This window comes from Brevundimonas sp. UBA7664 (genome assembly GCF_002483305.1).
Classification (GTDB): domain Bacteria; phylum Pseudomonadota; class Alphaproteobacteria; order Caulobacterales; family Caulobacteraceae; genus Brevundimonas.
In genome coordinates this window covers 1-45,602 of sequence record NZ_DLHQ01000033.1, presented here as the reverse complement: position 1 = coordinate 45,602, position 45,602 = coordinate 1, and the positions used below count along the sequence as shown (strand labels likewise).

At 69.5% G+C, this 45,602-nt stretch carries 42 protein-coding genes and 2 pseudogenes; 22 read left to right on the top strand and 22 right to left on the bottom strand.

What is annotated here, in order from left to right; translation table 11 throughout:
- The first annotated feature begins 103 nt into the window (after positions 1-103).
- Together rodA and B2742_RS08460 are read left to right on the top strand one after the other, a co-directional pair.
- Positions 104-1,261: a rod shape-determining protein RodA gene (gene rodA / locus B2742_RS08465; RefSeq protein ID WP_292065074.1), complete on the top strand. Its 1,158-nt coding sequence runs from the start codon at positions 104-106 to the stop codon at positions 1,259-1,261.
- A 199-nt stretch (positions 1,262-1,460) separates the two neighbouring features.
- Positions 1,461-1,922 (top strand): DUF6173 family protein, encoded by a 462-nt coding sequence (locus B2742_RS08460; RefSeq protein ID WP_292065071.1) that lies wholly within the window; start codon positions 1,461-1,463, stop codon positions 1,920-1,922.
- A gap of 314 nt (positions 1,923-2,236) precedes the next feature.
- Here the strand turns inward: B2742_RS08460 and pip are convergent, their stop codons facing one another.
- Both pip and B2742_RS08450 read right to left on the bottom strand, forming a co-directional pair.
- Positions 2,237-3,211, bottom strand: a complete 975-nt coding sequence (pip, locus tag B2742_RS08455; protein ID WP_292065069.1) for a prolyl aminopeptidase — start codon at positions 3,209-3,211, stop codon at positions 2,237-2,239.
- A 26-nt stretch (positions 3,212-3,237) separates the two neighbouring features.
- Positions 3,238-3,609: a DUF423 domain-containing protein gene (locus tag B2742_RS08450; RefSeq protein WP_292065067.1), complete on the bottom strand. Its 372-nt coding sequence runs from the start codon at positions 3,607-3,609 to the stop codon at positions 3,238-3,240.
- A 49-nt stretch (positions 3,610-3,658) separates the two neighbouring features.
- On the opposite strand from B2742_RS08450, the gene B2742_RS08445 reads away from it, so the two are divergent.
- Positions 3,659-4,864 carry an MFS transporter gene (locus tag B2742_RS08445; protein ID WP_292065065.1) on the top strand — a complete coding sequence of 402 codons (1,206 nt, stop codon included), beginning with the start codon at positions 3,659-3,661 and terminating at the stop codon, positions 4,862-4,864.
- Here the strand turns inward: B2742_RS08445 and B2742_RS08440 are convergent.
- The 3 genes from B2742_RS08440 to B2742_RS08430 all read right to left on the bottom strand — a co-directional run bounded on the left by B2742_RS08440 (position 4,800) and on the right by B2742_RS08430 (position 8,337).
- Positions 4,800-5,399, bottom strand: coding sequence for a hypothetical protein (locus tag B2742_RS08440; protein WP_292065063.1), 600 nt, complete (start codon positions 5,397-5,399; stop codon positions 4,800-4,802). The genes B2742_RS08445 and B2742_RS08440 overlap by 65 nt on opposite strands.
- A gap of 113 nt (positions 5,400-5,512) precedes the next feature.
- Positions 5,513-8,020 carry a tipN gene (locus B2742_RS08435; RefSeq protein ID WP_292065061.1) on the bottom strand — a complete coding sequence of 836 codons (2,508 nt, stop codon included), beginning with the start codon at positions 8,018-8,020 and terminating at the stop codon, positions 5,513-5,515.
- A gap of 128 nt (positions 8,021-8,148) precedes the next feature.
- Positions 8,149-8,337 carry a hypothetical protein gene (locus B2742_RS08430; RefSeq protein WP_292065059.1) on the bottom strand — a complete coding sequence of 63 codons (189 nt, stop codon included), beginning with the start codon at positions 8,335-8,337 and terminating at the stop codon, positions 8,149-8,151.
- 188 nt (positions 8,338-8,525) lie between these two features.
- Between B2742_RS08430 and B2742_RS08425 the strand changes: the two genes are divergently transcribed.
- Positions 8,526-9,992: a phospholipase D-like domain-containing protein gene (locus tag B2742_RS08425; RefSeq protein ID WP_292065056.1), complete on the top strand. Its 1,467-nt coding sequence runs from the start codon at positions 8,526-8,528 to the stop codon at positions 9,990-9,992.
- Here B2742_RS08425 and B2742_RS08420 read toward each other — a convergent pair.
- The 5 genes from B2742_RS08420 to folD form a co-directional block, all read right to left on the bottom strand.
- A complete protein-coding gene (locus B2742_RS08420) occupies positions 9,979-10,716 on the bottom strand; it encodes an endonuclease/exonuclease/phosphatase family protein (protein WP_292065054.1) in 738 nt (245 codons plus the stop codon). The genes B2742_RS08425 and B2742_RS08420 overlap by 14 nt on opposite strands.
- 81 nt (positions 10,717-10,797) lie before the next feature.
- A complete protein-coding gene (locus tag B2742_RS08415; protein ID WP_292065052.1) occupies positions 10,798-11,490 on the bottom strand; it encodes a TPM domain-containing protein in 693 nt (230 codons plus the stop codon).
- Positions 11,484-12,314, bottom strand: coding sequence for a TPM domain-containing protein (locus B2742_RS08410; RefSeq protein WP_292065050.1), 831 nt, complete (start codon positions 12,312-12,314; stop codon positions 11,484-11,486). The genes B2742_RS08415 and B2742_RS08410 overlap by 7 nt, the downstream gene beginning before the upstream one ends.
- Positions 12,311-12,994, bottom strand: coding sequence for a LemA family protein (locus B2742_RS08405; RefSeq protein WP_292065048.1), 684 nt, complete (start codon positions 12,992-12,994; stop codon positions 12,311-12,313). The genes B2742_RS08410 and B2742_RS08405 overlap by 4 nt, the downstream gene beginning before the upstream one ends.
- Before the next feature lie 52 nt (positions 12,995-13,046).
- Entirely contained in the window at positions 13,047-13,970 is a 924-nt protein-coding gene (folD, locus tag B2742_RS08400) for a bifunctional methylenetetrahydrofolate dehydrogenase/methenyltetrahydrofolate cyclohydrolase FolD (protein WP_292065045.1), read from the bottom strand.
- Positions 13,971-14,068: 98 nt separating this feature from the next.
- Between folD and B2742_RS08395 the strand changes: the two genes are divergently transcribed.
- Both B2742_RS08395 and fni read left to right on the top strand, forming a co-directional pair.
- Complete coding sequence (locus tag B2742_RS08395) at positions 14,069-15,895, top strand: PPC domain-containing protein (RefSeq protein WP_292065043.1); 1,827 nt, start codon at positions 14,069-14,071, stop codon at positions 15,893-15,895.
- 37 nt (positions 15,896-15,932) lie between these two features.
- Positions 15,933-16,955, top strand: coding sequence for a type 2 isopentenyl-diphosphate Delta-isomerase (gene fni / locus B2742_RS08390; protein WP_292065041.1), 1,023 nt, complete (start codon positions 15,933-15,935; stop codon positions 16,953-16,955).
- A gap of 219 nt (positions 16,956-17,174) precedes the next feature.
- Here the strand turns inward: fni and hutH are convergent, their stop codons facing one another.
- The 3 genes from hutH to hutU are packed head-to-tail and all read right to left on the bottom strand — an operon-like array spanning position 17,175 to position 21,305.
- On the bottom strand, positions 17,175-18,701 hold the full coding sequence (gene hutH / locus B2742_RS08385) for a histidine ammonia-lyase (RefSeq protein WP_292065038.1): 1,527 nt from the start codon (positions 18,699-18,701) through the stop codon (positions 17,175-17,177).
- A 50-nt stretch (positions 18,702-18,751) separates the two neighbouring features.
- The gene (locus B2742_RS08380; protein ID WP_292065036.1) at positions 18,752-19,603 is read right to left on the bottom strand and encodes a bile acid:sodium symporter family protein; all 852 of its coding nucleotides are present in this window, start codon (positions 19,601-19,603) and stop codon (positions 18,752-18,754) included.
- A 37-nt stretch (positions 19,604-19,640) separates the two neighbouring features.
- A complete protein-coding gene (hutU, locus tag B2742_RS08375) occupies positions 19,641-21,305 on the bottom strand; it encodes a urocanate hydratase (RefSeq protein ID WP_414633054.1) in 1,665 nt (554 codons plus the stop codon).
- Positions 21,306-21,427: 122 nt separating this feature from the next.
- Between hutU and B2742_RS08370 the strand changes: the two genes are divergently transcribed.
- Genes B2742_RS08370 through hutI form a run of 4 tightly spaced genes read left to right on the top strand, consistent with a single transcriptional unit; the run spans position 21,428 to position 24,607 of the window.
- On the top strand, positions 21,428-22,036 hold the full coding sequence (locus B2742_RS08370; protein ID WP_292065033.1) for a sigma factor: 609 nt from the start codon (positions 21,428-21,430) through the stop codon (positions 22,034-22,036).
- Positions 22,037-22,049: 13 nt separating this feature from the next.
- On the top strand, positions 22,050-22,439 hold the full coding sequence (locus tag B2742_RS08365; protein ID WP_292065031.1) for a VOC family protein: 390 nt from the start codon (positions 22,050-22,052) through the stop codon (positions 22,437-22,439).
- A gap of 57 nt (positions 22,440-22,496) precedes the next feature.
- On the top strand, positions 22,497-23,384 hold the full coding sequence (locus B2742_RS08360; protein WP_292065029.1) for an agmatinase family protein: 888 nt from the start codon (positions 22,497-22,499) through the stop codon (positions 23,382-23,384).
- Complete coding sequence (hutI, locus tag B2742_RS08355; protein WP_292065078.1) at positions 23,384-24,607, top strand: imidazolonepropionase; 1,224 nt, start codon at positions 23,384-23,386, stop codon at positions 24,605-24,607. The genes B2742_RS08360 and hutI overlap by 1 nt, the downstream gene beginning before the upstream one ends.
- A gap of 150 nt (positions 24,608-24,757) precedes the next feature.
- Here hutI and B2742_RS08350 read toward each other — a convergent pair whose 3' ends face one another.
- Positions 24,758-25,375, bottom strand: a complete 618-nt coding sequence (locus B2742_RS08350) for a nitroreductase family protein (protein ID WP_292065027.1) — start codon at positions 25,373-25,375, stop codon at positions 24,758-24,760.
- An 83-nt stretch (positions 25,376-25,458) separates the two neighbouring features.
- Between B2742_RS08350 and B2742_RS08345 the strand changes: the two genes are divergently transcribed.
- From B2742_RS08345 to B2742_RS08335, 3 genes are all read left to right on the top strand, one after another.
- Positions 25,459-26,109: an NUDIX domain-containing protein gene (locus tag B2742_RS08345; protein ID WP_292065025.1), complete on the top strand. Its 651-nt coding sequence runs from the start codon at positions 25,459-25,461 to the stop codon at positions 26,107-26,109.
- 20 nt (positions 26,110-26,129) lie between these two features.
- Complete coding sequence (gene cysE / locus B2742_RS08340; protein ID WP_292065022.1) at positions 26,130-26,951, top strand: serine O-acetyltransferase; 822 nt, start codon at positions 26,130-26,132, stop codon at positions 26,949-26,951.
- A gap of 62 nt (positions 26,952-27,013) precedes the next feature.
- Entirely contained in the window at positions 27,014-27,226 is a 213-nt protein-coding gene (locus B2742_RS08335; RefSeq protein ID WP_055832479.1) for a DUF3126 family protein, read from the top strand.
- Positions 27,227-27,302: 76 nt separating this feature from the next.
- Here B2742_RS08335 and B2742_RS08330 read toward each other — a convergent pair whose 3' ends face one another.
- A complete protein-coding gene (locus B2742_RS08330; RefSeq protein ID WP_292065019.1) occupies positions 27,303-27,785 on the bottom strand; it encodes a hypothetical protein in 483 nt (160 codons plus the stop codon).
- A 94-nt stretch (positions 27,786-27,879) separates the two neighbouring features.
- On the opposite strand from B2742_RS08330, the gene B2742_RS08325 reads away from it, so the two are divergent.
- From B2742_RS08325 to B2742_RS08300, 6 genes are all read left to right on the top strand, one after another.
- Positions 27,880-28,749 carry a 50S ribosomal protein L11 methyltransferase gene (locus tag B2742_RS08325; RefSeq protein WP_292065017.1) on the top strand — a complete coding sequence of 290 codons (870 nt, stop codon included), beginning with the start codon at positions 27,880-27,882 and terminating at the stop codon, positions 28,747-28,749.
- 23 nt (positions 28,750-28,772) lie between these two features.
- Positions 28,773-29,522 carry an SMI1/KNR4 family protein gene (locus B2742_RS08320; protein WP_292065014.1) on the top strand — a complete coding sequence of 250 codons (750 nt, stop codon included), beginning with the start codon at positions 28,773-28,775 and terminating at the stop codon, positions 29,520-29,522.
- Positions 29,509-29,994, top strand: a complete 486-nt coding sequence (locus B2742_RS08315; RefSeq protein ID WP_292065011.1) for a hypothetical protein — start codon at positions 29,509-29,511, stop codon at positions 29,992-29,994. The genes B2742_RS08320 and B2742_RS08315 overlap by 14 nt, the downstream gene beginning before the upstream one ends.
- 101 nt (positions 29,995-30,095) lie before the next feature.
- Complete coding sequence (locus B2742_RS08310) at positions 30,096-30,725, top strand: hypothetical protein (RefSeq protein WP_292065009.1); 630 nt, start codon at positions 30,096-30,098, stop codon at positions 30,723-30,725.
- Positions 30,726-30,781: 56 nt separating this feature from the next.
- Positions 30,782-32,596 carry an aminopeptidase P family protein gene (locus B2742_RS08305; protein WP_292065007.1) on the top strand — a complete coding sequence of 605 codons (1,815 nt, stop codon included), beginning with the start codon at positions 30,782-30,784 and terminating at the stop codon, positions 32,594-32,596.
- A gap of 71 nt (positions 32,597-32,667) precedes the next feature.
- Positions 32,668-33,657, top strand: coding sequence for an aldo/keto reductase (locus B2742_RS08300; RefSeq protein WP_292065005.1), 990 nt, complete (start codon positions 32,668-32,670; stop codon positions 33,655-33,657).
- Here the strand turns inward: B2742_RS08300 and B2742_RS08295 are convergent.
- The 4 genes and pseudogenes from B2742_RS08295 to ligA form a co-directional block, all read right to left on the bottom strand.
- Positions 33,654-34,778, bottom strand: a complete 1,125-nt coding sequence (locus B2742_RS08295; RefSeq protein WP_292065003.1) for a hypothetical protein — start codon at positions 34,776-34,778, stop codon at positions 33,654-33,656. The genes B2742_RS08300 and B2742_RS08295 overlap by 4 nt on opposite strands.
- A 232-nt stretch (positions 34,779-35,010) precedes the next feature.
- A pseudogene (locus B2742_RS08290) lies at positions 35,011-35,247 on the bottom strand (BRCT domain-containing protein); the annotation flags it as partial.
- A 237-nt stretch (positions 35,248-35,484) separates the two neighbouring features.
- A pseudogene (locus tag B2742_RS08285) lies at positions 35,485-35,889 on the bottom strand (3'-5' exonuclease); the annotation flags it as partial.
- Positions 35,890-35,900: 11 nt separating this feature from the next.
- A complete protein-coding gene (gene ligA, locus B2742_RS08280) occupies positions 35,901-38,297 on the bottom strand; it encodes an NAD-dependent DNA ligase LigA (protein WP_292065001.1) in 2,397 nt (798 codons plus the stop codon).
- Between the two features lie 151 nt (positions 38,298-38,448).
- Here ligA and B2742_RS08275 point away from each other — a divergent pair, with 151 nt between their 5' ends.
- The 3 genes from B2742_RS08275 to B2742_RS08265 all read left to right on the top strand — a co-directional run bounded on the left by B2742_RS08275 (position 38,449) and on the right by B2742_RS08265 (position 40,756).
- Positions 38,449-39,423, top strand: a complete 975-nt coding sequence (locus tag B2742_RS08275; protein WP_292064999.1) for a M28 family peptidase — start codon at positions 38,449-38,451, stop codon at positions 39,421-39,423.
- Between the two features lie 83 nt (positions 39,424-39,506).
- Positions 39,507-40,139: a methyltransferase family protein gene (locus tag B2742_RS08270; RefSeq protein WP_292064996.1), complete on the top strand. Its 633-nt coding sequence runs from the start codon at positions 39,507-39,509 to the stop codon at positions 40,137-40,139.
- A gap of 59 nt (positions 40,140-40,198) precedes the next feature.
- The gene (locus B2742_RS08265) at positions 40,199-40,756 is read left to right on the top strand and encodes a hypothetical protein (protein ID WP_292064993.1); all 558 of its coding nucleotides are present in this window, start codon (positions 40,199-40,201) and stop codon (positions 40,754-40,756) included.
- Between the two features lie 7 nt (positions 40,757-40,763).
- Here B2742_RS08265 and B2742_RS08260 read toward each other — a convergent pair whose 3' ends face one another.
- The 3 genes from B2742_RS08260 to B2742_RS08250 all read right to left on the bottom strand — a co-directional run.
- Positions 40,764-42,272, bottom strand: coding sequence for a Ppx/GppA phosphatase family protein (locus B2742_RS08260; protein ID WP_292064991.1), 1,509 nt, complete (start codon positions 42,270-42,272; stop codon positions 40,764-40,766).
- Positions 42,272-44,494 (bottom strand): RNA degradosome polyphosphate kinase, encoded by a 2,223-nt coding sequence (locus tag B2742_RS08255; RefSeq protein ID WP_292064989.1) that lies wholly within the window; start codon positions 44,492-44,494, stop codon positions 42,272-42,274. The genes B2742_RS08260 and B2742_RS08255 overlap by 1 nt, the downstream gene beginning before the upstream one ends.
- Before the next feature lie 106 nt (positions 44,495-44,600).
- On the bottom strand, positions 44,601-45,602 hold a 1,002-nt coding region (locus tag B2742_RS08250; RefSeq protein WP_292064987.1), incomplete at its 5' end, for an RcnB family protein.

The window sequence follows — 45,602 nt, the reverse complement described above, 5'->3', positions numbered from 1 at the left end:
TCACCGGCGCCGCGGCGGTCGAGGCGGCCCCGCCGGCGCCCGCGCGCCGCCCGGCCCCGACCGCGACCAGCGGACCGCGTCCCTATCTGTCGGAGCCGCCGCAATGACCGCCTCCGCCCTGACCCGTCCCGGCGAGCGCGACCGTCTCTCGACCAAGATCACCGAACTGGACTGGCGCCTGATCGGACTGCTGTGTCTCGTCGCCATGGTCGGCGCGGCGATGCTTTATTCGATCGCGGGCGGGCAATGGCAGCCCTGGGCGATCAAGCATGTGATCCGCTTCGGCGTGCTGCTGGTGGTCATGCTGGCCCTGGCGATGCTGCATCCGAAATGGTGGTTCCGCGCCGCCTATCCGCTCTACGGCGTCTTGCTTCTGCTCGTCCTGATGATCGAGTTCACCCCGCTGGGTTACGTCGCGGGCGGGGCCAGGAACTGGCTGAACCTCGGCTTCATCCGCATCCAGCCCGCCGAGTTCATGAAGCTGGGCCTCGTCCTGGCCCTGGCGCGCTGGTACCACAGCCACACCGCCCAGGAGGCCCGCTGGTCCTGGAAGCTGCTGATCCCGGCCGCCATGATCGGCGTCCCCTTCCTGCTGGTCGCCAAACAGCCCGACCTCGGATCGGCCATGGTCATCGGCCTGACCGGCGGCGCGATCATGTTCGTGGCCGGCCTCAGCTGGCGCGTCATCGCCGCGGGGGCCGCCGCCGCCGTCGCGATCATTCCGCCCTTCGTCATGTTCGGCATGCACGACTACCAGCGCAATCGCGTCCTGACCTTCCTCAGCCCGGAATCCGATCCCTCGGGGACGGGCTACAACATCATCCAGTCCAAGATCGCCCTCGGCTCGGGCGGCGTGCTCGGCAAGGGCTACGGCCTGGGCAGCCAGAGCCAGCTGGAGTTCCTGCCCGAGCGGCACACGGACTTCATATTCTCGACGGTGGCCGAGGAGTTCGGCTTCGTCGGCTCGTTCGCCGTCCTGGCCTGCTACGTCGCCATCATCCTGATCGCCCTGCGCATCGCCTCCCTGGCCCACAGCCATTTCGGCCGCATCGCCGCGGCGGGAATGGTCTCCTTCTTCGCCCTGTTCGTGCTCATCAACGGGGCGATGGTCATGGGCCTGGCGCCGGTGGTCGGGGTGCCGATGCCGCTTCTGTCGTATGGGGGCTCGTCGATGATGACCGTCATGTTCGGCTTCGGCCTGATCCTGTCCACACGCGTCCACCGCTACGCCGAACTGCCCAAGGGCCACGGGCTGTTCTAGGGGCGCGGTCGCTTCTCCCTCCCCCGAAGTGGGGAGTGGAGGAAGGAGTGGCGGAGCCAATCCGACGACGGGCGAAGCGCAGCGGAGCCCGGGTGGGGAACGCCAGTCCCACACCGGCGGCGCCCGGCTTCGCATTCCCCCACCCGGTCGCTGCGCGACCACCCTCCCCATGAAGGGGAGGGAGAGCTACGGTGCTTGAATGATCGACAAGCCAGCCCCCCCGGCCATCCCGCCCGTCTTCGTCCCCGACTGGGGCGACAAACCCTGCCCGCAGCCGGTCCTGCCCGCCGCCACTCCGGCGCAGACCGCCGCCCTGATGGACGGCGTCCGCATGCGCGAGAATCCGGCCGAATGGGCCTTCGTTCGCCTGTCCAAACTGATCGAGGATTTCGAAAAGGGTCTCGACAAGGATGACGAGGTCGGGGCCCGCATCGTCGGCCTCCCCGGCGACGGGACCATGTCGATCGACGACGTCGGCTTCTGGGGCCCTGACTTCATCATGTTCCTCGGCAAGAACGCCGACGGCAAGCCGGTGCGCCTGATCCAGCACTATGGCCAGATCAACGTCCTGCTCGACGCCCGCAAGAAGCCCGAGGAGCGCGAAGCCCGCCGGATCGGCTTCCAGCTCTCCGAACTGGTCAAGAAGACCAATCCGAAGTGACCGGCCGCCCTCGCGCGCGGACAGTGTCTTCTCGCCCCGTATCTTTTCGCCCCTGATCGACCCGGGTTCGACCTTTTGACCCCGGCCGCCGGCGTCAAATGCCGGCGCGAACCGGCGTTACGACCGCTTCTGACGTAGCCGTCTGTACAATAACGGATGCCCGCCGGGCCGGTCTTTGACAGTTTTGTACACGCCCCCCGCGCCGCCCCAGGCGCGGTTCGCCCACCCGCCCGGGACGATGGCGCACGGGCGATTCAGCGGTCGCGTTTTTTCTGGCACGAAGGATGTCTTCTCGACCCCGCCGGGCCTCGCGATCAGAGCCCGGCGGCCCAGTCCGAGGCCCGCACCAGGCTGTCGATGATGCCCGGTTCGCTCGAGGCGTGGCCGGCGTCCTTGATGATGTCCAGCTTCGCCTCCGGCCAGGCGCGATGCAGCGACCAGGCCCCCGAGATCGGCGTCACCATGTCGAACCGGCCCTGGGCGACCCAGCACGGGATGTGCCTGATCCGGCCGATGTTCTTCAGCAGCCAGCCCTCTTCCGGGAAGAAGCCGCCATTCATGAAGTACCAGCATTCGATGCGGGCGAAGGCGACAGCGAAATCCGGCTCGGCGAATTTGTCGGGGCGGGCGTCCGGTCCCTCGACGCTAACCGTCTCGCCCTCCCAGCTCGACCAGGCGATGGCGCAGCGCTCGCGCTCGGCCTTGTCGTCGCCGATCAGCCGTTTGTAGTAGGCCCCCATCAGGTCGTGGCGCTCGTCCTCGGGGATCGGGGCGACGAACCGCTCCCAGGCGTCGGGGAAGATGTTGGACGCCCCGTCCTGATAGAACCAGTGCAGCTCCGGCTTGGTCAGCAGGAAGATGCCGCGCAGCAGCAGGGCCTTGGCCCGCTCCGGATGGGTGATGGCGTAGGCCATCGACAGGGTCGATCCCCAGCTGCCCCCGAAGACGACCCATTTGTCGATGCCCAGCAGTTCGCGCAGGCGTTCGATGTCCTCGATCAGCGTCCAGGTGGTGTTGTCCTCCAGCGAGGCGTTGGGGCGGCTCTGGCCGCAGCCGCGCTGGTCGAACAGCACGATCCGGTATTTTGCCGGATCGAAATAGCGCCGCATGCCGGGATTGACCGCCCCGCCCGGTCCGCCGTGCAGGACCACCACGGGCAACCCCTGCGGATTGCCGCATTCCTCATAGTAGATCTCGTGCGCTCCGCCCGTCGGCATGAAGCCGGTGGCGTAGGGCTCGATCTCGGGAAACAGTTCGCGGCGGGCGGTTTCGGGCACGGGGAAGGCCATACTGCGATCGGTCTCGTTTCGCGCCGTCAGGCGGCGGTGGATTGTGACCGCAATGCGGCAAACAGGATCAAAAGCCAAGCTGCGATCATCAGGACGCCGCCCACCGGCGCGACCGCGCCCATCGACGGAAGGCTCAGCAGGGCGATGGCCGACAGGGCGAGGCAGAACACCAGTCCGCCGCCCGCCGCCAGCCAGCCGGCCACCACGATCAGCCGGTCCCGGCCCGGCCAGAGGGCGCAGACGAGCGCCAGCACGGCATGGACCATCTGGTAGTGGCTCCCGGTGGTCAGCAGGGTCTTGATCTGCGGTCCCGCCCCATGTGCGGCGAACGCCCCGATCAGCACGGCGAGCGCTCCGTTCAGCGCCGCGAAGGCGGCCAGATTGCGAGTCGCGTTCATGGTCAGACGCTAGCCGACAGAATCCCGCGCGTCTGCTATCTCGCCGGCCATGACCGCCGCCCAGCGCATGTCCCTGCAGTATGTGTTGCTCTTCGGCGCCACTGGCGTGAGCCTTCCGTTTGCAGGGCTGTGGTTGAGCGCGCAGGGGTTGAGCGGCGCCCAGATCGGAACCGTTCTTGCGGCCCCGATGCTGGCGCGAATCGTCACCGGGCCCCTGCTCGCCGTCTGGGCCGACGGCTTCCGGTACAGGCGGACGCCCATCGCCCTGCTCGGCATGGTCATGGCGCTGGGCTACGGCCTGGCCGGCCTTGCGGACGGCTTCGCCCTGCGCGCCGTCGGCTGGTTCATCGGCGCCACGGCCATGGGCGTGCTGGTGCCCCTGACCGACGTCATGACCCTGCGCCTCGCCTCGCGCCTCGGCTTCACCTTCGCCCTGCCGCGCGGCGCCGGCTCGGCCGCCTTCGTGATCGCCAATATCGGCATGGGGGCCTTGCTCCTGACCGCGCCGGTCGACGGCGTGATCGTCTGGATCGTCGCTCTGTCCCTGGCCTTCACCGCCGCCGCCGTCCTCGCCCTGCCGCCGGAGCCCGTCGCCGACGGGGCTCCGGTCCTCGGCCGCGAGCGCTTCCGCGGACTGGGCCGGCTGCTCGGCGATCCGGTCTTCCTCACGACGATCTTCGCCGTCGGCGCGGTCCAGGCCGCCCACGCCTTCCAGTACGGCTTCTCCGCCATCCTGTGGAAGGCGCAGGGGATCAGCGAGGCCGTCACCGGCCAGCTCTGGGCCTTCGGCGTCGTCGTCGAGATCGCCCTGATGTGGCTGTTCGAGCCGTGGCGGCGCCGCATCGGCGTCGGTCCCTGGAGCCTGCTGATGGTCGGGTCGGCCGCCGCCGTGCTGCGCTGGAGCGCCATGGCCCTGGCCCCGCCGCTCTGGCTGCTGTGGCCGTTGCAGGCGCTGCACGCCCTGACCTTCGCCGCGACCTTCCTCGCGGGGCTTCAGCTGGTCGAACGGCTCTCGCCGCCCGAAACCCACACAGCGGCGCAGATGCTCAGCTCGGTCGTGTCCGCCGGCGTCCTGATCGGTCTGGCGACCGCCGTGTCAGGCCCGCTCTATGACCGGTTCGGCGCGGGCGGCTATTGGGCGATGGCGGCGCTGGCCGGCGCGGGCCTGCTCGCCGCCATTCCCCTGCGCGTCAGTGGGCGCGGGAGCGGGGCAGGGGGGACAGGTGATGCGCCATCGCCTGGGCCGCGGCCTTGACCGCCCGCTGCACCGCGGCGTCGGACTCATCCTCCGGCGCGCGCAGCAGGCCGATCGCCGGCGTGTCCGGCCCGTCAGGGAGGCTGGAGAGAACCCGGTAGAGCAGATAGCTGCCCGCATCCTCCTCGGAGTCGGAGCTGGCGCTTGCGGCCAGTCCGGCCTCGTTCAGCGCCCGGACCATGTCGGCCACCGGCGCGGTCGCCCGCGCCATCCCGGGGCCGAGGCTGTCGAGTCTCTGGCCGCCTTCGAGGGCGCGGTTCTCGGCCCGGATCTGCACCCGGAAGGCGTCGCTGCGGCGGGTGCGCCCGACCAGCAGCAGACCCCGGCAGCGCCGGTCCTCGAGGTGGCCGGACAGGACCGTCGCCAGGACCTCCGGTGCGCCCCCCGCCACCGCCAGGGTGCGGGCGCCGGCCGGGCTCCAGGGCTGGCCCGACAGATCCTCGACCGGATCCCAGCCCGCCTCGTCAACGTCATAGGCGCAGATGACGAGCCCCGGTCGGTCGTCCGGGGCGGTCTCGTCCTTGGACTCAAACATGGTCGGCCTGTACATGACAGAAGCGTGACGATCGCCGGCACGGTGTCGCCACCAGAGCCCGGACGTCAAGGCGCAATCGCCCGGCGAGGCTCAGCGGCGTTGAGATTCCCGCCTCAGGCGAGGTCGCCAACGGCCGCGTCCAGCAGCATGAAGGCGCGCCCGCCGTCCGAGGTCAGCCGCCCGAGGATCCCCGGTCCGTCGCTGTCCCCGGCCCGGACGGCCAGATCACGCGAGAAGGCGCGGACATAGGCCTCGGCGTCCGCCCGCAGGTCGGGATCGGTCAGCACCCGGCGCGACACGCTGCGCACCGCCGCGGGCGCCACGCGGCGCACGATCTGGCGCGCCCGGTCGGGATCGCGGTCCGCCACCGCCTGCGCCGCTTCCTCGACCCGCGACCGGGGCAGCAAGGCGTTGGGATCGACGCCCATGCGCCGGATGGCGGCCGTGATCCGCTCCTCCAGGGCGTCGGCGGCTTCCGCAGGCATCACAGGCGTATCGAGGTCCAGCGGGGCCTCGCCCGGACCGTCATCGACCAGATCGCTCCATCCCAGGCGCTCCTCGGCTGGCGCGGCCGGCGCGCCCGATCCGGGCATGGGCTCCAGCTTCAGTCGGCCGCGCAGGCCAAAGGCGCGCGGCTCCTCGGCCCTGGCGGCGCGGGGACGTCCGGAGTCGGGCTCGACAGACCCCGCCGTCGGGACCGGCTCGCGACGGCGCAGGGCGGGCGTGTCGCCGGACACCACCCCCATCAGCCGCACGGCCTCGGTCAGCATGTCGTAGTTGCGGCGCACCCGTTCCTGGAAGCCGGCGTCCAGCGCCTCCGTATCCGCCGCGGCCTTCTGCGAGGCGGCGGACAGGGCGGCCAGGCCCTCTTCGACCGAGGCCCGGACGGCCTCGACACGCTGCCGGGCCTCTTCGGGCAGGCGAGCGGCGCGGTCGTCCAGATCGCCGATGGTCTCGTCGATCCGGGCGAGGGCGGCGTTCATGCGTTCGACGGTCGATTCAAGGCGCTCCACAGCGTGGTGTCCGGCCTCATCGACCAGTGCGCTGGTCTCGATGACGACCTTGCGGGCGCTGTCGACCCGGGCATCGGCCGCCTGATCGGCCTTCTGCGCTGCGTCGAACAGGGCCTCGCCGAGCCGATCCGCGCGGACCTGCGCCTGTTCGGCCGCGTGGGTCGCGGCGGCCCGGGACTCCTCGGCCGTGGCCTGCAAGGCAGACAGAGCCAGCCGGGTTTCCTCGACCAGGGCGTCGCGCGCCTCGGCCGCCAGGGCCTCGAACCGGTCCAGAGCCAGCTTGGTCGCCGCGTCGAAGCCGTCGGCCTCGCGCTGGGACATTTCGACCAGCGCCCGGAACTGGTCGGTCGCGGCCTCGACCAGGTCCTTGATCGTCTCGGTCGTGCGGGTCGAGGTCTCTCCCAGCTCGCCCGCGGCGGTGCGGGTTGCGGACAGCTGCTCGCTCAACTGGGCGCGCTGGCTCTCGACCTGGGCGGAGAAATCCTCCTGGTCCGTGCGCAGCGCATAGGCCGCGGTGACGAGAGCGGCGCGCTGCTGGCCGAGGCCTTCCTCGACCGACTGGATCTGTTCGGCGACGCCCGACCCAGCGTTCTCCAGACGAAGCGTCTGGCGCGCGAGGTCGTCGGCGGCGACGCGGGCGGCGTCCTGCGCTTCGCTGGCGGCGGCGGCGAGGTCGGCGGCGCGGGCGGCCAGGGCGGCTTCGGCTTCTCTGAGCTGGGTCTGGGCCAGGTCGGAGGCGTCCACCACCATCCGGGACTGGCGTTCGACGGCTTCGATCACCCCGGTCGCCTGGCTGTCCAGCTGGGAGCCCAGGACCAGCATCTGTTCGCGTTCGCTGCCCAGTTGTTCGGCGAGGCGGCGCGCGGTGCGGCCGGCCGTCTCGGCGGCCTCGTTCAGGCGGCTGGTTTCCTGCGAGAGGGCTTCGCGGAGCAGGGCCATGTCGTTTCGGGCGCGTTCGGCGGCCAGCGACGCCTGATCGATGTCGTTGCGCAAAGAGTGCAGCACCTCTCCGGTCTGCTGCGCCGCCAGGGCGGTGGGGGCGACGAGGGCCTCCGACAGCTCGCGGGCCCGGCGGGTCTCGGCGGCGAGCCCGGCGCCCTGGCGCACGGCGTGGGCCAGCATGATGGCCATACCAGCCGGGGCAAGGGCGATCAGGGCATAGACGGCCAGCCGCAAGGGCTCCAGTTCGACGGCGCCCGACCCGACCTCGAAGGCCAGCCATGCCGCGACGCCGCCGATCCACAGCGCCGAGGCGACGCCGGCGACGAGATAGGCGTGACGGCCGGATGGGGCCGGTTGGTCGCCCTGGCGGATCGTGGCCGGCGCGGCGGGCGGTTCATAGGCGACCGGCGGAGCATCGGCGGACACCGCAAGCTCGGGCGTTGCGGCCGGGGCCGCGGCGCGTGCGGCTTCCGCCAAAGCCCGTTCCTCGGCGCGGCGCTGTTCCTCGGCGAGCCGCCGCCGGCGGCGCTCGGACATGGGGCGGTCAGTGGTCACGACCGGCTCCGGGCCCGAAAGCCGGGAGACATCCAGAAACGGCTCGGCCGCCAGCGCTTCCGGTTCCGGATCGGTCAGGTTCAGCGCGGGCCGTTGACGGGGTGATTTCATGAAGCGGCGATCTCGTCACGGAGCGCGTCGGCGGCCGACGCGCGAGAGGACGTTTCGACCCTAACGAGTCAATCGCGGCGCGCAAAGTCGAGGGCGTATGATTCCGGGGACAGTCGGTCCGCGAGGGATCAGCAGTCGTGCCCGGGCTGGGCGGGCGCGGCGAGCACCGCGGCCGCTGGAGCATCGCCACAGTCACGAACGCGGTGGATCTCGCGTTGGGGGGTCTGTCGCGCGTCGAGGTCCACGCCGAACTGCGACAAGGCCGCAGCGGCCAGCATGGCGACAAATCCCGCGATGAATTCGATCAGCGCTTGCATCGCCGATCTCCCCTGTCCGACTGACGCGGGTCTTATGAACCTAAAACCGTGTTCGAACAATCCGGGCCCGCATGAACAAAGCGTCACCATTGACCCGGTGCGCTGGCTCATGGAACGGAAGTCGTCGGCAAACGTCCTGTAGAGCTTGGGCGCACATCGCCGTCACGCGAATCGGCCAGACTTGCGCCATGAATGACCTTGGAAACAGCCAGAGCCACAGCCTGCTGACGCCGGGCCGCAACTGCTGGCGGGTCGAGACCGCGGACCGTTTCGCCGTCCTGATGGAGAACGCGGCCTATTTCGAAGCCTTGCGCTCGGCCCTCGCCAAGGCGCGCCGGTCGATCGTCATTCTGGGCTGGCAGTTCGATCCCCGCACCCGGCTGGACCCCCAGAGCCCGCACTACGAACACCAGGCCCAGATCGGCCACCAGTTGCGCATGCTGGTGAAGGCCCAACCCGAGCTGGATGTTCGCCTGTTGATCTGGAAGTCGCCGTTGCTGATCGCGGCGTCGCAAGGCTTCTATCCACACAAGGCGCAGGGCTGGTTCCGCAAGCGGATGGTGGAGTTCCGGCTCGACCAGCCGGGTCCGCTCGGGGCCTGTCATCATCAGAAGGTCGTCATCATCGACGACGCCGTAGCCTTCTGCGGCGGCGGGGACATTTCGACCGACCGCTGGGACACCGAGGAGCATCTGGACGGCGATCCGCGCCGTTGTCAGCCCTCCGGCCTGATCCCCTCGCCGCGCCACGAGGTGATGGCCGTCATGGACGGGGCGGCCGCCCGGGCGCTGGGCGACCTCGCCCGGGAACGCTGGTTCCGGTCGACCGGAGAGCGGACCATTCCCGACGAGGCCGCCAGCGATCCTTGGCCTGATGGGGTTGAACCCGACCTGCGCGCGACGCCCGTGGCCATCGCCCGCACCGAACCAGTGACCGGCGGGCGGGCCGAGGTCCGCGAGAACGAAGCCCTGCATCTGGACGCTATCCGCCGGGCGAAACGGCTGATCTATATGGAGAACCAGTATTTCACCTCGCCGGTCATCGCCGAGGCGCTGGCGACGCGGCTGGCGGAGGAGGATGGGCCGGAGATCGTCCTGGTCTCGACGGGAACAAGCCCCAGCTGGTTCGACCGGATCACCATGGATACCGCCCGATCAGAGGTTCTGTTCCGGCTCGAGCAGGCCGACCGGCACAACCGGTTCTTCGCCTTCACCCCTCACACCCGTCAGGGCGAGCGGATCATCGTGCACGCCAAGGTCTCGATCTATGACGACGCGGTGCTCCGGATCGGCTCGACCAATCTGAACAACCGCTCGTTTGGCTTCGACACCGAGTGCGACATCGCCGCCGAACCGACGGACGCCGCCGGCCGGGACGCGATCCGGCGGTTCCGCCAGCGCACCATCGGCCACTGGATCGGCGTCGACGGCGAGGTCTTCGGCGCGGTCGAGGCGGTCACGGGGATGGTGGGGGAGGCGATCCACCGCTTCGACACCGGGCGGATGCACGTTCTCGGCGCCGATCCGCCCTCGCGGTTCGAGCGCATCATCGCCGAGTTTCAACTGGGCGATCCGACCTCGCCGCGGGACGCCTTCCGTCCGTGGAAACGGCGCACCCGTTCGCACCGCACCCTGCCTCCGCCTACGGAGTCCTGATCTCGAAATCGATGATCAGCGGCAGGTGGTCCGACGCCATTCGGGCCAGCGGCGAGAAGGGGGCCTTCACCGCGGTCACCACGACCTCGGGACTGGTGAAACAGTGGTCGATCCGGATGGCGGGAAAGCTGGACGGGAAGGTCTTGACCGAGGGCCTGAGCCCCAGACTGCGCTGACAGTCCGCCAGTCGGCGGGTCAGGGTCTGGTAGGGCCGGGTGATCGAGGTTGCGTTGAAATCGCCGGTCAGCAGCGTCGGCCCGACGCAATCCGGATGGCCCAGCCAGTCCGCCCCGACCAGCGCCGCCGCCTGCAGTCTCTGCTCGCGCGGAACCAGGCCGAGATGGGTGTTGATGACGTTCAACCCAACGCCGTCAAAATCAATCACGGACCAGAGCGCGCCGCGCGGCTCCAGACCGGGGACCCCGCGAACGGACGGCAGGGGGCCGGATCTCACCAGCCGTTCGGGCCGCAGGGTCAGGATGGCATCGCCATACTGCTCGGCCTCGACCTGCATCGCGGCGTGGAAGTGGAAGGTCATCGCCAGGCCGTCGGCGATCGACCGGGCCTGGTCGACATAGCCGGTGCGGGCGCGCCCGACGTCGAGCTCCTGCAGGCAGACGATGTCCGGCTCGTGCTCCGCGATGACGCCCACGATACGGGCCACGTCGAGCTTGCGATCGACGCCGACGCAGCGGTGCACATTGTAGGTCAACAGACGGGGCATGACGTCCTGGAAACAGGTCGGGCGGCGGTCAGGCCATTACCACGGAGAATACGACACCAACGCGGCGGCGGGGGTTCGTGTTCAGATCAGCACCAGCCGGTCCTCGACCTCGTTGAGGTTCGACGCTCCGGGCGGGAAATGCTCCGCCAGCACCGCGCCGCACAGGCCGATCGCGACCTCGAAGCCGGCGGCAGGGTCGCCCTGCTTCATCCCCTTGGCCAGCGCCTCGACGGCGTCGGCCCAGACAGCGTGATCGACCTTGCTGTAAATGCCTTCGTCGGCGACGACCTCGACCTGATGATCCGACAGGGCGGCGAAGATCAGCACCCCGGTCCGCGCCTGGGTGACGTGCAGGCCGTGGGCGAGGAACTGCTCCATGGCCGCCCGGCGGACGCGGGCCCTGCGGACGCTGCGCGGCGTGATCATGCGGCGCACGCCCGGGATCGACGTCAGCAGGAACGCCGTCAGAAAGACCGCCGACTGGATCAGGGCGTAGGCGGCCAGGGACTGGCCCACGATCACATCGGTGGATGACAGGTGGGCGGCCTGCCAGCCCTCTCCGAGTCCCGGTATCCAGGCCGGATCGAAGCCGAACGGGATCAGGCCCAACGGCAGGAGCAGGGCCGCCGCCGCCGCCCAGCCCAGAGAGATGTCGCGATAGGACGAAACCTGTCGCGCCAGCACGCAGAATATCTCGCCCGAGGTGGTCGCCTCGGCGGCCGCGATCGCGTCGGCGATACGGCCCTTAACCTCGGGAGTCAGCTTGATCACCATCCGCCTGATGCTCCCCCGCCGCCGAAGCTTCCGCCGCCCCCGCCGAACCCGCCGCCCCCGCCGCCTCCACCGAATCCTCCTCCGCCGCCCCGGCCGCTGTTTCGCAGCGCCTCCGCGGCCGCCCAGAGCAGGATGGGACCGACTCCGCCGCCGGGGCGTCGTCGGCCACGACCGCCTCCGCCGCCGATCATGGCGAGAATCATGAGGACGAAGATCACGGCGATCACCACCGCGATGCCGATGGGGGCGCTGGACCGGGGCCGCTCGGCCGCCGCGGCGCGGGCCTCGGCCTCGGCCGGGTCCAGTCGCAGCTGCCGGTCGATGGCGTCGACGCCCTGTTCGATGCCGCGCTCGAAATAGCCTTCGCGGAACGAGGGCAGGATTTCATTCTGGATGATCAGGGCGGAGAGGGCGTCGGTCAGGACGGGTTCGAGGCCGTAGCCGACCTCGATCCGGACCTTGCGTTCCCGGGGCGCGACGATGAGCAGCACGCCGTTGTTCTTTTCGGCCTGGCCGATGCCCCAGGCGCGTCCGAGCTGGTAGCCGTATTCCTCGATCTCATAACCCTGAAGATCGGGGACGGTGACGACGACGACCTGGTCGGTGGTGTCCCGCTCCAGCGCCTCCAGCTTGGCCGCCAGAGCCAGCTCCTTGGCGTCGGAGACCAGATCTCCGTGATCGATGACCCGTCCGTTCAGGGGCGGAAACGTCGGGCCTGCCTGGGCCAGCGCCGGAGTTACGGCCGCCAGCCAGACAACCGCCAGCAAGGCCGCGATCAGGCCCGCGGTCCTGACCAGGAGAGCGCCCGAAACGGTGCGGATCACTGAGCCGCCGGCGCCGGGGCTGGAGCCGAGCCGGGCGCAACGGCCGGAGCCGCCCCGCCGGGCTGTGCGGGATTGAGGGCGTCAAAATTCACGCCCGGCGCGGTCTGGGCGGTCTCGGTCGCCGTAAACAGCTGCATCGGCTCGGATCCGCCGTGGATAGTGTTGGCCCAGATCACCGTCGGGAAGGTGCGCAGCGAGGTGTTGTAGTCCTGCACGGCCGCATTGTAGTCGCGCCGCGCCACCGCGATGCGGTTCTCGGTGCCTTCCAGCTGCGATTGCAGGGCGATGAAATTCTGGTTCGACTTGATATCGGGATAACGTTCGACGACCAGCAGGAGCCGCGACAGCGCCTGCGAGAGCTGGCCCTGCGCCGCCTGGTAGCGCTGGAAGGCCGCCGGGTCGTTCAGGGTCTCGGGGGTCACCGTCACGCCGGTCGCCTGCGCCCGGGCCTCGATCACCTGGGTCAGGGTGGTGCGCTCGGCGATGGCCGCGCCCTGGACCGTGGCGACCAGATTGGGCACGAGGTCGGCGCGGCGCTGGTACTGCGACTGGACATCGGCCCAGCGCGCCTTGGCCGCCTCTTCCTTGGTCGGGATGGCGTTGATCCCGCAGCCTGCCGCAGCCGGGGCGAGGATGACAACGGCGGCGAGGGCCGTAACACGGGGCGAGAAGCGGATCATCGACGTCTCCTGACGGGCCAGACCCTGAGTATCGGGCCTCAACGGCGCAGGTTCAAGCGTCCAGCGGCTCCGGCCTGACGCCGGCGGCGCGGCAGGCCGCCGAATAGGTGTTGGCCAGCAGGCAGGCGATGGTCATCGGCCCGACCCCGCCGGGCACCGGCGTGATCCGGCCCGCAACCGCGGCGGCCTCGTCGAAGGCGACGTCGCCGACCAGCCGGGTCCTGCCCTCGGCCGCCTTGACCGGATCGCGGGACGGCAGGCGGTTGATGCCGACGTCGATCACGGCGGCGCCCGGCTTGATCCAGTCGCCGCGCACCATCTCGGGTCGCCCGACAGCCGCGACGAGGATGTCCGCTGTGCGGCACAGGGCCGGCAGATCCCGGGTGCGGGAATGGGCGATGGTCACCGTGCAGCTCTCGCCCAGCAGCAGTTGCGCCATCGGCTTGCCGACGATGTTGGAGCGGCCGACGATGACCGCGTTCAGGCCGGACAGGTCGCCCAGTTCGGCCTTGAGCAGCATCAGGCAGCCCAGGGGCGTGCACGGGACCAGCCCCGGCAGGCCGACCGCCAGCCGCCCGGCGTTGACGACATGAAAGCCGTCCACGTCCTTGTCCGGATCAATCGCGCCCAGCACGGCCGAGGCGTCGATGTGAGCCGGCAGGGGCAGCTGGACCAGAATGCCGTGGATGCCGACGTCGGCGTTCAGGCTCGCGATCAGCGCCAGCAGGTCGGCCTGCGAGGTGGTGTCGGCGAGGCGGTGGGTGTCCGAACGCATGCCGGCGCGTTGCGTCGTCTCGCCCTTGTTGCGGACATAGACCTGACTGGCCGGGTCCTCGCCGACGATGACGACGGCGAGGCCGGGTTTGACGCCGTGCGCCGCTTCCAGGCGGGCGGCGGCGGCGGTGACGCGGTCGACGAGGCCTGCCGCGAAGGCCTTGCCGTCGATCAGGGTCGCGCGGGCGGGGTCGGCCGTCATGGATTTCGGCTCCGGTCGTCAGGAATCGTGCGGTCGCCGCGATTTACAGAGGGCGCGGTTCGGCGTCTATGATCGGAGTCGCATTCAGGGGGATATCCATGCGCCGTCAGACCATTCTCGCCGCCGTCAGCCTGCTGGCGATGTCGATCGCGGCGCCGGCCCTGTCGCAGGACGCCGAGCGCCTGTCGCCTGGCGAGACCGTGCGGGGCCAGATCGCCGAGGGCGACCCCACGGCTGCGGACGACGCCTACCGCTATGACGAATATCTTATCCGGGCGCGGGCCGGTCAGCGGTTTGAAGTCATCATGCGCGCCGATGAGTTCGACGCCTTTCTGGAGGTGTTCCATCAGGGCGAGAGCGAAAGCCTGGCCAGTGACGACGACGGTCTGGGCGAGGGCACTGATTCGCGGCTTCGCTTCACCGCCGGGCGGGCCGGGAACTACGTGCTCCGGGCCCGTACGCTCGCGGGGGTCGAGGGCGGGAGCTACAGCCTGGCTCTGGGTGAACGCCCGCCGGCGGGTCGTCCGCCGCGGCCGTCCGGCATCCGGGTCGGCCAGACCGTCCAGGGCGCGCTGACCGCCCGGGATCCCGAGACCGACGAGGGGCAGGCCTATGACGCCTTTTCCTTCCGCGCCCGCGCCGGCGAGCGGTTCGCCATCGACCTGATCTCGGACGCCTTTGATCCCGTCGTCCGCGTCGGGCGGATGCAGAACGGCTCCTTCGCCGAGCTGGCCATGAACGACGACACCCTGGAGACGGGCCTCAACTCGCGGCTGATCTTCACCGCCGTGGACGGCGGCGAATACGTCATCCGGGCCACGCCCCTGGTCGCGGGGAGCGAGGGCGCCTACACCCTGGCGCTGGCGTCCGGGCCGGAACTGCCGGCGGCGCAGTCGATCGAGATCGGCGGATCGGTCGAGGGCGCGCTGTCGGAGGACGACAGCAAGGGTGAGTCGGGCACGGCCGCCGACGCCTACCGGTTCTCCGGCCGGGAGGGCCAGCGCATCCGGATCGACATGAGCTCGGACGATTTCGACACCTATCTGGAGCTGTTCGACGCCGGTCGCGTCAGTCTGGCCGAGGACGACGACGGCGGGCCCGAGGGCACCAACTCGCGTCTGACCTTCACCCTGCCCAGCACCGGCGACTATTTCATCGAGGCGCGCGCCTTCACCGAGGCGACGGGCGGCTATGCGCTGTCGATCTCCGAGGTCGAGCCGGAAAAGGCGCCCGAGGATCTGCCCTTCGGCTCGACCATCCAGGGCGAGGTCAGCGAGACCGACCCGGCCGACAGCGATGACCGCCGCTTTGACGCCTATGCCTTCCGCGGCGTGGCGGGCCAGCGGGTGCAGGCGATCATGCGATCGGGCGATTTCGACACCTACCTTCAGATCGGCCGGGCCGGGGCGGAGTTCGAGGCCCTGGTCTCCGATGACGACGGGCTGGGCGAAGGCACCGATTCCCGGCTCAGCTACACCCTTCCCGAGGATGGCGACTATGTGCTGCGGGCCTCGCCGCTGGGGTCGGGGGACGACGGCCTCTATTCGCTGGAGCTGATCGACCGCGGCCCGCAACCGCAGCCCGGCAGCGTGCTGGTCGGCGCCACGGCGCGCGGCGTCCTGACCGAGACGGACGCCACCGCCGACAACAACAGCTTCTACGACGCCTACAGCGTGACCCTGAAGGAAGACGAGAAACTGCTGATCACCATGGTCTCCAACGAGGTCGACAGCTTCCTGATCGTCGGGCGCGAGCAGGAGGACGGCGAGTTCGAAGTGCTGGCCTCGGACGACGACGGCCTGTCGGACACCCACGCCAAGCTGGAGTGGACCGCGCCGGCCGACGGCGTCTACCAGGTCCGGGCCGGATCGTTCCAGCAGGGCCAGACCGGGTCCTATGCGTTGAACGTCGAGAAGCAGCCCTGAGACGTCGTAACGGGGCTGCGATGCGTGGAGTGAGTCAATGTCCCGGATCGTGGACCGCAAGGATCAGCATCTCGACGTGATCCTGTCGGGCCGGGCCCGCCACGGGCTGGACAACGGCTTCGGCGACGTCCGGTTCGAACATGAGGCCCTGCCGGATCTGGACCACGCCAAGATCGACCTGGGGGCCGATTTCTTCGGGCGGCGGCTGAAGGCCCCGCTGTTGATCAGTTCGATGACCGGCGGCCCGGCGCGGGCCGAGGCGATCAACGCCCGGCTGGCCGAGGCGGCGCAGCATCTGGGCATCGCCCTGGCCGTCGGCTCCCAGCGCGCGGCGCTGGAGGCGCAAGCGCCGACGCCGGGGCTGGACATGGCCCTGCGGCTCAGGGCGCCGGATACGCCGATCCTGGCCAATATCGGCGCGGCCCAGCTGACGCGCGGCTTCGGCGTCGACGAGGCGCGGCGGGTGCTGGACATGATCGCCGCCGACGCCCTGATCGTGCATCTGAACCCGCTGCAGGAGGCCTGCCAGCCCGAGGGCGACCGCGACTGGTGGGGCGTCGGGGCGGCGCTGGAGGCCCTGGTCAAGACGCTGGACGCGCCGGTGGTGGTCAAGGAGACCGGGGCCGGGATCTCGGCGGCCGCGGCCCAGCGCCTGTTCGACATGGGGGTGGCGGCGGTCGACGTGGCCGGGGCCGGAGGCTCGAACTGGGCCACGGTCGAGGGCGAACGGGCCGAGGACGAGGGGGACAAGGCCCACGCCGCCGCCTTCGCCGACTGGGGCATTCCCACGGCCCGCGCCATCGCCGAGGTCCGGGCGGCCTGCCCGAAGGCCGTGATCATCGGCTCGGGCGGCATCCGCGACGGCGTCGAGGCGGCCAAGGCGATCCGGCTGGGGGCCGACATGGTGGGGCAGGCGGCGGGGGTGCTGGCGGCGGCGACCGTCTCGACCGAGGCGGTGGTCGAGCATTTCCAGACGATGATCCGCCAGATGCGCACCGTCTGTTTCTGCACCGGCTCGGCCAATCTGACGGCGTTGAGGCGGGCGCCGCTGCAAGGCTGACTCGCCGTCGGTGGGGGCGGAAAGACACTGTTTCAGCCGAAAAATTGCGTCGCGTTTCGCGGCGACCGCGGGGGTATGCCTTCGGCCGGGATCGGCAGGCCTCCGTGCGGTCCTGCCGGGAGCGCGGCTGGAAAGGTCGCCTTCGGCGCCGCTGGGTCCCCCGGTCTGCGCCGCGAAGCCGCGGCTTGCCGGAGGATGACGATAGCGGGAAGGCGGGGATCAGGCCGACGGCAGCAGATCGCCCGCGAACGCCCGGTAGCGGCCCGCCCGGACGCCGTCGGTCGCCCTTGCGATGTCCGGCGCGAAATAGTGGTCGGAGCCGTAGGCGGCGGCCGCCTCGCGGACGATGGCCCAGACCTTTTCCAGATCGGGCGACGAGGTCAGCGGGCGGTGGAATTCCATGCCCTGGGCGGCGGCCAGAAGTTCGATGCCGACCACGGCGGCGGTGTTCTCGGCCATGTCGAGCAGGCGGCGGGCGCCGTGGGTGGCCATGGAGACATGGTCCTCCTGGTTGGCCGATGTCGGCACGGTGTCGATGCTGCAGGGGTGGGCGACCATCCGGTTCTCGGCGACGAGGGCGGCGGCGGTGACCTGGGCGATCATGAAGCCGGAGTTCAGGCCGCTCTCCTTGACGAGGAAGGCGGGCAGTTCGCTCATCTTCGGATCGACGAGGATGGAGGTGCGGCGTTCGGAGATGTTGCCGATCTCGCACAGAGCCATGGCGATCATATCGGCAGCAAAAGCAACGGGTTCTGCGTGGAAGTTGCCGCCAGAGATGACGTCGCCTTCCTCGATGAAGACCAGCGGATTGTCGGTGACGGCGTTGGCCTCGAGTTCGAGCGTGGCGGCGGCGTTGCGCAGGACGTCGAGGACCGCGCCCATGACCTGGGGCTGGCAGCGCAGGGAGTAGGGATCCTGCACCTTGTGGCAGCCCTCCCGGTGGCTGTCGCGAATGGCCGAGCCGGCCATCAGGGCGCGCAGGCGGGCGGCGACGGCGATCTGGCCGAGCTGGCCGCGCAGGGCGTGGATACGGGCGTCGAACGGAGCGTCGGAGCCTTTCAGGGCGTCGACCGACAGGGCCCCGGCGGCGATGCCGGCGGCGAAGGCCGCCTCGGCCGCGAACAGGCCTGCGAGGGCGAGGGCCGTGGAACACTGGGTGCCGTTGAGGAGGGCGAGGCCTTCCTTCGGACCGAGCACCAGCGGCGTGAGGCCGACACGGGCGAGGGCCGCCTCGGCGGACAGGGTCTCGCCCTTGTGGCGGGCCTCGCCGACGCCGATCAGGACGCAGGACATATGGGCCAGGGGCGCGAGGTCGCCGGAGGCGCCGACCGAGCCCTTGGACGGGATGCAGGGCAGGACGTCGGCGTTGACCAGGGCGATCAGGGCTTCGAGCGTCCCGCGGCGGATGCCGGACGCCCCTTTCGAGAGCGAGGCGATCTTCAGCACCATCAGCAGGCGGACGACGTTGTCGGGCAGCAGGGCCCCGACGCCGCAGGCGTGGCTGAGGACGAGGTTCTTCTGCAGCGTCTCCAGATCCTCCGTGGCGATGGAGGTGTTGGCCAGCAGGCCGAAGCCGGTGTTGACGCCATAGACGGTGCGGCCCTCGGCCACGATGGCGGCGACGACGGCCGCGCCGCGCTCGACGGCGGTCCAGGTGGCGGGGGCCAACTCAACGGTGCAGGGGGCGTCCAGCACGGCGCGGAGCTGTGCGAGGGTGAGGGGGGCGTGGCCGATGGTGAGGGTCATATGTGCGTCTGCCTGTCCCTTTGCGGGATGTCGGAAAAATTGTCTGCGGCTCAGCCGGGCCGCCGCCGGGTGACCCATAGCCCGAACAGGGCCGCGATCGGGAACATCAGCACGCCATAGATGGCGGCCGGCAGCGACATATCCGGCCGGCCCAGCACGCCTTGGGCGATGACGATGGCGAGGGTGGCGTTGTGGATGCCGACCTCGAAGGCGCTGGCCACCGCCTGCGACGTCTCGACCTTGAGCAGGCGCGGAACGACATAGCCGACCGTCAGGCTCAGGACGCAGAAGACGGTCGCGATGCCGCCCAGCAGGACGAAGTTGGCGGCCAGCAGGTCGAAACTGCTCGCAACGGACCCGGCGATCACCAGCACCAGTATGGCCATGGAGGCGATGCGAACCGGCTTGTCCATGGCGGTGGCGAAGCCCGGCTTCAGTCCGCGAACACCCATGCCCAGCGCCACAGGCCCGAGGACGATCAGGAAGACCTCAAGCGTCTTGCGGAACTGCAGGCCGACGCTGAGGTCGCCCGGCTGGAAATACGCGATGGCCAGGTTGGTGAGGACCGGCAGGGTGACGACGGCGATGACCGAGTTGATCGCGGTCAGGGAGATGTTCAGCGCCACATCGCCCCGGAACAGGTGGCTGTAGAGGTTGGCGGTGGTGCCGCCGGGCGAGGCGGCCAGCAGCATCATCCCGACCGCGAGGATCGGCGGCAGCCGGAACAGCAGCACCAGTCCGAAGCAGATCGCCGGCAGCAGCAGGAGCTGGCAGGCGAGGGCGACGGCGGCGGCCCTGGGCTGTTTCGCCACGCGGACGAAATCGGCGGGCGTCAGGTCCAGCCCGAGGCCGAACATGATGACCCCGAGGGCGAGAGGCAGGGCGACGGCGGCGAATTCCATGCGGGGTCCTCAGGTGTCTGTCATCGTCCGGTCTGGCTCAGGTGACGCCCGGCAGGTTGAGCCCGTGTTCGCGGGCGGCGTCCTTCGCGATCTCATAGCCGGCGTCGGCGTGGCGCATCACCCCGGTGGCGGGGTCGTTCCAGAGCACGCGTTCGAGGCGTTTCGCGGCTTCCGGCGTGCCGTCGGCGACGATGACCACGCCCGAGTGCTGGCTGTAGCCCATGCCGACCCCGCCGCCGTGGTGCAGCGACACCCAGCTCGCGCCCGAGGCCGTGTTGAGCAGGGCGTTCAGCAGGGGCCAGTCGGACACGGCGTCCGATCCATCAATCATTGATTCCGTCTCGCGGTTCGGGCTGGCGACCGAGCCGGAGTCGAGGTGATCGCGGCCGATGACGATCGGGCCGCTGAGTTCGCCCGAGGCGACCATGTCGTTGAACATCAGGCCGGCGCGGTGGCGGTCGCCGAGGCCGATCCAGCAGATGCGGGCGGGCAGGCCCTGGAAGGCGATGCGCTCGCCGGCCATGTCGAGCCAGCGGTGCAGGCCGACGTTGTCGGGGAACAGCTCTTTCATCGCCGAGTCGGTCTTGCGGATGTCTTCCGGATCGCCGGTCAGGGCGGCCCAGCGGAACGGGCCGATGCCGCGGCAGAACAGCGGACGGATGTAGGCGGGGACGAAGCCGGGGAAGTCGAAGGCGTTCTTGACGCCCGCGTCGAAGGCCACCTGACGGATGTTGTTTCCGTAGTCGGTGGTGGGGACGCCCATGGACTGGAAGTCCAGCATGGCCTGCACGTGGACGGCGCAGGAGGCGCGGGCGGCGGCCTCGACGGCGGCGGGGTCGGAGACGCGTTTGTCCTCCCATTCGGCGACGGTCCAGCCCTGCGGCAGATAGCCGTTGATCAGATCGTGGGCGCTGGTCTGGTCGGTGACCAGATCGGGGTGGACGCCGCGTTTGACAAGTTCAGGCAAAACATCAGCCGTATTTGCCAACAGGCCGACGGATATAGCTTTTCCGTCCGATTTCGCCTGATCGAGCAAGGCCAGGGCCTCGTCGAGGGTTTCGGCCATGACGTCGAGGTAGCGGGTGCGCAGGCGCATCTCGATCCGGCTGCGCTGGCATTCGACGGCGAGGCAGGATGCCCCCGCCATGGTCGCGGCCAGCGGTTGGGCGCCCCCCATGCCGCCGAGGCCGCCGGTGAGAATCCAGCGGCCCGACCAGTCGCCGCCATAGTGCTGGCGTCCGGCCTCCATGAAGGTCTCATAGGTGCCCTGAACGATGCCCTGGGTGCCGATGTAGATCCATGAGCCGGCCGTCATCTGGCCGTACATCATGAGACCCTTGCGATCGAGCTCGTTGAAATGCTCCCAGGTCGCCCATTTGGGCACCAGGTTGGAGTTGGCGATCAGGACACGCGGGGCGTCGGCATGGGTGCGGAAAACGCCAACCGGTTTGCCGGACTGGACCAGCAGGGTCTGGTCGGGTTCGAGATTGCGGAGTTCCGTGACGATGCGATCGAACGACGGCCAGTCGCGCGCCGCCTTGCCGATGCCGCCGTAGACGACGAGGTCCTCGGGGCGTTCGGCCACCTCGGGATCGAGGTTGTTCATCAGCATGCGCAGGGCGGCCTCCGCGGCCCAGGTCTTCGCGGTCATGTCGAGACCGCGCGGGCTGCGGATGACGCGGGTGTTCGAGGTTTGTTGAATCGTCATGGCGGCCTCTCTAGCCCGTCTCCCGGCGGGCGAGAAGCCGGGGCGGTCCGGGCGAACAGGGGCGTTGCGGCGGGCCGGTCGCGCTCTGTAGGCTGCGCGGTCTGGAGGGGGCAGCGATGGACCGGACGACCTATCTGACGCTGTTGCGTCACGCCCGGCGGCGCGTCCGGCGCCTGCCCGAGGCCGAGGACCTGTTGCAGGACGCGCTGCTGATCGCGCTGGAGGCCCGGCGGGGCGATCTGAGCCGGGTCGAGAACCGTCGCTGGCTCGCGGGCGTGATGAGGAACCGGGCGCTGCTGGACGGGCGGAGCGCGGCGCGGCGGCGGCGGCGCGAGGCGGAGTTCGAGGCGATGGCGCCCGCGGCCAGCCCGCCGGACGCGCCGTCGCCGCCGCCGGTCATGACCCTGCCGCCCGCGCTGAGAACCACGGCGCTGCTGGCCCTGACCGGCCATACGCGGGCCGAGATCGCCTGGCTGCAGGGGCTGTCCGACGTGGCTTTGCGCAAGCGCATCAGCGAAATCCGCCGGCGCTGGAGCGGCGACGACGCCGGGACCGATGGCGAGGCCCTGCGCGGCGACCTGCCCTTCGGCCTGATGCGGCGGGCGCTGCTGGGGCGGGTGCGCGACCAGCAGCCAGCGCTGGGCTCGCATGACCCGGACGGGAATCTTTTCGTCGTGTCGTCACGAATCCCCGGGCGGCGGCAACAAGGGTCGTCCGACAGCTGAAAAGGAGATTGCGATGTTCGGGAAAACGCGGATCGGCACCATCTGCTACTATGTGAAGGACCCGGTCCGAACGGAGGCCTTCTATCGTGACGTGCTCGGGCTGGAGGTCGTCAACATGGGCGACGACGGCGCGGGCAACGACTGGCTCATGGCCAATACGGCGGGCGGCGTCGAACTGATTTTCTTCAAACAGGACTCGCGGCCCGGCAACACGCCGATCGTCGTCTTCGACATCGCGGACGGCGGCATCGACGACATCGTCACCGCCCTGGCCGGGAAGGGCGCGACCATCGTGACGCCGGTCAGCGAGGCGCCCGGCGGCTGGTCCGCCGAGTTCGCCGACCCCGACGGCCATGTGCTGTCGATGTATCAGACCGAGGACAAGCCCCGCTCCCGTGGGTGACGTCGTCCGCTCAGCCAGGTCCTTCTCGCGCGGGGGAGAAGGGGGTTATGTGGGCGGATGACAGACTCAGACGCGCTGGGCTGGCGCAGCGTCGCCGACCTGATCGGAAACCACCCTGACGCGGACGTCGCCCTGATCGGCGCCGGGCTGAACGAGCGGTCGTTGACGCCGGGGCGGTGCGACCTGGGGCCGAAGGCGTTCCGGGCCGTGCTGCCTCGGTTCTCGACCTATGACGTGGAGACGGGCGAGACGCTGGACCTGCGGGTTCACGACGCCGGCGATCTGGCGCTGAAGGCGGTCACGCCGGACAGGGCGTTCGATCCGGTGCGCGAGGCCGTGGCGGCGCAGGGGGGGCGGGCGCTGACGGTGCTGGTCGGGGGCAACAACGCCATCACCCGGCCGGGGGTGCACGGGACGGGGCTGGAGCGGACCGGCCTGCTGACGCTCGACGCCCATTTCGACCTCAGGGACACCGACCAGGGCCTGACCAACGGCAATCCGGTGCAGGCGCTGCTCGAGGACGGGCTGTCCGGCGAGCGGATCAGCCAGGTGGGGCTGGCGCCCTTCGCCAACACCCGGCGCGCGCATGACAAGGCGAAGGCGGCGGGGATCTCGGTGCGGACCGCACGGGCCTGCCGCGAACCGGGCCTGGCGGTGGTGGTCGCGCAGGAGCTGGAGCGGCTGTCGCGGCTCTGCGAGGTCATCTACGTCGATTTCGACATCGATGTGATCGACCGCGGCCAGTGGCCGGCGTCGCCGGGCGCGCGGCCGGGCGGGGTTTCGGTGCAGGACTTCTTCGACGCGACGCGGGTGATCGGGGCGCATCCGAAGGTGAAGGCGGTGGACCTGACGGAATACGATCCGTCGCTGGAGATCGGCGACCTCGGCTCGCTGACGGCGGGGCGGTGGTTCTGCGAGCTGCTGGCGGGATTCGCGTCGCGATGATCCGGGCGGACAGGCTGATCACCGACTGCCGGCTGGCGACCATGGTCGAGGGCGGCGAGCCCTATGGCGCGATCGAGGACGGGGCGATCCTCATTGAGGACGGGCGGATCGCCTGGGTCGGGGCGCGGGCGGACCTGCCGGCGCATGAGGCGGTCGAGACCGAGCGGCTGGACGGGCGCTGGGTGACGCCGGGGCTGATCGACTGCCATACCCATCTGGTGTTCGGCGGCGACCGGTCGGGGGAGTTCGAACAGCGGCTGAACGGCGCGACCTATGAGGAGATCGCGCGGGCCGGAGGCGGCATCGTCTCGACGATGGCGGCGACGCGGGCGGCGACGGAGGACGCGCTGTATGCCAGCGCGCTCGGGCGGCTGGCGGGGCTGACGGCGACGGGGGTGACCACGGTCGAGATCAAGTCCGGCTACGGGCTGGACCGCGAGACCGAGCTGAAGATGCTGCGCGTCGCCCGCCGGATCGGGCGCGAGGCGGGGGTGCGGGTGCGCACCAGCTATCTGGGCCTGCACGCCGTGCCGCCGGAGTGGAAGGCGGATCGCGGCGGCTATGTCGATCTGGCGGTGGACGGGATCCTGCCGGCGGCCCACGCCGACGGTCTGGTCGACGCGGTCGACGCCTATTGCGAGCCGATCGCCTTCTCGACGGAAGAGGTCGGGCGGCTGTTCGACAGGGCGCGGGCGCTGGGCCTGCCGGTCAAGCTGCACGCGGACCAGTTGTCGGACGGCGGCGGGGCGGCGCTGGCGGGACGATACGGGGCGCTGTCGGCGGATCATGTCGAACACACGTCCGAGGCCGGGGTGCGGGCCATGGCGGAGGCCGGGGTGGTCGCGGTGCTGCTGCCCGGGGCGTATCTGATGCTGCGCGAGACGACGCCGCCGCCGATCGATCTGTTCCGGCGGCACGGCGTGGCCATGGCGGTGGCGACGGACTGCAATCCGGGGACGTCGCCGGTGGCCTCGATGACGGCGGCGATCAGCCTGGCCTGCGTGCAGTTCCGGCTGACGCCGGAGGAGGCACTGGCGGGGGCGACGCGACGGGCGGCGAAGGCGCTGGGTCTGGGCGGCGAGATCGGCACGCTGGAGGCCGGCAAGGCGGCGGATCTGGCGGCGTGGGACATCGAGCGGCCGGCCGAACTGGCCTACTGGCTGGGCAAGCCGCTGCTGGCCCGGACCTGGATCGCGGGGCGGGCGACCGGGTCGCCGCGATAAGGGCGAATCCCTCTACCCTCGACGAGGGAGAGCGAGATGAGCCGGGGCCCTGACGTCATCGAATGCCTGCTGATCACGGCCCTGGTCGCGACGACGCTGATGCTCGGGGTGAGCACGGTCCTGCTGATGGCCGCCGTCCTCGGCTGAACCTCAGGGCCGGTGGGTCACCTTGCCGGCCAGATCGGGCCGGGGGCGCTCGAGCGAGACCTCGGCCAGCGATCCGATATGGATGAAGCCCGCGACCTGTTCGCCGCCGCCGACGTCCAGCACATCCAGCGCCTGGGGATCATAGCTGTACCAGTCGGTGATCCAGCTGGCGGCGTATCCGAGGGCGTTGGCGGCGTGTTCGAGGTTCATGCAGACGGCGCCGGCGGACAGGTGCTGCTCCCATTCCGGCACCTTCTGGTTGGGGACCGGGGCCGAGATGACCAGGATGGTGACCGGGGCGGCCGTCAGCTTGGCGAGGACGGCGCGGGCCTTGTCGGGCTGGGGCTGCCAGGCGGCGAGGGGGGTCAGAGCCTCGGCGAGGGCGGCGCGGGACTGACGGCCCAGCACGACGAAGCGCCAGGGAAAGAGCTTGCCATGGTCCGGGCTGCGGGCGCCCAGCGCGAGGATGTCCTCGATCTCGGCGGCGGACGGGCCGGGGTCGGTCAGGGCCTGCGCCGGGGCGGAACGGCGCGTCGCCAGCCGCAGGCGCATCTCGTCCGAGGGCGTCGGGGCGGGCATGGGGTCGCCGAGGGCGAAACGCGGCAGGGCGGGGCGGGTCATGCGGATCACATGGCGTCGGCGGCCGGCGGCGTCAAACGGCAAGCGCCGTTGCGGGACGGACGGTCCGAAGCCATACGCAGGCCATGACCGACTCCCACGCCGATTTCGACAACGACCGTCCGCTGCCCGCCTGGGACGACGGCCGCGACCGGCCGCCGCCGTGGCGGGACGCGGGCTCGACCACGACGTTCGAGAATCCGTGGCTGCGGCTGACCCGTCACGACGCGACCGCGCCGACGGGGCTGAAGGCTGACTATGTCGTGATGCGGCCGCGAAACCTGTCGGTCGGGGTGCTGCCGGTGCATGAGGACGGGACGGTGACGCTGGTGGGTCAGCAGCGCTTCGCCCTGATGAACTGGTCGTGGGAGATGCCCGAGGGCGGGGCGCCGTTCGACGAGGATCCGATCGAGGGGGCGCGGCGCGAACTGATGGAGGAGGCCGGGCTGGCGGCGGCACACTGGGTCCCAGCCTACAAGGCCGAGATGAGCAATTCGGTCACTGACGAGCGGGCCATGGCCTGGATCGCCTGGGGCCTGACGCCCGTGCCGATCGCGCCGGATCCGACCGAGATCATCCGGGTGGTCCGAGTGCCGTTCCGCGACCTGTTGCGCGAGATCGGGACCGGAGCGATCCGGGACATCTTCACCCTGGCGACCGCGCTGCGGGCCTACCATATGGCGCGGGAAGGTGAACTGCCGCCCGAACTGGCGAAGGCCATGCTGGCGGGCGTATGATGGGCGCGAAGGAGTCCTTGATGCCCAAGCTCGAAGTCGTCGCCGACCGGACCGGGACCTGGCCGCAGCTGCGCGCGGCGGCGGAGGAGACGGTGCGGGTCGAACCGCATCTGGCCTCGCAGCTGAATGCGGTGATCCTGTCGCACAGCGATCTGGCCTCCGCGCTCAGCTTCCAGATCGCGCGCAAGCTGGGCGACGCCGAACTGGGGCCGATGACGGTGCGGGAGGTCTGCCTCGAGGCGTTCGAGGCCGATCCGGCCATCGTCACGGCCGCCGAGGCCGACCTTCGGGCGGTGGCCGAGCGCGATCCGGCGATCAAGTCGCTGTTGCAGCCCTTCCTCTATTTCAAGGGCTTCCAGGCCCTGCAGGCGCACCGCGTGTCGCACTGGCTGTGGACCCAGGGCCGCGAGGCCCTGGCCTTCCATTTCCAGAGCCGGATGTCGGAGTTGTTCCAGGTCGACATCCATCCGGCGGCGCAACTCGGCTCGGGCCTGTTCCTCGACCACGGCACCGGCATCGTCATCGGCGAGACGGCGGTGGTCGGCGACGAGGTGTCGATGCTGCACGCGGTCACCCTTGGCGGGACCGGCGCAGAGCGCGGCGACCGCCATCCCAAGATCGGCAAGGGCGTCCTGCTGGGCGCCGGGGCCAAGGTGCTGGGCAACATCACCGTCGGCGACTACGCCAAGGTGGCCTCGGGGTCGGTGGTGCTGAAGCCGGTGCCGGCGGGCTGCACCGTCGCAGGGGTGCCCGCGCGGCTGGTCAACTGCCCGACCGGGGCGGCGCCGGCTCGAACGATGGATCATACCCTGGCCGATGTCGTCTACGACTTCGTGATCTGACCTTCCCCTCGCGGACCGCTTTCTCTAGGGTCCGCGCCTTCACGACAGACCTGAGGCCGAGCATGAACACCGCTGACATGAAGCGCGTCGAGACGCACCTGAAGCGCACTTTCAACACCGGCGGCATCATCCTGAAGCCGCGCGGCAAACCCAATGACTCCTGCGAAGTCTATGTCGGTGACGAGTTCATCGGCGTCGTCTTCGAGGACGAGGACGAGGCCGGCAGCTTCATGTTCGAGATGGCCATCCTGGCGGAAGACCTGCCTCAGGACTGATCGCCCGGCCGACACCGCGCACGAAAAAGCGCCGGTGGAGCGATCCACCGGCGCTTCGTCGTTTCAGACCTGATGGTCAGTTCTTGCCGAAGATGGTGTCGAGCAGGCCGGTCAGGAAGCCCTTCTTCTCGACGGGTCTCGCCGCGGGCGCTGGGGCCGGAGCAGCGGCGGCCGGTTTCGGAGCGGGCGCGGGCGCCGCAGCGACGGGCTTGGGCGCGGCGGCCGCCGGTTTGGCGGCCGGCTTCGCAGCGGCTTTCGGCGCGGCCTTGGCGGCCGGCTTCGGCTTGGCGGCAGGCTTCGGAGCCGCCTTGACCGCGGGCTTGGCGGCGGCCTTCGGAGCGGCCTTGGCGACCGGCTTCGCAGCTGGCTTCGTCGCGGCGGGCTTCGGCGCGGCCTTCACGGCGGGCTTGGCGGCGGCCTTCGGCGCGGCGGGTTTCGCAGCCGGTTTCGCGGCGGCTTTCGGCGCGGCGCTCGACTTTGCCGCCGGTTTCGGCTTGGAAGCGGCGGGCGCCGCCTTCGGTTTGGCGGCCGCCTTAGGCTTGGATGGTGCTTTAGCCATGAATTCCCCGACCCCTCGGTTCAGTTGGTTGATGCTGGCGCAGGAGAGCGCACCAGCGTGCGTCTCGATTCGTCATGATAGCGGTGTTTGAGAAATGTCCGAGTCCGCAGTTCAAATAATCGCGAGGGGCCCGCGCGCCGTCGCCGAGGCCGCCGCCCTGTCGCTGGATTCCGATCCGCTGCTGGAAGGCGCGACCTATTCCATTCTCGAGGAAGACGAGGACAAGGGGATCTGGCGCATCGACGCCTTTCCCAATGACGCCGACGACGCGCGCGGGATCGAAGCGCGGCTGAAGGCGCATGACGGCCTGACCGTGAAGGTGGAGAAGCTGGCCGACGCCGACTGGCTGGCCATGTCGCTGTCCGGCCTGCCGCCGGTGCGCGCGGGGCGATTCTTCGTCTATGGCGCCCATGACGAGGGCATCGTTCCGAACAACACGATCAATCTGAAGATCGACGCCGGCGCCGCCTTCGGCACCGGCCACCACGGCACGACGGTCGGCTGTCTGGTCGCCTTCGACGAACTGCTCAAGCGTGAGCGGTTCGAGCGGGTGCTGGACGTGGGCTGCGGCACGGGCGTGCTGGCCATCGCCGCGGCGAAGACCGGATCGAAGGTCGCGGTCGGCACCGACATCGACCAGCCCTCGGTGCGGATCGCCAACGAGAACGCCAAGCTGAACATGGCGGACGCCCGCTTCGTCCACGCCTTCGGCCTGAACGACCGCAAGGTGCGCCAGCACGGACCCTATGACCTGGTCTTCGCCAACATCCTCGCCCCGCCGCTGGTGAGCCTGTCGCAGGACATCAAGAACGCGCTGAGCCTGGGCGGGGTGGCGATCCTGTCGGGCCTGCTGCGGACGCAGGAGCGGCGGGTGTCGGCGGCCTATCTGTCGCGCGGATTCATCCTCGAGCGTCGCATCCATCGGGATGCCTGGAGCGCGCTGGTGCTGAGGCGGGTGGGGTGATCTGGGAGGGCGCTGACGCCCTGATGAGCCGCCTTGAACGCTGGCGAGCGCGGGGATGGGCCGCGCACGAAAGCGGCGGCCTTCAAGTCTGCCATACACCGGCTGTCGCGCCCTTGGCCCATCTGCATTGGGTCTATCCCGGTCTCACGGAAGACCGGCTTGTGGAGACCGAAGCGGCGTACGCAAAGCCGATGCCGCCGGAGTACAGGCGCTTCCTTGGCTGGGCGAATGGAATGAGTCTGTTCGACGGGCATCTAAGCTTTACCGGAAGCCATGTGGTCGGCTCGTCTCGATCCTTGCTCGACCAATGCGGCGTCGGGATCGGCATGCCGGTCAGTCTGGACTACGGGAACGTCGTCGAACGACCGGCTGGTCTGCCGGCCACCGCCTGGGCCATCGGGGTCATATCGGGGTGGTCTGGGCAGGGGAGGCTGGTGCTGAATCAGTCGGGGGAAATACGCCTCTGCTCGCTCACGGACTTTGATGATGTGGCTGCGGTCTGGAGCACATTCGGCGAGATGGTTTTGGGCGAGTTCGATCGTATGAACGCCCTGACGGGAGATGCGGGCGAACCGCACGCCGAGGGCGCGGAGTTCTTGCCGGAAGCGGCTCGGCGGTGGGAGCGGAAGCCGCAAGACAAGGGCAGCCTCAAGAACCCTCTTCCGTCGCCTGAAACGGGGGCGTCTAATTTCGTTGCTGGGTTAACGGCGGAACGTCGGCGAAGCGCAGTCGTTGCGGCAGTCAAATGGAGGACTGCCCGTGACCCACTATGATCCGAACCACGATCCCGAGCGACGCGAGACGATCATCACGGAGACCGTCGTGTCGCCGGCCCATGTGACCGAGACGGTGGAAACCGTCGTCGTGCGCGAGTCCAACACCGGCTGGTGGATCGCCGGCATCCTCGGCGGGGTCGTGCTGATCGCCGTGCTGTGGATCCTGTTCGCGCGGGGCGCCGATCCGCAGACGGACGCGGCGCTGCTGGAAGCCCAGATGGACGCCGCCGCCGCCCAGGCCCAGGCGGATTCCGCCCTGATCCAGGGTCAGGTCGCGGGGGCCCAGGCCAGCGTCGACATCGCCCGCGCCGACGCCGCGCGTTCCCAGGCCGACGCCGTCCGCGCCGCCAGCGAGGCCCGCGCGGCTGAAGCCCGCGCCGCGACACCGGTGGTGATCGAGCGGGAAGTGCAGGTCCCGGCGCCCTCGGGCGGGGTGGCGGTGGTGACGCCGACCGCGCCGCAGAACTAGGCGAACCGGGTTACCGAAAATTCACGGGCCTTCCCCCTCCAAGGTTCTAGCCTGCCCGCGTCCGGCGACGGGCCGGGCGGATCGGGAGGGGGAGGGTACCCATGGATCGAGACCTGCAAGATCTGGATCGGCGCCTGCGCCGGGTGACCCTGCAGTCGCGCGTGCAACTCGGCGTGCTCGCCGTTGTCGTCGCCGCGGGACTGGCTGCCTTCGTGTCGGACGAGCCCGGCAAGCTGCGCGTTTCGGAACTGGTGGTCGTCGACGCCGAGGGCGTGGACCGCGTCCGCATCAGCGGCGATCTGCCCGACGCCGTCGTCGACGGCCGCCGGCTGGTCCGGGGCGAGAAGGCCGCCGGGGTCATCCTGTACGACGGGGCCGGGCGCGAGCGCAGCGGCTATGCGACCTTCGAGCCCTCGGGCAATGTCCTGCTGACCCTCGACAACCGGCAGAGCGAACAGAACGCCCTGTTCGTGGCCGGGCCCGATAACGCCGCGGCCCTGCGGCTGTGGCAGGGCAATGACGCCATCGACCTGCGCACCGATGAGGCGGGGACCCGGCTGAGCGTGGTCGAAGGCGGGCTGGTCCGGCACCAGACGCCGGTGACGCCGATCCCGGCGGAAGTCTGTGAGGCCTATACGGCCGCCGTCGCCTCGCTCGGCCGGGACAGGGTGCTGAGGGAGTGCAATGGTCGGTTCACCGCGGAAAACTGCACCAACTGCCTGACGCCGTAGGACGGGCGCGACAGCGGCCCTCCCCATGCGGGGAGGGAGAATGCTATGGGTCCGCCATGCGCCAGACATTCGACGAAACCACCGATCCGTCCTTCGGGGCCAAACACCTTCCCCGCCTCCGTGCGAGGATGGCCGAGCAGGGCCTCGACGGCCTGCTGGTCCCGCACGAGGACGAGCACCAGAACGAATACCTGCCCGCCGCCAACGACCGTCTGGCCTGGCTGAGCGGTTTCACCGGCTCGGCCGGCGCGGGCGCCGTGTTGAAGGATCGGGCGGCCGTCTTCGCCGACGGACGCTACACCGTCCAGGTGAAGGCGCAGGTCGACGCGGGGCAGTTCGAGATTCTCCGGCTCGAGGACGACGGCCTGGCGACCTGGCTGGAAGGCGCGCCGCGGGGGTCGGTGATCGGCTATGACCCGCGTCTGCACAGTCCCGACGCCCTGGCCACGCTGAAGCGCGCGGCGGCGAAGGCCGGGGCCGAGCTGAAGCCGGTTCAGCCCAATCCGCTGGATCTGGCCTGGGCCGAGGACCGTCCCGAGCAGCCGGCTGCGCCGGTTGTCCCGCACGAAGACCGCTACGCCGGCGAAAGCAGCGCCTCCAAACGCGCCCGCATCGGCGAGGCGGTGGCGAAGGCGGGCGCCGACGCCGCCGTGCTGACGGCGCCGGCGTCGCTGGCCTGGCTGTTCAACATTCGCGGCGGCGACGTGATCCGCACTCCCCTGCCGCTGGGGCAGGCGGTGGTGCAGGCGGACGGGACGGCGCAGCTGTTCCTCGACCCGCGCAAGGTGACCAATGAACTGCCCGGCTGGCTGGGCGACGCGGTGACGCTGGCGGCGCCCGAGGCGCTGGAAGGCGCGCTGGACCGGCTGTCGGGCCAGAAGGTGCTGGTCGATCCGGGCCAGTCCTCGTCGTGGTATTTCGACCGGCTCGAGGCCGCCGGCGCGACGGTGGTGCGCGGCATGGATCCCTGCACCCTGCCGCGGGCGACCAAGAATGCGGTCGAGATCGAGGGGACGCGTCAGGCCCATATCCGCGACGGCGCGGCCCTGACCCGCTTCCTGCACTGGATCGATACGGTGGGGCAGGAGACCCTGCCGGACGAGCGTCAGGTGTGCGAGGCGCTGGAGGGCTTCCGCGAGGCCACCGGGGCGCTGAAGGACCTGTCCTTCGACACCATCGCCGGGTCCGGGCCCAACGGCGCCCTGCCGCACTACAAGCCGGTGACCCGGACGCTGCGGCGGATGGAGAAGGGCAGTCTGCTGCTGGTCGACGGCGGCGGCCAGTATCTGGACGGCACCACGGATGTGACGCGCACGATCGCCGTGGGCGAGCCGACGGCGGACCAGCGGCGCATGTTCACCCTGGTGCTAAAGGGGCATATCGCCATGGCCGTGGTGCGGTTTCCGGCGGGGACGACGGGGCACCAGCTGGACGCCCTGGCGCGTCTGCCGATGTGGATGCAGGGCTTCGACTATGACCACGGCACCGGCCACGGCGTCGGCTCCTATCTGGGCGTTCACGAGGGCCCGCAGCGGATCGCCAAGATGGTCAACACCCAGCCGCTGCTGACCGGGATGATCCTGTCCAACGAGCCCGGCTATTATCGGGAAGGCCACTGGGGCATCCGCATCGAGACGCTGCAGGTGGTGACGCCCCCGACGGCGATCCCGGGCGGGGAGCGGCCGATGCACGGGTTCGAGCAGCTGACCCTGGCGCCGCTGGACAGAAAGCTGATCGACGTCGACCTGCTGACGCCCGACGAGCGCGCCTATGTCGACGCCTATCACGCCGAGGTGCTGGCCAAGGTCGGGCCGTTGCTCGACGGGGCAGCGCTGGACTGGCTGACGCTTCAGGCCGCGCCCTTGAAATAAGGCGGAACGGCGCCCATCTGGAGGGAGCCGGCGGAGGCGTCGCCGGGTCCCCACATTTCAGGAGTGCGGTCATGAAGATGCGCAAACTCGGCCGCGGCGGCCCCGAGGTTTCGGCCATAGGCCTCGGCTGCATGGGCATGGCGGCCTTCTATGGCGAGCCGTCGAACGAGGGGCAGGCGACGGCGGTGATCCACCGCGCGCTCGACCTCGGCGTCACCTTCTTCGATACGGCCGAGATGTACGGCCCGCACATCAACGAGATGCAGGTCGGCAAGGCGCTGGCCGACCGGCGCGACCGGGCCTTCGTGGCCACCAAATTCGGCATCGGCTACAACGCCGACCGCACGGCCCTGGCCGTCGACGGCTCGCCGGCCAATGTGCGCCGCGCCATCGAGGGCAGCCTGAAGCGGCTGGGGATGGACCACGTCGACCTCTACTATCTGCACCGGGTCGATGCGATCACGCCGATCGAGGAGACGGTCGGGGCGATGGGCGAGCTGGTGAAGGAGGGCAAGGTGCGCTTCCTCGGCCTGTCCGAGGCCGCGCCCGAGACGCTGCGCCGGGGCCATGCCGAGCACCCGATCACGGCGCTGCAGACCGAATATTCGCTGTGGAGCCGCGAGCCGGAGGACGGACTGCTGGCGACCTGCGAGGAATTGGGCATCGGCTTCGTGCCCTACAGCCCGCTGGGGCGGGGCTTCCTGTCGGGCGAGATCAAATCGGTCGAAGACCTGGCCGCCGATGATTTCCGGCGCTCGAACCCGCGCTTCCAGGGCGAGAATTTCCAGAAGAACATCGACCTGGTGAAGGCCGTCGCGGCGATCGCGGCGGACAAGGGGGTGACGGCGGCGCAGCTGGCCCTGGCCTGGGTGCTGGCGCAGGGGGACCACCTCGTACCGATCCCGGGAACGCGGCGCATCCGGACTTTGGAAGAGAATGCGGCGGCGGTGGATATCGTCCTGACCGCCGACGATCTGGCGCGCATCGAGGCGGTCTTCCCCAAGGGGGCGGCCTCGGGCCATCGCTACGCCGAGGCGGCGCGGTCGGCGCTGAACCGCTAAGGGGCCGCCGGCGCCCGTCGGGCCGCCAGACTGCCGTGGGTGGCGCCGGCCAGACCGGCCAGACCCAGATATTCCGGCCCGGACAGGCCGTGGATGATCACCGATCGTGTGACCCGGCGCGCCTTGGCGACCGCCTGCTCGGCCCAGACCGTGAACTCTTCCCGTTCGAGCGGATGGACGCCGGCCTCGAACGCGACGCCTTGGAGCCGGACTCCGCGCAGGTCCTCGAGCGACCGTCCGGGGGCCTCGCGCAGCTTGCCGACCACGATCATGCAGAAGGGTTTGATCATGACCGTGACCGCGGCAAGGGCGCTGCCGGGCACCCCTTCGATGTCGGTGATCTCGCAGACGAGCCCCTTCTCGACGCCCCGCGTCGCCTCCTTGAAACGGGCGATCAGAGGACCGCGTCCGCGCTGGCTGGCCAGGGTCGTATAGGAGACCGGCAGGAAGAGGGTGGGCTGTTTGGCGTTGCCCTGTTCAGACTTCAAACGGCTGATCCCGCGGGCGATGGTGGCGAGATCGACCTTTTCGATGTCGGCGGTCGTCAGGTTCCGCAGTTCCTGCGCGCCGAGTTCCACCTCTCCCGGCATCCGCAGGACCCGCCGGGCGATTCGGTAGCCGATCTGGGAGAAGGTCTTGAGCTCGAAGACCGGCTCGAGATGGCAGGAGACCCGCAGCGTCTGGCCGTCCGCGGCGACAAAGGGGTTCCAGGGCATCGGCAGGCTGTCGTCCGCGTCCGGCCGAACCGGCAGCGGTTCGGTTCGGGCGGCGGCGGTCGCATAGTCCCGATCAATTTCGGCCGCGAAGATGCGCCCGCCGCTGAGGCTGGTGACTTCCAGGACATCGGCGGCCTCGGGCGCGGCGCCGCCAAGGAAATGGGCCAGCAGTTCGCGCAGATACAGCAGACAGGAGACCTGGGCGCTGAACTTGCCCAGCGCCGGCTGGACCACGAGATAGTCGGTCGGCGACACCCGCTGGAAGAAGCCGCCGCCCTCGAGATGGCGCGTCAGGGTGCGCTCGACGTGGTGGTAGATCTGTTCCTGGCGGCTCTCCCACCTGTCGCCCAGCCGTTCGGCGATGGCGTCAAGGCCGATCAGATTGATCCGGCCTTCCTCCAACATGCCAGAGCTCTGGAAACGCTCAAGCAACGGGGCAAGCTCGTGGGTGGAAAATCGCTCAACGACCGGTCGAGCCTCCACCCTGTCGGCGACAAGGGTACTGGCCATGGAGTGATAGAGCCCGGTTCCGATGATTTATTGATTAAGGTTGTGCCGGGCGGCCCGTCAGACCTTCTTCATCGCCGCCGGTCCCCGTTTTGGTCATGCTCTAACCTTGGCCGTATGCGCGATCAGCTCATCCGATGAGGGCCAGCCACTCGTCTTCGGTCAGGACCTTCACGCCGTGCTTGAGGGCGTCGGCCATTTTCGAGCCCGCGCCCGGGCCAGCGACGAGGTAGTCGGTCTTCTTCGACACCGAGCCGGACACCTTGGCGCCGAGGGATTCGGCCCGGGCCTTGGCCTCGTCGCGGGTGAAGCGTTCCAGGGCGCCGGTGAAGACGAAATTGAGGCCCGAAAGCGCGTCTGATTTCGGAAAGTCCTGGAATGTGGACCTTGCAGACCGGGATTGCGGCGACCGGTCGGTCTGGGGAGCGGGCGACGAGCACGGCCAGTAGCTATCCGCGTTCAGTCGCCCCAGCGTCACATTGGTGAGAGCTGAAAGGCTATTGAAGCAGGTGGCCCCGGTGACCTTCATCGCTTCGATCGCCAGTGATGCGCACGCATAGGCGTCTTCGCTGGCATCATGGTGTTTGAACTTGATGCCGAGGTAGTCACAAACGTCGTTGAGCCGGCCCGAGGTCAATTCCGGCCAGCTCTGGCGGGCCAGCTTGACGGTGCAGAGGTAGTCGAATTCGGGATAGGGCAGGCCGTAAACATCGCATGTGTTGCGGACAACGCTGATGTCGAACGACGCATTGTGGGCAAGCACCGTCCGACCGCTGAGACGGGGTGAGAGCATGGCGAGCACAGCGGGAAATTCCTCAGCGTCTCGCACATGGTCCGGACCAATGCCGTGAAAGGCGACGTTGAAGCTGGCGAACCTCATCCCGGGAGGTCGGATATAGTGGTGTTCCACCGACGCAATGACCCCATCGTCGATCCACGCGAGGCCGATCGAACATGGACTGGCTCGCTGCTCGTTCGCCGTCTCGAAGTCGATCGCCACGGCCCGCATCGCTCATCTCTCTATGGTTGAGCTATCAGGCTTAGCCACTCGTCTTCCGTCAAGACTTTTACGCCATGCTTTTGCGCGTCGGTAAGCTTCGACCCCGCACCGGGACCGGCGACGAGAAAGTCCGTCTTCTTGGAGACGGAGCCTGACACTTTTGCTCCCAGTCTTTCCGCGCGGGCCTTGGCTTCATCGCGAGTAAAGCGTTCAAGCGAGCCCGTGAAAACTACAGTCTTGCCAGCGACCGCGGTGTCCGTTGGGGGGCGCTCGACTTCCAGTATCGTCAGTTCCGAAGCCAGATCGTTCACTGTCTCGCGGTTCTGAGGTTCATGGAAGAAGTGAGCCAAGGCCTCTGCCGCGACTTCGCCGACTCCGTTGATCCCAGCGAGCTCAAGGAAATCTCCGCTCGGAGCACCATTGGCGGCTGCTTTGGCCTCTTCTGCGAACATCTTCCAAGAGCCGTAGTGCTCCGCGAGGGCGCTCCTCACCTTGTTGGGGAGCTTCGGGATTGCCCTTCCAATTTTCTCCGGGAGTTGCGCCTCCGGCCAAGGGTCCTCCGATTGGTCGGATCTACCGAACTCCACGACCAAGGCCTGATTGACAGGACCAACGCCCTCCAATCTAGCCAACGCATTCCAAGTCGATCCCGGCAGTCCCTTCGCTGCGGCATCGACCGCAGCTTCCAGAGTGGGCCAAGACTGATAAGCGCGCGTAAGAGCGATCGATGTCTGTTCCCCGATGTCGCGGATTCCCAAGCCGAACAAGAAGCGATCCAGCGCGATTTCGCGCCGAGCTTCGATGCTCTCCAAGAGCCCATCGACCTCCTTGAAGGTACGCTTGTCGTCGGCGATCGACTTCGCGACTTTCTTTCCGGTCTGAATCTCTCGCTGTTGCGCCAGCTTTTTGCGTTGCTCCAGCACGACTTCCCGGAGCTTTTGGCCATGATTGCGGAGGCGGAAGATGTCGCCTGGCCTGGAGACCAATCCACTTTCCAACAACATCTCGATCAGACCCTCTCCCAATCCCTCGATGTCGAAGGCGCGCCGAGACACGAAGTGTTTGAGCCGCTCAAGTCTTTGGGCCCCACAGGTGAGCCCCCCGGTGCAACGCCGGCGCACTTCGTTGTTTTCGCGGACAGCCTCTGACCCACAGACTGGGCAGTGGGTGGGAAAGACGTAAGGGACAGTGTCGGAGGGGCGCTTTTCGGGGACGATGCCGAGAATCTGCGGGATGACGTCTCCAGCGCGCTGAAGGATGACGGTGTCGCCTAGCCGAACGTCCTTGCGGGTGATCTCGTCCTCATTGTGGAGAGTAGCGTTGCGAACGACGACACCGCCGACGGTTACAGGGTGGAGTCGGGCGACGGGAGTAAGAGACCCCGTGCGCCCCACCTGGATGTCGATGTCCTCCAGCACCGTCGTCGCCTGCTGCGCCGGGAATTTGTGGGCGATGGCCCAGCGGGGGGTGCGGGCGACGAAGCCGAGGCGGGCCTGCCAGTCGAGCCGGTCGACCTTGTAGACCACGCCGTCGATGTCATAGCCGAGGCCGGCGCGGTCGCGCTCCAGCTCGGCGTAGAGGGCCTGAAGGCCGGCGGCGTCCTCGACCTGGCGGGATCGGGCATTGACCTGGAAGCCCCAGGTTTCCAGCGCCTTGAGGGCGCCCGCTTGCGTTTCGGCGAAGGAGTCGGAGGTCTCGCCCCAGGCGTAGGCGAAGAAGCGCAAGGGCCGTTTCGCCGTGATCGTCGGATCCTTCTGGCGCAGCGAGCCGGCGGCGAAATTGCGGGGGTTGGCGTAGGTGCGCTGGCCCTCCGCCTCGGCGGCGGCGTTGAAGGCGTCGAAGGCGTCATTCGGCGCATAGACCTCGCCCCGCACCTCGATGACGGCGGGCCAGCCCTTGCCGGACAGGGTCTGCGGGATGTCGGCGATGGTGCGAAGATTGGCGGTGACGTCCTCGCCCGTCCGGCCGTCGCCGCGCGTCGCGCCGGTGACCAGCACGCCGTTCTCGTAGCGCAGACTGGCCGAGAGGCCGTCGATCTTGGGCTCGCCGACGAAGGCGACCACTTCATCCACCGGCAGTTTCAGGAAGCGGCGGATGCGGGCGACGAAGTCCGTCACCTCCTCCGGGGAAAAGGCGTTGTCGAGCGAAAGCATCGGCACGCCGTGGCGGACGGGGGCGAACTGGCTGGAGGCGGCGGCGCCGACCACCTGGGACGGAGAGGCGGGGCTGGTCAGGTCGGGGAACAGGTCCTCGATCTCGAGCGCGCGGCGCTTGAGGGCGTCATAGTCGGCGTCCGGAATCTCGGGCGCGTCCTGGCCGTGATAGAGGGCGTCGTGGCGGGCGAGCTCGGCAGCCAGCCGGTCGAGTTCCTCGCGCGCGGCGGACTCGGTCAGCTGATCGACGGGGGTGTCGGACATGAAACGCTCGCGAGATGGATTCCCGGCGCCCGTTCTAGCATCGCCCGCGCGGCTTTCGAGAGCGCAACGGCGAACGATATGGCATGACAACGAGTTAATCTGACACGGTCGCCGCGTCCCGCTAGCGTCGCCGCGACTTCAAGGAGCTCCCATGCGTCACGCCCGTCTTCTCGCCCTGTCCACCGCCCTCGGCGGAGCCCTGATGCTCGCGGCCTGCGGGGCCTTCTCCGGACCTGAGGCGACGCCCGTGGCGGCGGCGCCGTCGCCGTCGGCGATGCACGCCCAGTTGCTGGAAGACGTCCGCATCCTGGCGGCCGACGACATGCAGGGCCGCGACACCGGCGCGCCCGGCGGAGAGCTGGCGCGCAACTATATCGTCGGCCGGCTGGAAGGCCTCGGCGTCGTCGCGCCGCCGATGGGCCGGTTGCAGCCGTGGGAGATGCAGGGCCGTACCCGCGCCGGACCGAAGACCTTCAACGGCGTCAATATCCTCGGGGTGATCCCGGGTACGCGCGTCACCGACCGCTACATCGTCGTCACCGCCCACTATGACCACGTCGGGGTCAACGCCGAGGGGCAGATCTTCAACGGGGCCGACGACAACGCCTCGGGCGTCGCCACCATGCTCGCCCTGGCCGCGGACCTGAAGCGTCAGGCTCCGCAGCACAGCGTGCTGATCGTGGCCCTGGACGGCGAGGAACACGGCCTGCTCGGCGCCCGGCATTTCGTCGAGGCCCCGCCGGTCCCGCTCGCCTCGATCGCCATGAACCTGAATTTCGACATGACCGCGCGCGCTGAAACCGACGGCAAGCTGTGGGTCACGGGCACCTATCAGAACCCGACCTTCCGTCCGATGCTGGAGGGTATTCCGGCGAATGGCGCGGTCGCCCTCGCGTTCGGCAAGGATTCGCCGCAGGACACCGGCTCGGACAATTGGGTCGAGTCCTCGGACCATGCGGCCTTCCACCGGGCGCAGGTGCCGTTCCTGTACCTGGGCGTCGACTTCCACCCCGACTATCACCGTCCCTCGGACGATCTCGAGCGGATCACCCCCTCGGTCTTCATCAGCGCGACCGAGCTTTCGATCGCTTCGTTCCGGGCGCTAGACGCGGGGCTGAACCGCTGATCGGGAGCGCGGGACACCCGTAAAGATACGGGGTTGCAAAGGTGACGGTTCGGTCGTCTGGTCCGACGATCGGAGACGCGCCCATGACGATCACCCATCGACCGGCCCTGGACCTCGGGGCCGTTCAGAGAATCCGCAAGGTCGCCGTGCTCGTCGCCCTTGTGGGGCTGGTCGGGCTGGCGCTGGTGACGCAGTCGATCGGCGGCGCCGACGGCGAATGGCACGAGCGGGTCGAAGCTACGGGCTTCCTGGCCATGATCGTCTCGATCGTCGGCCGGGCGTGGTGCTCGCTCTACATCGGGGGCCGCAAGAAGGCCGAGATCGTCGACCGCGGGCCCTATTCGATCACCCGCAACCCGCTCTATGTCTTCAGCTATCTCGGCGCCTTCGGCATCGGGGCCCAGAGCGGCAGCGTCACCATCGGTCTGGGTTTCGTTCTGGCGGCCATGGTCGTCTTCTACCTGACGGTGCGGCGCGAGGAGGCCTTCCTCGAACGGGAGTTCGGGGCCGTCTATGCCGCCTACAAGGCCCGCACGCCGCGCTTCTGGCCCCGGTTCTCGCTGTGGCGGGATGAGGAGCAGCTGACCATCCGGCCGACCCTGTTCGTGACCACGATCCGCGACGGCCTGGTCTTCCTGCTGGCCATTCCGGTGTTCGAGCTGATCGACGCCGGGCAGGCGGCGCACTGGCTGCGGGTCGTCGCCTTCCTGCCCTGACGGTGGACAGCCGCGCCCCGGCGTGGTCCGGTCGGCCGGACAGTCAGGGAGCCGACCTCATGCGCCGATCCATCCTTCTGGCGGCCAGCCTTCTGGCCCTCGCCGCCTGCGACCGCCCCGACGCCCCGACGGACGCCCCGTCCGCGCCGCCGGCAGGGGCCACCGCCTTCAGCTATGCCTCGACCGGCGATCTGTCCGGCTACTACATGCCGGCCAGCGAGGTGCGGCTCGGCAAGTGGAGCTTCGACCACATCTTCCTGGGCCAGGCGGCCGAGTTCCGGGCGTGGACGCAGGGCGACCGCAGCGCGACCTTCGCCCCGGTCATGCTGCAGTTCGAGGACGCGACCAGCCCGATGGTCCAGACCGAGCTCGGCGAGACGCGCAGCGTCTCCGCCCGGGTGCTGCCGACCCGCTACGCCGTCAGCGACGAGCGGATCGAATTTGAGGGGACCTCGGCCGAGCTGGGCCGGGTGGCGTTCGCGGGCCGGCTCGATCCGGGGGCGTTGGCGACCTCGCGGCGCAATCTCGGCGACGAGGGGGTGGTGGTGACCGGAACGCTGACGGCCGGTGGCGAGACCGTGCGCGATGTCCGCCTGCGCTGGTGGATGGGCGACTGATCCGAAATCAGCCGCCGCTGCGGATATCCAGTTTCAGCCCCATGGCCTCGGCCAGGGCCTTGCCGCGCCGGCGGGTCTGTTCTCCGAGCAGGACGTCGGCGTAGCCGTCGCTGGCGGTCAGCACCAGGGCGCCGTCCTTCACCGCCGCGCGGGCGTTGACCAGCAGTTGGGGTGACCGGCCCGACAGGTCGCAGGCGAGGCGGATCGCCAGTCCCAGCGCCCGGGCGCCCTGACGCTGGTCCTCGGTCAGCAGCCGGCCGATGGTGTTCGACTCCGGCGTCGAGACGGACCCGCCGTAGCGGGCGTTGACCGCCACGGCGAGGAAGGCGCGCTCGGCGTGGTTCTGGCCGGGCACCGGCGCGCGCAGGACCTGGTCAAAGGCCAGTTCGACGCGGTGGTCGGGATGCAGCCGGGCGCCCAGATCGGCGAGGCGGCAGGCAGCGTCGGCGAGGACGCGGTCGCGCGCTTCGCCGAAGACGGGGGGCAGGGCGGCGACGAGCGGCGCGATCCAGCCGTTCAGGGCGCCGGGCAGGGTGGGCGAGATGCCCTGCCGCGCGCCGAGGGCCGAGCAGCCGGCCAGCAGCGGATCCGCCGTGGCCGTCTCCGGGTCGAGTGTCTCGTACAGCAGGCCTTCGCGCACACCCCAGGCCGACAGAATGATGCGCTTGAGGGCGAGGCGCTCGATCAGCGCCTCCAGCACAAGGGCGGCATGGGGCAGGGTCTCGGCCCGCTTCTTCGACAGGCCGGGCCATTTCTCGAGCGAGGCCTTCGACTGGCGGGCGATCAGCCGGGCGGTGTCGAGCACGTCGGCGGCGGCCATCTCATACTGGTGGACAATGCGCAGCGGATAACCGCTGACCTGCATATGCACCTGAGCCAGGGTCCGCCACGCCCCGCCGACGGCGTAGAGGGTGTCGGCGGCGTAGTCCTCCGCGGGCTTGAGCCGCTTGGCGATCAGGCCGCGCAGCCGGTCGGCGTCGAAGGCCTTGTCGTCGGCGAGAGCGAAGGGGCCGAGGGGCAGGGTGACGCCGCGCCCGACCTCGCCTTTGGTGATGCGCACCAGTTCAAGACTGGAGCCGCCGAGGTCGCCGGCCACGCCGTCGGCCATCGGGATGCCCGCCAGCACGCCGAGGGCCGCGTAGCGCGCCTCTTCCTCGCCGGTCAGGACGCGGATCTGCAGGCCGGTTTCGGCGGCGACGCGGTCGCAGAAGATCTGGCCGTCTTCGGCTTCGCGCACGGCGGCGGTGGCGGCGACGAAGGCATGGGCCGGCCGGACCCCGTCGACGACGGCGGCGAACCGCTTCAGCGCTGTCAGCGCCTGGGCGGCGCCCTCGACGGACAGTTTGCCGGTGACGGGCAGGTCGCGACCGAGGCCGGCCAGAACCTTTTCGTTGAACACGGTCCAGATGGCGCGGCCCTCGAGCCGGTACAGGACCATGCGGACGGAGTTGGAGCCGATGTCGATGGCGGCGATGTCGCGCGGGGCGCCGATCGCCGTGAGCAGGGCCTCGGGCATCAACGCTTCTTCCGCGACGGCTCGTAGCTGAGGTGACCCGGCAGGGTCTTCACCTTGCGCCCCCGGCCCGACAGGCTGGGGTTGGTCATGAAGTATTTGTGCGCCGAGAACGGCCGCTCGGGGTCCGCGGGCGCGACCCGGTGGTAGGCGCCGTCCGGGGCCAGAACCCAGCTCTGGGCGTCGTCCTTGAGGTTGGCGACCATGATCTGGTCAAGCACCTGATCGTGGACGGTGGCGTTCAGCACCGGGGTCATCAGCTCGACGCGGCGGTCCAGATTGCGCGACATCCAGTCGGCGGAGGAGATGTAGAGCTTCGCCTTGTCATGCGGCAGGTCGCGGCCGTTGGCGAAGGCGACGATGCGGCTGTGTTCGAGGAAGCGGCCGACGATGGACTTGACCCGGATGTTCTCCGACAGGCCCTCGACCCCGGGGCGCAGGCAGCAGATGCCCCGGACGACCAGTTCGATGCGCACGCCCCACTGGCTGGCGCGGTACAGGGCGTCGATCACCGCCGGATCGACCAGCGAGTTCATCTTGGCCCAGATCGCCGCCGGCTTGCCCTTGGCCGCGGCCGCCATCTCCTTGCCGATCAGGTCGATCAGCGTGGTCTTCATGTTGAGCGGCGAGACCACCAGGGCCTCCAGCTCGTCGGGCTGGGCGTAGCCGGTGATGTAGTTGAACACCCGCGAGGCGTCGCGGGCCAGGACGGGGTCGCAGCTGAACAGGCTCAGGTCTGTGTAGATGCGCGCCGTCACCGGATGATAGTTGCCGGTGCCGAAATGGCAGTAGGTGCGCATGGCGTCCCCCTCCCGGCGGACGACGACGCTGAGCTTGGCGTGGGTCTTGTACTCGACGAAGCCGAAGACGACGTGGACCCCGGCGCGCTCCATGGCTCGCGCCCAGCGCAGGTTGGCCTCCTCGTCGAACCGCGCCTTGATCTCGACCAGGGCGGTGACGTTCTTGCCGTTCTCGGCCGCCTCGATCAGGGCGGCGACGATGGGGCTGTCCTTGGAGGTGCGGTACAGGGTCTGTTTGATGGCGATGACATTGGGGTCGCGGGCCGCCTGACGCAGGAACTGGACCACCACGTCGAAGCTCTCGAACGGATGGTGGATCAGCATGTCCTTCTCGCGGACCGCCGCGAAGATGTCGCCGCCGTTGTCGCGCACCCGCTCGGGATAGCGGGGCTCATAGCCCTTGAACTTCAGGTCCGGATGGCCGGCGGGGATGAGGTCGGAGAGCTGGGCCAGACCCAGCATGCCGCCGACCATGACGATGTCCTGGGGCGCGGCGTCGAGCTGGTCGATGATGAAGGTGCGCAGATCGTCAGGCATGGACGCCTCGATCTTGATGCGCACCACCGAGCCCATGCGCCGCTGCTTCAGCGCCTCCTCGAACTCCATGACCAGATCTTCGGCCTCTTCCTCGATCTCGATGTCCGAGTCGCGGATCAGGCGGAAGACGCCGCGCTCCAGCACGTCGCAGCCGGGGAACAGATGGTCGATGAAGAGGGTCAGCAGGCTTTCGAGCGTGAGAAAGCGTTTGCGGCCCGGCGTGGAGCGGCCGTCTGTCGCCAGCGGCCAGAACCGCTTCACCTGGGTCGGCACGGGCACCAGCGCATAGAGGGTGCGGTTGTCCGAGCGCCGCTTGAGCTTCAGCGCCAGCGAGAAGCCGAGGTTGGGCAGGAAGGGGAAGGGGTGGGCCGGGTCGATCGCCATAGGCGTCAGCACGGCGAACAGCTGGTTGAGGAACTCCGGCTCGAGCCGCTCGCGCTCGGTCCGGGTGATCCGGTCGGCGTCGACGACCTCGATGCCGACGCCCTTCAGCTCCTTGCGCAGCTTGCGCCAGCGATGCTGCTGTTCGGCCATCAGGGCGCCGGCGGCGACATTGACCTTGTCCAGCTGTTCCGCCGGGGTCAGGCCGTCGGCGGACAGCACCCGCACCCGCTCGCGCACCTGGCCCTTGAGGCCGGCGACGCGGGTCATGAAGAACTCATCGAGGTTGTTGGCCGAGATCGACAGGAAGCGCAGGCGCTCCAGCAGGGGGTGGGCCGGATTGGCGGCCTCTTCCAGCACCCGGCTGTTGAAGGCCAGCCACGAAATCTCGCGATTGAAGAAGCGTGTCGGCGAGGCCATCAGCGCCTCGGACAGGTGCAGTTGCGGCGCGCGCGAGGAAGGGACCTCCTCGCCGGTGGTCGTGTCGCTGATCGCCGCGTCGCTCATGACGCCGGTTCTGACCCGACCCGGCGACGGCTGCAACCTTGCTGCGACACAAGAAGACGCCGCCCGGCCTCGCGGCCGGACGGCGTTTCCTCCGTGTCCTGACGGCTTACCAGCGCCAGGCGTCGTAGATGACGTCGATGATGTAGCCGTCGTACTGGTCGATCAGATAGATGTGGTTGTCGACCAGCACCCAGCGCGTGCCTTCCGGCGGATAGCCGAGGCCATAGGTGCGCCAGTCGTCCAGCTGGTAGCGCCAGAAGATCGACGGCAGATAGTCGCCGACGTAGTAGCGCTGGCCCCAGTAGTTGCGCGGCACGCTGTAGTAGCCGTAGCCCGGCGCGAAATAGAAGCCGATGCGCAGGCCGCTGTAGCCGCGGAAGCGGTGGTCATTGCGCCACCAGTCGCCGCGGTGGCTCCGGTTCCAGTTGCGGCGCCACTGGTCGCTGTTGAAGCGCTGGCGGAACTCGCGGTACTCGCGGCGATCCTGACGGCGCTCCTGGCGGTCCTCTCGACGATCGTCGCGGCGATCCCAGCGGTCTTGCGGTCGGTCGGGCCGGTTCGGCCGATCGGGCCTGTCCGGACGGTCGGGCCGATCAGGGCGGTTGGGCCTGTCGGGCCGTGGACCGCCATCCTGATCCGGGCGGTTGGGCCGGTCCGGACGGTTGGGACGGTCCGGCCGATTGGGCCTGTCGGGACGCGCGCCGCCGTCCTGGTCCGGCCGGTTCGGGCGGTCGGGCCGGTCAGGGCGGTTGGGCCTGTCGGGACGCGCGCCGCCATCCTGATCCGGCCGGTTCGGGCGGTCGGGGCGATCAGGCCGGTCAGGACGATTGGGCCTGTCGGGACGGGGGCCATCCTGATCGGGGCGGTTGGGCCGGTCGGGACGATCGGGACGATCAGGCCGGTTCGGGCGGTCGGGACGGTTTCCATCGGCGCCGGCGTCGGGCCGGTTGGGCCGATTGGGACGTTCGGGCCGGCTTCCGTCGCCGTCAGGGCGGTCGGATCGATCCGGTCCCGCGCGGGCGGGTCGGTCGGGCCGCGCCGGGCGCGCGGGTCTTTCGGGCCGGGCCTGACGGGCCTCGTCGCGCGCTTCGTCGCGGTCCTGGCGGGC

Bases quoted from the DNA above. Each gene is read 5' to 3' on its own strand.
- rodA (WP_292065074.1), top strand. From the start codon at position 104: ATGACCGCCTCCGCCCTGACCCGTCCCGGCGAGCGCGACCGTCTCTCG.
- B2742_RS08460 (WP_292065071.1), top strand. From the start codon at position 1,461: ATGATCGACAAGCCAGCCCCCCCGGCCATCCCGCCCGTCTTCGTCCCC.
- pip (WP_292065069.1), bottom strand. From the start codon at position 3,211: ATGGCCTTCCCCGTGCCCGAAACCGCCCGCCGCGAACTGTTTCCCGAG.
- B2742_RS08450 (WP_292065067.1), bottom strand. From the start codon at position 3,609: ATGAACGCGACTCGCAATCTGGCCGCCTTCGCGGCGCTGAACGGAGCG.
- B2742_RS08445 (WP_292065065.1), top strand. From the start codon at position 3,659: ATGACCGCCGCCCAGCGCATGTCCCTGCAGTATGTGTTGCTCTTCGGC.
- B2742_RS08440 (WP_292065063.1), bottom strand. From the start codon at position 5,399: ATGTTTGAGTCCAAGGACGAGACCGCCCCGGACGACCGACCGGGGCTC.
- B2742_RS08435 (WP_292065061.1), bottom strand. From the start codon at position 8,020: ATGAAATCACCCCGTCAACGGCCCGCGCTGAACCTGACCGATCCGGAA.
- B2742_RS08430 (WP_292065059.1), bottom strand. From the start codon at position 8,337: ATGCAAGCGCTGATCGAATTCATCGCGGGATTTGTCGCCATGCTGGCC.
- B2742_RS08425 (WP_292065056.1), top strand. From the start codon at position 8,526: ATGAATGACCTTGGAAACAGCCAGAGCCACAGCCTGCTGACGCCGGGC.
- B2742_RS08420 (WP_292065054.1), bottom strand. From the start codon at position 10,716: ATGCCCCGTCTGTTGACCTACAATGTGCACCGCTGCGTCGGCGTCGAT.
- B2742_RS08415 (WP_292065052.1), bottom strand. From the start codon at position 11,490: ATGGTGATCAAGCTGACTCCCGAGGTTAAGGGCCGTATCGCCGACGCG.
- B2742_RS08405 (WP_292065048.1), bottom strand. From the start codon at position 12,994: ATGATCCGCTTCTCGCCCCGTGTTACGGCCCTCGCCGCCGTTGTCATC.
- folD (WP_292065045.1), bottom strand. From the start codon at position 13,970: ATGACGGCCGACCCCGCCCGCGCGACCCTGATCGACGGCAAGGCCTTC.
- B2742_RS08395 (WP_292065043.1), top strand. From the start codon at position 14,069: ATGCGCCGTCAGACCATTCTCGCCGCCGTCAGCCTGCTGGCGATGTCG.
- fni (WP_292065041.1), top strand. From the start codon at position 15,933: ATGTCCCGGATCGTGGACCGCAAGGATCAGCATCTCGACGTGATCCTG.
- hutH (WP_292065038.1), bottom strand. From the start codon at position 18,701: ATGACCCTCACCATCGGCCACGCCCCCCTCACCCTCGCACAGCTCCGC.
- B2742_RS08380 (WP_292065036.1), bottom strand. From the start codon at position 19,603: ATGGAATTCGCCGCCGTCGCCCTGCCTCTCGCCCTCGGGGTCATCATG.
- B2742_RS08370 (WP_292065033.1), top strand. From the start codon at position 21,428: ATGGACCGGACGACCTATCTGACGCTGTTGCGTCACGCCCGGCGGCGC.
- B2742_RS08365 (WP_292065031.1), top strand. From the start codon at position 22,050: ATGTTCGGGAAAACGCGGATCGGCACCATCTGCTACTATGTGAAGGAC.
- B2742_RS08360 (WP_292065029.1), top strand. From the start codon at position 22,497: ATGACAGACTCAGACGCGCTGGGCTGGCGCAGCGTCGCCGACCTGATC.
- B2742_RS08350 (WP_292065027.1), bottom strand. From the start codon at position 25,375: ATGACCCGCCCCGCCCTGCCGCGTTTCGCCCTCGGCGACCCCATGCCC.
- B2742_RS08345 (WP_292065025.1), top strand. From the start codon at position 25,459: ATGACCGACTCCCACGCCGATTTCGACAACGACCGTCCGCTGCCCGCC.
- cysE (WP_292065022.1), top strand. From the start codon at position 26,130: ATGCCCAAGCTCGAAGTCGTCGCCGACCGGACCGGGACCTGGCCGCAG.
- B2742_RS08335 (WP_055832479.1), top strand. From the start codon at position 27,014: ATGAACACCGCTGACATGAAGCGCGTCGAGACGCACCTGAAGCGCACT.
- B2742_RS08330 (WP_292065019.1), bottom strand. From the start codon at position 27,785: ATGGCTAAAGCACCATCCAAGCCTAAGGCGGCCGCCAAACCGAAGGCG.
- B2742_RS08325 (WP_292065017.1), top strand. From the start codon at position 27,880: ATGTCCGAGTCCGCAGTTCAAATAATCGCGAGGGGCCCGCGCGCCGTC.
- B2742_RS08320 (WP_292065014.1), top strand. From the start codon at position 28,773: ATGAGCCGCCTTGAACGCTGGCGAGCGCGGGGATGGGCCGCGCACGAA.
- B2742_RS08310 (WP_292065009.1), top strand. From the start codon at position 30,096: ATGGATCGAGACCTGCAAGATCTGGATCGGCGCCTGCGCCGGGTGACC.
- B2742_RS08305 (WP_292065007.1), top strand. From the start codon at position 30,782: ATGCGCCAGACATTCGACGAAACCACCGATCCGTCCTTCGGGGCCAAA.
- B2742_RS08300 (WP_292065005.1), top strand. From the start codon at position 32,668: ATGAAGATGCGCAAACTCGGCCGCGGCGGCCCCGAGGTTTCGGCCATA.
- B2742_RS08295 (WP_292065003.1), bottom strand. From the start codon at position 34,778: ATGTTGGAGGAAGGCCGGATCAATCTGATCGGCCTTGACGCCATCGCC.
- ligA (WP_292065001.1), bottom strand. From the start codon at position 38,297: ATGTCCGACACCCCCGTCGATCAGCTGACCGAGTCCGCCGCGCGCGAG.
- B2742_RS08275 (WP_292064999.1), top strand. From the start codon at position 38,449: ATGCGTCACGCCCGTCTTCTCGCCCTGTCCACCGCCCTCGGCGGAGCC.
- B2742_RS08270 (WP_292064996.1), top strand. From the start codon at position 39,507: ATGACGATCACCCATCGACCGGCCCTGGACCTCGGGGCCGTTCAGAGA.
- B2742_RS08265 (WP_292064993.1), top strand. From the start codon at position 40,199: ATGCGCCGATCCATCCTTCTGGCGGCCAGCCTTCTGGCCCTCGCCGCC.
- B2742_RS08260 (WP_292064991.1), bottom strand. From the start codon at position 42,272: ATGCCCGAGGCCCTGCTCACGGCGATCGGCGCCCCGCGCGACATCGCC.
- B2742_RS08255 (WP_292064989.1), bottom strand. From the start codon at position 44,494: ATGAGCGACGCGGCGATCAGCGACACGACCACCGGCGAGGAGGTCCCT.